At 38.0% G+C, this 57671-nt stretch carries 57 protein-coding genes and 1 pseudogene (2 of these 58 cut by a window edge); 22 read left to right on the top strand and 36 right to left on the bottom strand.

What is annotated here, in order from left to right; translation table 11 throughout:
- Positions 1-37: the start of a cysteine synthase A gene (locus tag JWG40_RS16685; protein WP_205286901.1), read on the bottom strand. 938 nt of this gene lie to the left of the window's left edge; only the first 37 of its 975 coding nucleotides appear in the window; it begins with the start codon at positions 35-37; the stop codon falls past the left edge of the window.
- 47 nt (positions 38-84) lie between these two features.
- On the opposite strand from JWG40_RS16685, the gene JWG40_RS16680 reads away from it, so the two are divergent.
- Genes JWG40_RS16680 through JWG40_RS16665 form a run of 4 tightly spaced genes read left to right on the top strand, consistent with a single transcriptional unit; the run spans position 85 to position 3941 of the window.
- Complete coding sequence (locus JWG40_RS16680) at positions 85-1404, top strand: MFS transporter (protein WP_205286900.1); 1320 nt, start codon at positions 85-87, stop codon at positions 1402-1404.
- Between the two features lie 42 nt (positions 1405-1446).
- Positions 1447-1989 carry an SRPBCC family protein gene (locus JWG40_RS16675; RefSeq protein WP_205286899.1) on the top strand — a complete coding sequence of 181 codons (543 nt, stop codon included), beginning with the start codon at positions 1447-1449 and terminating at the stop codon, positions 1987-1989.
- A gap of 15 nt (positions 1990-2004) precedes the next feature.
- Positions 2005-3084, top strand: a complete 1080-nt coding sequence (locus JWG40_RS16670; protein ID WP_205286898.1) for a family 43 glycosylhydrolase — start codon at positions 2005-2007, stop codon at positions 3082-3084.
- Positions 3081-3941, top strand: coding sequence for a pirin family protein (locus tag JWG40_RS16665; protein WP_205286897.1), 861 nt, complete (start codon positions 3081-3083; stop codon positions 3939-3941). Before JWG40_RS16670 ends, JWG40_RS16665 begins: the two co-directional genes overlap by 4 nt.
- Before the next feature lie 17 nt (positions 3942-3958).
- Here the strand turns inward: JWG40_RS16665 and JWG40_RS16660 are convergent, their stop codons facing one another.
- Genes JWG40_RS16660 through JWG40_RS16645 form a run of 4 tightly spaced genes read right to left on the bottom strand, consistent with a single transcriptional unit; the run spans position 3959 to position 6788 of the window.
- Entirely contained in the window at positions 3959-4261 is a 303-nt protein-coding gene (locus tag JWG40_RS16660) for an LIC_10421 family protein (protein WP_232369444.1), read from the bottom strand.
- Positions 4262-4316: 55 nt separating this feature from the next.
- A complete protein-coding gene (locus tag JWG40_RS16655) occupies positions 4317-5333 on the bottom strand; it encodes a type I phosphomannose isomerase catalytic subunit (RefSeq protein WP_205286896.1) in 1017 nt (338 codons plus the stop codon).
- An 11-nt stretch (positions 5334-5344) separates the two neighbouring features.
- On the bottom strand, positions 5345-6052 hold the full coding sequence (locus JWG40_RS16650; protein WP_205286895.1) for a DnaJ domain-containing protein: 708 nt from the start codon (positions 6050-6052) through the stop codon (positions 5345-5347).
- A gap of 16 nt (positions 6053-6068) precedes the next feature.
- Positions 6069-6788 (bottom strand): LIC_12936 family protein, encoded by a 720-nt coding sequence (locus JWG40_RS16645; RefSeq protein WP_205286894.1) that lies wholly within the window; start codon positions 6786-6788, stop codon positions 6069-6071.
- A gap of 118 nt (positions 6789-6906) precedes the next feature.
- Between JWG40_RS16645 and JWG40_RS16640 the strand changes: the two genes are divergently transcribed.
- A complete protein-coding gene (locus JWG40_RS16640; RefSeq protein ID WP_002973307.1) occupies positions 6907-7251 on the top strand; it encodes an STAS domain-containing protein in 345 nt (114 codons plus the stop codon).
- Here the strand turns inward: JWG40_RS16640 and JWG40_RS16635 are convergent, their stop codons facing one another.
- Positions 7252-7821 (bottom strand): LIC10729 family protein, encoded by a 570-nt coding sequence (locus JWG40_RS16635; protein WP_332470962.1) that lies wholly within the window; start codon positions 7819-7821, stop codon positions 7252-7254.
- 36 nt (positions 7822-7857) lie between these two features.
- On the opposite strand from JWG40_RS16635, the gene JWG40_RS16630 reads away from it, so the two are divergent.
- Positions 7858-8790 carry a bifunctional riboflavin kinase/FAD synthetase gene (locus JWG40_RS16630; protein WP_205286892.1) on the top strand — a complete coding sequence of 311 codons (933 nt, stop codon included), beginning with the start codon at positions 7858-7860 and terminating at the stop codon, positions 8788-8790.
- Here the strand turns inward: JWG40_RS16630 and JWG40_RS16625 are convergent.
- From JWG40_RS16625 to JWG40_RS16600, 6 genes are all read right to left on the bottom strand, one after another.
- Positions 8776-9543: a hypothetical protein gene (locus tag JWG40_RS16625; protein ID WP_205286891.1), complete on the bottom strand. Its 768-nt coding sequence runs from the start codon at positions 9541-9543 to the stop codon at positions 8776-8778. The two genes, JWG40_RS16630 and JWG40_RS16625, sit on opposite strands and share 15 nt — an antisense overlap.
- 8 nt (positions 9544-9551) lie before the next feature.
- Positions 9552-11066: a rod shape-determining protein RodA gene (gene rodA, locus JWG40_RS16620; protein WP_205286890.1), complete on the bottom strand. Its 1515-nt coding sequence runs from the start codon at positions 11064-11066 to the stop codon at positions 9552-9554.
- On the bottom strand, positions 11066-13003 hold the full coding sequence (gene mrdA / locus JWG40_RS16615; RefSeq protein WP_205286889.1) for a penicillin-binding protein 2: 1938 nt from the start codon (positions 13001-13003) through the stop codon (positions 11066-11068). Before mrdA ends, rodA begins: the two co-directional genes overlap by 1 nt.
- Positions 13000-13515 (bottom strand): rod shape-determining protein MreD, encoded by a 516-nt coding sequence (mreD, locus tag JWG40_RS16610; RefSeq protein ID WP_205286888.1) that lies wholly within the window; start codon positions 13513-13515, stop codon positions 13000-13002. The genes mrdA and mreD overlap by 4 nt, the downstream gene beginning before the upstream one ends.
- Complete coding sequence (gene mreC, locus JWG40_RS16605; RefSeq protein ID WP_205286887.1) at positions 13512-14693, bottom strand: rod shape-determining protein MreC; 1182 nt, start codon at positions 14691-14693, stop codon at positions 13512-13514. Before mreC ends, mreD begins: the two co-directional genes overlap by 4 nt.
- A 73-nt stretch (positions 14694-14766) precedes the next feature.
- On the bottom strand, positions 14767-15402 hold the full coding sequence (locus tag JWG40_RS16600; protein WP_205286886.1) for a hypothetical protein: 636 nt from the start codon (positions 15400-15402) through the stop codon (positions 14767-14769).
- Between the two features lie 108 nt (positions 15403-15510).
- Between JWG40_RS16600 and JWG40_RS16595 the strand changes: the two genes are divergently transcribed.
- Together JWG40_RS16595 and JWG40_RS16590 are read left to right on the top strand one after the other, a co-directional pair.
- Positions 15511-17334, top strand: coding sequence for a P-loop NTPase family protein (locus JWG40_RS16595; RefSeq protein WP_205286885.1), 1824 nt, complete (start codon positions 15511-15513; stop codon positions 17332-17334).
- A 100-nt stretch (positions 17335-17434) separates the two neighbouring features.
- Entirely contained in the window at positions 17435-18145 is a 711-nt protein-coding gene (locus JWG40_RS16590; RefSeq protein WP_205286884.1) for a YqjF family protein, read from the top strand.
- Positions 18146-18333: 188 nt separating this feature from the next.
- Here JWG40_RS16590 and JWG40_RS19965 read toward each other — a convergent pair whose 3' ends face one another.
- From JWG40_RS19965 to JWG40_RS16555, 7 genes are all read right to left on the bottom strand, one after another.
- Positions 18334-18516, bottom strand: a complete 183-nt coding sequence (locus tag JWG40_RS19965; protein ID WP_232369443.1) for a hypothetical protein — start codon at positions 18514-18516, stop codon at positions 18334-18336.
- A gap of 123 nt (positions 18517-18639) precedes the next feature.
- A complete protein-coding gene (locus tag JWG40_RS16580; protein WP_205286883.1) occupies positions 18640-20097 on the bottom strand; it encodes a M48 family metallopeptidase in 1458 nt (485 codons plus the stop codon).
- Between the two features lie 48 nt (positions 20098-20145).
- A complete protein-coding gene (locus JWG40_RS16575) occupies positions 20146-20940 on the bottom strand; it encodes a hypothetical protein (protein ID WP_205286882.1) in 795 nt (264 codons plus the stop codon).
- A gap of 27 nt (positions 20941-20967) precedes the next feature.
- The gene (locus JWG40_RS16570; RefSeq protein ID WP_205286881.1) at positions 20968-21558 is read right to left on the bottom strand and encodes an LOG family protein; all 591 of its coding nucleotides are present in this window, start codon (positions 21556-21558) and stop codon (positions 20968-20970) included.
- 126 nt (positions 21559-21684) lie between these two features.
- Entirely contained in the window at positions 21685-22530 is an 846-nt protein-coding gene (locus tag JWG40_RS16565) for a DUF4846 domain-containing protein (protein WP_205286880.1), read from the bottom strand.
- A complete protein-coding gene (locus JWG40_RS16560; RefSeq protein WP_205286879.1) occupies positions 22527-23549 on the bottom strand; it encodes a zinc-dependent alcohol dehydrogenase in 1023 nt (340 codons plus the stop codon). The genes JWG40_RS16565 and JWG40_RS16560 overlap by 4 nt, the downstream gene beginning before the upstream one ends.
- A 54-nt stretch (positions 23550-23603) precedes the next feature.
- A complete protein-coding gene (locus JWG40_RS16555) occupies positions 23604-24431 on the bottom strand; it encodes a hypothetical protein (protein ID WP_205286878.1) in 828 nt (275 codons plus the stop codon).
- An 86-nt stretch (positions 24432-24517) separates the two neighbouring features.
- On the opposite strand from JWG40_RS16555, the gene JWG40_RS16550 reads away from it, so the two are divergent.
- Positions 24518-26158 (top strand): ankyrin repeat domain-containing protein, encoded by a 1641-nt coding sequence (locus tag JWG40_RS16550; protein ID WP_205286877.1) that lies wholly within the window; start codon positions 24518-24520, stop codon positions 26156-26158.
- Here the strand turns inward: JWG40_RS16550 and JWG40_RS16545 are convergent.
- Both JWG40_RS16545 and JWG40_RS16540 read right to left on the bottom strand, forming a co-directional pair.
- Positions 26155-26595 (bottom strand): ABA4-like family protein, encoded by a 441-nt coding sequence (locus JWG40_RS16545; RefSeq protein ID WP_205286876.1) that lies wholly within the window; start codon positions 26593-26595, stop codon positions 26155-26157. The genes JWG40_RS16550 and JWG40_RS16545 overlap by 4 nt on opposite strands.
- Positions 26592-27515, bottom strand: a complete 924-nt coding sequence (locus JWG40_RS16540) for a hypothetical protein (RefSeq protein WP_205286962.1) — start codon at positions 27513-27515, stop codon at positions 26592-26594. The genes JWG40_RS16545 and JWG40_RS16540 overlap by 4 nt, the downstream gene beginning before the upstream one ends.
- Before the next feature lie 70 nt (positions 27516-27585).
- Here JWG40_RS16540 and JWG40_RS16535 point away from each other — a divergent pair, with 70 nt between their 5' ends.
- Positions 27586-28257, top strand: coding sequence for a TetR/AcrR family transcriptional regulator (locus JWG40_RS16535; protein ID WP_205286875.1), 672 nt, complete (start codon positions 27586-27588; stop codon positions 28255-28257).
- Here the strand turns inward: JWG40_RS16535 and JWG40_RS16530 are convergent.
- The 6 genes from JWG40_RS16530 to JWG40_RS16505 form a co-directional block, all read right to left on the bottom strand.
- The gene (locus tag JWG40_RS16530) at positions 28232-28816 is read right to left on the bottom strand and encodes a DUF6272 family protein (protein ID WP_205286874.1); all 585 of its coding nucleotides are present in this window, start codon (positions 28814-28816) and stop codon (positions 28232-28234) included. The two genes, JWG40_RS16535 and JWG40_RS16530, sit on opposite strands and share 26 nt — an antisense overlap.
- 107 nt (positions 28817-28923) lie before the next feature.
- The gene (locus JWG40_RS16525) at positions 28924-30432 is read right to left on the bottom strand and encodes a PP2C family protein-serine/threonine phosphatase (protein ID WP_205286873.1); all 1509 of its coding nucleotides are present in this window, start codon (positions 30430-30432) and stop codon (positions 28924-28926) included.
- Positions 30433-30616: 184 nt separating this feature from the next.
- On the bottom strand, positions 30617-30964 hold the full coding sequence (locus tag JWG40_RS16520) for a slr1659 superfamily regulator (RefSeq protein WP_205286872.1): 348 nt from the start codon (positions 30962-30964) through the stop codon (positions 30617-30619).
- Between the two features lie 13 nt (positions 30965-30977).
- Entirely contained in the window at positions 30978-31535 is a 558-nt protein-coding gene (locus JWG40_RS16515; protein WP_205286871.1) for a slr1658 superfamily regulator, read from the bottom strand.
- Positions 31536-31691: 156 nt separating this feature from the next.
- On the bottom strand, positions 31692-32552 hold the full coding sequence (locus tag JWG40_RS16510) for an LIC_13355 family lipoprotein (RefSeq protein ID WP_205286870.1): 861 nt from the start codon (positions 32550-32552) through the stop codon (positions 31692-31694).
- A gap of 28 nt (positions 32553-32580) precedes the next feature.
- Complete coding sequence (locus tag JWG40_RS16505) at positions 32581-33210, bottom strand: hypothetical protein (RefSeq protein ID WP_205286869.1); 630 nt, start codon at positions 33208-33210, stop codon at positions 32581-32583.
- A 456-nt stretch (positions 33211-33666) separates the two neighbouring features.
- On the opposite strand from JWG40_RS16505, the gene JWG40_RS16500 reads away from it, so the two are divergent.
- Positions 33667-34425 carry a lysophospholipid acyltransferase family protein gene (locus JWG40_RS16500; RefSeq protein ID WP_205286868.1) on the top strand — a complete coding sequence of 253 codons (759 nt, stop codon included), beginning with the start codon at positions 33667-33669 and terminating at the stop codon, positions 34423-34425.
- 1 nt (position 34426) lies between these two features.
- On the opposite strand, the gene JWG40_RS16495 is transcribed toward JWG40_RS16500, so the two are convergent.
- From JWG40_RS16495 to JWG40_RS16485, 3 genes are read right to left on the bottom strand one after another with little or no spacing between them, the layout of a single operon-like run.
- Complete coding sequence (locus JWG40_RS16495) at positions 34427-35044, bottom strand: TetR/AcrR family transcriptional regulator (RefSeq protein WP_205286867.1); 618 nt, start codon at positions 35042-35044, stop codon at positions 34427-34429.
- 60 nt (positions 35045-35104) lie between these two features.
- Complete coding sequence (locus JWG40_RS16490) at positions 35105-36943, bottom strand: alginate export family protein (RefSeq protein WP_205286866.1); 1839 nt, start codon at positions 36941-36943, stop codon at positions 35105-35107.
- Positions 36944-36983: 40 nt separating this feature from the next.
- On the bottom strand, positions 36984-37970 hold the full coding sequence (locus JWG40_RS16485; protein ID WP_205286865.1) for a sodium-dependent bicarbonate transport family permease: 987 nt from the start codon (positions 37968-37970) through the stop codon (positions 36984-36986).
- Here JWG40_RS16485 and JWG40_RS16480 point away from each other — a divergent pair.
- The 11 genes from JWG40_RS16480 to JWG40_RS16430 all read left to right on the top strand — a co-directional run bounded on the left by JWG40_RS16480 (position 37959) and on the right by JWG40_RS16430 (position 51231).
- Positions 37959-39671 carry an AraC family transcriptional regulator gene (locus tag JWG40_RS16480; protein ID WP_232369442.1) on the top strand — a complete coding sequence of 571 codons (1713 nt, stop codon included), beginning with the start codon at positions 37959-37961 and terminating at the stop codon, positions 39669-39671. The genes JWG40_RS16485 and JWG40_RS16480 overlap by 12 nt on opposite strands.
- 27 nt (positions 39672-39698) lie before the next feature.
- Positions 39699-41309, top strand: a complete 1611-nt coding sequence (locus JWG40_RS16475) for a SulP family inorganic anion transporter (protein ID WP_205286864.1) — start codon at positions 39699-39701, stop codon at positions 41307-41309.
- Between the two features lie 48 nt (positions 41310-41357).
- Positions 41358-42305: a TPM domain-containing protein gene (locus JWG40_RS16470; protein WP_205286863.1), complete on the top strand. Its 948-nt coding sequence runs from the start codon at positions 41358-41360 to the stop codon at positions 42303-42305.
- Between the two features lie 56 nt (positions 42306-42361).
- Positions 42362-43711 (top strand): TolC family protein, encoded by a 1350-nt coding sequence (locus JWG40_RS16465; RefSeq protein WP_205286862.1) that lies wholly within the window; start codon positions 42362-42364, stop codon positions 43709-43711.
- Entirely contained in the window at positions 43701-44645 is a 945-nt protein-coding gene (locus JWG40_RS16460; RefSeq protein ID WP_205286861.1) for an efflux RND transporter periplasmic adaptor subunit, read from the top strand. Before JWG40_RS16465 ends, JWG40_RS16460 begins: the two co-directional genes overlap by 11 nt.
- Positions 44646-44648: 3 nt before the next feature.
- Positions 44649-46601, top strand: a complete 1953-nt coding sequence (locus JWG40_RS16455; protein WP_205286860.1) for an ABC transporter permease — start codon at positions 44649-44651, stop codon at positions 46599-46601.
- Positions 46598-47224, top strand: a complete 627-nt coding sequence (locus JWG40_RS16450; RefSeq protein WP_205286859.1) for a TetR/AcrR family transcriptional regulator — start codon at positions 46598-46600, stop codon at positions 47222-47224. Before JWG40_RS16455 ends, JWG40_RS16450 begins: the two co-directional genes overlap by 4 nt.
- 77 nt (positions 47225-47301) lie before the next feature.
- On the top strand, positions 47302-49275 hold the full coding sequence (locus JWG40_RS16445; protein WP_205286858.1) for a right-handed parallel beta-helix repeat-containing protein: 1974 nt from the start codon (positions 47302-47304) through the stop codon (positions 49273-49275).
- Between the two features lie 15 nt (positions 49276-49290).
- A complete protein-coding gene (locus JWG40_RS16440; protein ID WP_205286857.1) occupies positions 49291-49602 on the top strand; it encodes a PLDc N-terminal domain-containing protein in 312 nt (103 codons plus the stop codon).
- Between the two features lie 19 nt (positions 49603-49621).
- Positions 49622-50683, top strand: coding sequence for a multicopper oxidase domain-containing protein (locus JWG40_RS16435; RefSeq protein ID WP_205286856.1), 1062 nt, complete (start codon positions 49622-49624; stop codon positions 50681-50683).
- Positions 50665-51231 carry an SCO family protein gene (locus tag JWG40_RS16430; protein ID WP_205286855.1) on the top strand — a complete coding sequence of 189 codons (567 nt, stop codon included), beginning with the start codon at positions 50665-50667 and terminating at the stop codon, positions 51229-51231. The genes JWG40_RS16435 and JWG40_RS16430 overlap by 19 nt, the downstream gene beginning before the upstream one ends.
- Here JWG40_RS16430 and JWG40_RS16425 read toward each other — a convergent pair.
- The 6 genes and pseudogenes from JWG40_RS16425 to JWG40_RS16400 form a co-directional block, all read right to left on the bottom strand.
- Positions 51209-53125 (bottom strand): sensor histidine kinase, encoded by a 1917-nt coding sequence (locus tag JWG40_RS16425; protein WP_205286854.1) that lies wholly within the window; start codon positions 53123-53125, stop codon positions 51209-51211. The two genes, JWG40_RS16430 and JWG40_RS16425, sit on opposite strands and share 23 nt — an antisense overlap.
- A 10-nt stretch (positions 53126-53135) precedes the next feature.
- Positions 53136-53606: pseudogene (locus JWG40_RS16420) on the bottom strand (energy transducer TonB); the annotation flags it as partial.
- Positions 53607-53785: 179 nt separating this feature from the next.
- Positions 53786-54187, bottom strand: a complete 402-nt coding sequence (locus tag JWG40_RS16415) for an ExbD/TolR family protein (protein ID WP_002973390.1) — start codon at positions 54185-54187, stop codon at positions 53786-53788.
- Between the two features lie 2 nt (positions 54188-54189).
- The gene (locus JWG40_RS16410) at positions 54190-54804 is read right to left on the bottom strand and encodes a MotA/TolQ/ExbB proton channel family protein (protein WP_205286853.1); all 615 of its coding nucleotides are present in this window, start codon (positions 54802-54804) and stop codon (positions 54190-54192) included.
- Between the two features lies 1 nt (position 54805).
- Positions 54806-55306, bottom strand: coding sequence for a hypothetical protein (locus tag JWG40_RS16405; protein ID WP_205286852.1), 501 nt, complete (start codon positions 55304-55306; stop codon positions 54806-54808).
- Positions 55306-57671 carry the 3' portion of a TonB-dependent receptor plug domain-containing protein gene (locus JWG40_RS16400; protein ID WP_205286851.1) on the bottom strand. 151 nt of this gene lie beyond the right edge of the window, so 2366 of the gene's 2517 nt are visible here — the last part of the coding sequence; the start codon falls outside the window, past its right edge — the gene reads right to left on this strand; the stop codon is at positions 55306-55308. The genes JWG40_RS16405 and JWG40_RS16400 overlap by 1 nt, the downstream gene beginning before the upstream one ends.

Below are 57671 nucleotides of genomic sequence, written 5' to 3'. Positions count from 1 at the left end.
CAGTATCAATAAATCCGTTTCGTATATCTGTTTTCATGAGAATGAACTTGACTCCTTTCCTTTAGACTTAGATCTTCCAAGTCTATGTTACAAACCATTCGCCGGTGGTTCGCTCCTGCTCCGCCCATTTCGCAAAAACCGGAATCAGAAATCCAATCCCTTTATCCGAAATTCCGATTTCGAGTATTGGAATCAACTTTTCTTGGTTATACGACCTATTACTTAACTAGAAATAACTTCTCACCTGTTTCCAAAGAAATTGGGGAAGCCTTATCTTATTCGAAAGCGGATATAGGTGACATCCTCGCAGTCACAGCCATCACTTATGGAATTGGAAAATTTTTAATGGGAGCACTCTCCGATCGTTCCAATCCAAGAAAGTTTATGGCAGTAGGTTTGTTTCTTACCGCCATTTTGAATTTTTCTTTTGGATTTGCGAATCATTATTGGATTCATCTATTTTTATGGGGAGCCAATGGTCTTGTGCAAGGAATGGGTTGGCCCCCATGTGGACGTTCTTTAGGACACTGGTATTCAGTAAGAGAACGTGGTACTACGTTTGCATTTTGGAATATTGCACATAATATTGGAGGCGGCATTGTCGGAGTGGTCGCTTCTCATTCCGCATCGCAATTTGGATGGCAATACGCCTTCTTTGTTCCAGGGATCATCGCACTTGTTGGATCCGTTTATTTATACATTCGACTTGTGGACACACCTCAATCAGAAGGCCTTCCACCTGTGGAAGTTTACAGAAATGATTATCCACCAGAAGAAAAAGAAGACCATGAAGCTGAACTAACCACCAAACAATTGATTGTTGAACAAGTCCTTATGAATAAATACATTTGGCTTTTTGCCATTATTAATTTTTTTGTTTATATCATTCGTTATAGTTTGATTGATTGGGGCCCCACTTACTTAAAAGAAACGAAAGGAGCTGACCTTTTGGGTGGAGGATATTCAACTTTTATTTTAGAATTTGGAGGGATTGGCTCCACCATTCTTATGGGATGGGTCTCGGATAAATTTGATGGGCGCAGAGGAATGGTAAGTTTACTTTGTATTTTGCCGATTTTCTTCGCGTTTCTAGGAATTTTGTTCAATCCCCCCGGATCCTTATGGATTGATTATATACTCTTTGGACTCATCGGACTCTTTATCTATCCACCCGTTATGTTGTTAGGTGTTGCTGGTATGGACTTTACCTCCAAAAAAGCAGTTGGCACTGCCGCGGGATTTATTGGTCTATTTGGATCTTTGGGAAGAACCGCTCAAGGGAAGGGTCTTGCCATCCTTGCGACAGAATACTCTTGGGATGTTGCCTTGTCTGCTGTCCTTGTTTCGACTTTGATTGCTATCGTCCTACTGGTTTTTAGTTGGAATTTACGACCACGTGGGTAAATAAATTGACTAAATCAAAAATAAGGATAAGGTAATTAACTTATGACACTCGGCAGAAAAATTTCCATTGGAATCATTGGCATCATAGCCATCCCATTAGTTGTGGCTCTCTTTCTACCTACCCAATACCAGGTAGAACGTTCCATTGACATAAACAAACAAGCCTCGGATGTATTTGCATTCATCCGCATGTTAAAGAACCAAGACCAGTACAGTGTTTGGGCAAAAAAAGATCCCAGTATGAAAAAGATTTACACTGGCCAAGATGGTGCTGTTGGCTTTATTTCTCGTTGGGAAAGTTTAGACAAAGAAGTTGGAATTGGCGAACAAGAAATCAAAATGATCAATGTCGATGCTTTGGAAATGGAAACCGAACTTAGATTTTTTGAACCCTTTGAAGGCACCGAACGTAGTTATATGAAAGTTTCTTCTTTGGATCAAAAAAAATCCAAAGTCATTTGGGGATTTGATGGCTCCATGCCTTATCCCTCTAATTTGATGTTAGTTTTTATGAATTTTGAAGAAATGATAGGAAAAGACTTTGAAGAGGGGCTATCCAACCTCAAAGTTGTCTTAGAAAAGTAAGGAAATTCATTTCGATTGAACAAACAAAATATCTATTGGCAATTATACCAAGACGATCCCATTTTAAAACCCGGATTTCCGTCGCCCGTTTTGGCGGATCCGAGTTTTTTATTTCCCGAAACAACTCCTGACAGTCTTTGGCATCTCTTTGCCCATAATATATTCGGTGTCCAAGAATTTCTCTCAGAAGACGGCATTCATTGGAAAAAAAGAAAAACCGTGGTTTGGAATGCCATGCGTCCGTTTATCTTTCATGAAAGCGAAACTTACTATCTGTACTATGAGAAATATAAATTCCTTCATGTTCTTATGTCTTGGTTTCCTTATAGAAAATGGAAATCGCGGATCGAAGTTCGAACTAGTAAAGATTTAAAAACTTGGTCAGCGCCAAAAACTGTCATTGAACCCAAATTTCCATTCCATAAAGATCCAAAGTTTGGCGAATCAGTCAGTAATCCATGTTTGGTGAAGTTTAGAGATAAATACAGAATGTATTTTTCTTCATCTCTCGTTTTTATCCCTGATTGTGGGTTTTGTGAACCCAGATACATCACTGTAGCGGAGTCTACTTCTCCTCTCGGACCGTTTTCGTATTTCTCAGATCCCATCCTTTCCCCAAATGAAATGGATCCATTTTGTAATTTGGGTGCCGGCTCCATCAAAGTGATCGAATGGAAGGGGCGTTACCTTGGATTTCAAAATGGTATCTTTTGGAATCCAGTAAGGAAGGAATCTTGTTCTGCCATTTTGTTTTTACAAAGTGAAGATGGGCTTAACTTTGAACGAATCAACCCAACTCCTATCCTTGGCCCGACGGGAAGGGGATGGAAGGCAAGCCATGTCTATGCCTGTGACGTGAAGTATTCCGAAGCAGAAAAAATCTTTATCCTTTACTTCAATGCCAGGGACAAAGCGCACTGGATGAAGGGAAAAGAAGCGATTGGACTCTTTGTGGGAAAAGTAGAAGAATCGCAAGGGGCTGTCGGCAAAACATCCACCAAACCGGCGAAGAAACAAAAGTCCCCTTCAAAAAAGAAATTAGCGAAACCAAAACTAAATCCAAAACCTAAAGCTAAGAAGTCTAAACGCAAATGACAAATTCTCTCAAAGGCCACTCCAAAGATTTAGGAGACAATTTTACCATCCGCCGAGTCCTCCCTGCTATGGAAAAACGTTCGGTAGGTCCCTTTGTTTTTTTCGATCATTTTGGCCCAGTGCCAGTGGTCACAGGTGAGGAACTTGTGGTTCGTGCCCATCCTCACATTGGTCTTGCTACCATCACATTTCTTTATGATGGTGTGATTACCCACAGAGATAGTTTAAAAGTGGAAATGGATATCAAACCTCATGAAACCAATTGGATGGTTGCAGGTTCCGGTATTGTACATAGTGAACGCTCTAAGTTTGATGCTAAATACGAAGTGTTAGAAGGCATTCAGACTTGGATTGCTTTACCAAAAGAAAAAGAGGAAATAGATCCAAGTTTCGAACATTTTTCTGAATCAGAAATTCCTGTTTTAAAAAAAGATGGTTTGATCTTTCGGTTGTTAGGTGGAAATTTTTTAGGATTACATTCTCCTGCCACAGTACATTCTCCGTTATTTTATGCAGACATTGAAATGAAACCAGAAGCAGAAGCGGTGAATTGGATTCTTTCTGACACAGAAGAGGCTGGCCTTTATGTTTCTCGTGGCTCGATTGAATCGAATGGAGAATCTTACGCCGTAGGATCGATGGTTTTATTCGAAAAAGGTACTGCCGTTTCCTTTAAGGCGAAACAAAACAGCCGTTTGATGTTACTCGGTGGAGAGCCATTGAATGAAAAAAGACATCTCTATTGGAATTTTGTTTCCACAAGTCAGGAGACCATTGAAAGAGCAAAGGAAAGATGGGCAAAAGATGAATTTCCAAAAGTTCCGAACGAAACAGACAGGATTCCCTTGCCCACTTAAAAGTTAAGGTTAGAAATTTATTTCAAATCATCAGCAGCTTTTTTGTATTCTTCTGCTTCTGTTCGAAATTCTTTTGCAAGGTTTAAACAATGTTCTTTAAACTTTGCTTCTGTGATTGCTTTTCCACCTTTGTTTCCCGCCATTTTTTCGTGTCTTTTCGCACTTGCTTCCTTTTCTTTTGCCATTGCATTTAGATAAGAACGTGCGGCCTGTTTACTTTCTGGAGAATTTGCTTCTTTAATCATTAAGTTTTCCAAGTCAGACAAAGCAAATACGGATGTAGATGCTAACACGAGTAACAGGGTAATCAATTTTTTCATAGAATCCTCTCTGGAATCAATTATACTGGTTCTATTGGAATGTCAATAGGGGTGGTTATTGATATTTTACAGAATCGGAGCCAGCGGACATAAAAGCTAGTTTGGTACCCGCTTCGGCAAAGGCAGGGATGGTTTCTGCAAATCCAGTTGCGGTGACCATAAATGTTTCGTTCGGACCGACAGACTTTTTCATTTCAGGAAAATAAACAGATCCAGAAACTGTATAAAAAATTCCAAAGGCCACAGGATCACATAACTGAGAGAAGCTGAAGTTCTGTGTTTGGTTAAATTCCCAAGACTCCAATCGAAATTTATCATTCGAAGTGAAAAGGTATCTTGGGAAAGGGTGATAAGTGATGAGCTGTTTGGTTTGTTTTTCTGACCCATCGGATTTTTGAAAATTTAGAACTGCCAATGCTTTTTCTAAATGGAGCTCTCTTGGATTTCCATCATCTCCCAATCGACCATAATCGTACACTCTGTATGTTGAATCAGATGACTGTTGTACTTCAAGTAACAATACTCCTCCACCTATGGCATGGATTGTACCTGGATTCAATAAAAACACATCCCCAGACTTTACTTTCCATTTCCGAAGAACAGTTTCTCCGAGGTTTTGTTTTACAAGAGTTTCGTATTCTTGGCGGCTTGTATGATTATCAAATCCAACTACTAGTTCTGACCCAGGGTCTGCGTACAATACGTACCAACATTCTTTTTTGCCATTGGACTTCGGATCGTACTTGAGTGCGTATTCATCATCGGGATGGACTTGAACAGAAAGTTTTTCTTTTGCATCAATGACCTTCACGAGTAAGGGTAATCCTGAGTCAGAAAAAGGTTTGCCTAAAATATGATTGGGAGATTTTCGAATAAGTTCTGTTAGTGGTAGATCCGGAAACTCTGGATTTTTGATTGGGGAAACATCGGTTCCGTATACAGAGACTTCCCAAGATTCTCCGATGGACCCTTCCGGAATTTGGCGACCAAGAGTTGTTTCGAGTTTTCTACCTCCCCAGATTTTTTCCTTATAAAGGGGGGTTAAAAATAAAACTTTGGGAATCTTTTCCATCGATTTCCTTTTTAGACAGCACTCTTCACTCGTAAAGGGATATTTTTATGAACCAATAGTTTCACTCGTAGGTATTTTTTCTTAAAATGGGTAAAGGAATCGGGTCGAAATTTGGAGAGGTCAAATTCAAAAACCTTTCCATGGATAAGGGCAGATCTAGGAAATTCCACTTTGAGATTCCGATAACCTTTGTAACTTCCTCGACCACTGCAAGCGGGACAGTGGGGGTCACTACCCATACAATCTATACAAACTAATCTTACAGTCAAAGGAATGACTGCGATTACCGGTCTTATAATTTCTGATTCTTTTAAATCTATAATCAAATCATAATCAATTCCCGTAACCTTTCGCCTATCTTTGTTCCGAAACCCTTTTCTCATTAACCCACGTTTGGCGAGCTCTAAAATTCCTGTCGTGAACCGTACGCGAGATACAGGTAAGACTACTGGATGTTCTTCTAATTTACGTTTTAAGAATTCACGAGCATAATTTTTTTTGAATTCTTCGTCATAAAACTTTCGTCCATCACCTGATAAAGTTTGATAGGCGAAGTAAAGGATTTGAAATTTAGAATAGGAGCCAGTGACTGGATTGTCTGGATGGAATTGTTTGACCAGATGACGGAAAGAGGATTTAATCTCTTCCGTCGTGGCGCCAAAGGGAATCTCTAGGACTTCGTAAAGGTTTGTATGTTGTGGTGGTATGGTATAACTCATTCCACCCTCTCGCGTATTATGGTTCTTGGAAATCCCCGCTGACAGAAACTTCCATCACGGATTCAGAAACCATACGAGTTTCTAAACTTCCTTTTGCTTGGATGTACCTGTCAATGGTTCTTGCCACTTCGCGGAGTCTATCTCGGTAAGCTGCTGCTAAACGTAATCTTTCCCATGGGCTTTGGATTTTTTCTAACTCAAAACTCAAGGTGTTATCGTCTGCGTTGGTAACTGTACGAACTGATAGATTCAGTCCTTTCACTCCGCCAGAAGTATTGTTTTTTAATTCACGGTAAGTTGTGACTGGGTCTTTGCCTTTTTCCGTAAGTGATTTTCTAGACCAAAAGGAGATTTCATCTAAAGAGAATCCACCACCTTCGGCTCCACCACCACCTTTCAATTTCATGACAAAACGGCTGTGCATGACATAACTTGGTTCAAACGGTAGGTGGATTTCCCTTGCATTGGTCACTTGGCCATAGCGGCTATCTTTGACTTTCTTTTCGTAACTTAGGAATTTTATCTTTTCGTTGATCACTGCATGATAATCATCCACTTCTTTACCAATTCGTTCGATCTTCTGTTGCTGTTTTGCGTTATAAGGGATGAGAGCAAGGCTTCCATCCGGATTTAACTTTTGAGAATCTGATTGGCTAACAGGTTCATTTTTTTCGTCGGCTGCAAAAAGGCCAACGGTGAGTAGAAAGGATAAAATTAGGACAAACGAGATGCGCATACGAACTCCCAAGTAGTAGACTCTATATATATTTTCGACTTTTGAAATGAAATCATTAATTTGTTAAAAATAAGGTTGATAAAAAACGTAAAAACCCGACTCTAGCGGAAGGTCTCCCATGGAAATAAATCTAAAAAAAAATGCCGACGCCTACGTGATCAGCATTTCCGGAAGTTTGGACATTTATACTTCCCTGGATTTTAAAAATTTCCTAGAAACCAATGTTCCAAGCCAACCCACGGAAAATCTGCATGTCATCATCAATTTAGAGAAACTCAATTATATTGACTCCTCAGGAATTGGAATGCTCATCAAACAGCTGAATTATGTCCAGGAACTGAAAGGAAAGTTCTCCATTGCCAATATGAAACCGGCTATTGAGAAGGTTTTCAAAGTGGCAGGGCTTACTAGTTACTTCCAAACCATTGGTGAAGACGAATACCGCGAAAAATACGCGGTATAGTCAATCTTTTGCATCCAACCGATTTTCTAAAACAAAGGCATCCCAAACCCCCCAAAATCGACCAAGAGAGTTATTGCTTGGCACAAGTTCTACATGGATCTTCCCGTCAGGGTATTCTGATGGTTCTAAGGGGATTTCCACCGGATTGGAGAAACTTTGGCTTTTGTCCGCATATACAAATCGTTTAGGCCTTCCATTCACGAGAATGTTTAATTTTCTCGGTTTGAATTTAGAACCCTTCAGGGGGCGGTAGCGTGTGAGATCCAGATAAAGGTATACGGTAGATTTGGAGACTATGGTTTTTTCTAAAAGGAACTGAAGCCCTGTTTCTGGCACCATCCGACAAATATAGTCCTGAAGCCCTAAATGAGGTGCGTCTGGTTCCAATTCATAGGATTGGTAGATAGCCCAGGTCTTTAGTTCTGGGAATGTGGAAATGTCTTCTGGGAGTAATCCTTCTTCCAAACCAAATTCCTGTTTGGGAAGGTTCGTGTCTTTTGCCAACACCGAACCAAAGCATGATAAAAAGATTGCCGTTAGGAGAAGGATTCGTAGTTTCAATGGAAGCACCTAGTTCAAGTATCGGATTACGAGACAAGTCCCCCTTTGAAAATTATTCGCTCTTTAGAATCGATCCAAAATGAGTTTCACAATGGCTCGTCCCTGACACTCGGTAACTTTGATGGGATCCATGTGGGCCACCAGACCTTACTTGTCCGAACTGTAGAAAAGGCAAAGGAGTTGGACCTGCCTTCTGTAGTAGTGACATACTACCCCAATCCTTCTGTGGTTCTTGGCAAAAAACCAAATTTCAAATACCTATCCTCTGAAAAAGAAAAAGAAGAACTCATCCGTGGGTTTGGAATCGATTATTTAGTTGTTTTGGATTTTACATTAGAACTTTCTAAAATGACTGCTGAAGATTTTTTAGAAAAAATCATGATCCAAACTTTGAATGCCAAACATATTGTGATAGGTTATAATCATTTTTTTGGAGCCGAACGGCGAGGTGATTTTAAACTTTTAGATTCGAATAAGTTTAATTATGGTTATGCGGTAGAGTTAAAAGAAGCTGTTTTAAAAAAAGAAAGTAAAATCTCTTCCTCTCTGATCCGTGGTTTTTTGGAAAAAGGAGAAATGGAAGAAGCAAAAATCCTTTTGGGTAGAAATTATCATATCACTGGCATTGTTTTTGAAGGAGCTAAACGAGGAAGGACTATTGGATTTCCTACTGCAAACATCAAAGTGCCAGAGGATAAACTTTTACCAGCCATTGGAGTTTATGCATGTTTTGCGAAGTTTGGTGGAAAAGATCACAAAGGAATGGTGAACATAGGACACAATCCAACCTTTGATGGATTAGGACTTCATGTGGAAGTGAATGTCTTTGCTTTTGATGGAGATTTATACGGAAAAGAAGTTGAATTAGAAATTGTTCATAAAATTCGTGATGAAAAAAAATTTAGTGGATTGGATGAGTTGAAAAACCAACTAACAAAAGATAAAGAAGAGAGCATTCGCATTTTAAATTTTGACTAAATAGTATAACTTTCCTTTTCTTTTGATTTTTCCCAAAATCTGTCCGTTCGTAGAATCTTTTTCTAATATTCCTTCCAAGGATATTTTTGATACCGCCCAATCTTCTTTCAGTTCATCAAAATAGAATCCATGGTCTTTTTTGGAAGAGTCTTTCATTAGTAATACATTTTTTTGTTTTTTTTCACCTTCTTCCATTAAAACAAATCCAGGTCCAGGAAACAATGGTACTAATTTATCTTTGATTCGTAATTGTTTTTTGAATGCTGGAATATTTCTAAGAATACGGTAACTTTTTTTAGGAATTAAAAAGTGTAAACCTTCTAACTCATAACAAATAAAAACCAACTTTCCGTTAAGTTTTTGTGATGAGGATGATGGGTTTGTTTTTTTTTCTGTGAGACGACTTGCAATCCGAGTGATTCTATTTTTTAAAGCAGAATCTAAAAACTCAATTTTATCTTCTGATTTAATTTTCTCTAAGATATGAAATAGGGTATCGAACTCTTTTTGTTTGTATTCATTTTTGATTTGGAACTTATGGATTTCTGTATTGAGACGTTTACTTCTTTGTAAAAAATAGGGTGATTCATTAGTTTCGGAAATTTGAATCAATTGTTCTGATAATTTTGTGATATTGGTGATCCGTTCTTTTGATTCCCTTTCTAGTTCTTCCAGACGGATCAATTCATTTTCTAATTTGATTTTGGTCTGAAAGAACTCTTCTGCCCCCAATTCTTTTTTGGTTGGTTTCATGGCGATTTTTAGTTTGCAAACTTACGTTTTTTAATCGAAAGGATAATTCCAACGGCAGTCATCGCCATTACCAAATGGGACCCACCATAACTCATAAATGTGAGTGGAACACCTGTTACAGGAAGTAGGCCAATCACAATTCCCACATTAATGGCAATATGGAAAAATATCATCGCCACAATTCCTGCGGCAAGAAGTGATCCAAACCTATCTTTACTTTCAAAACTAATTTGGAGTCCTCGGAGAGGAATGGACATCAGGAAAAATAAAAGTAGCACACTTCCAAAAAATCCAGTTTGTTCGGCCCAGGAAGCAAAGATAAAGTCAGTTCCCGATTCGGGAACATGAGGGATTCTCCCTTCCGTCATCTCTCCATGAAAGAGTCCCTTTCCAAATACCTTTCCCGAACCAACAGCTGGTTTGGAGGCTCGGAGTTGGTAACCGGCCCCTTGTTTGAATTGGTCAGGGTTTAGGAAGGCGGTGAGACGAATGACTTGGTTTTCTCGGAAGGGAATGGATTTGTGGACTGCAATCGCGGAGAGAATGGAAAGTCCCAAAATTCCTATCGTGATGTAATAGTTTCTAAGATGTTTGGAACCACGGGCAATGCGGATAAAAATCATCACCAAACTAATGAGAGCAAGTGTCCCACCGAGACCAAACATAAATGCTTCATTGGATAAAATTTTAAAACCCAAACTAGCATATTCATCTTTTACGATATCAGCGGCTTCTCTAATCATCTGCAAATTTTTTGGGTTTTCGATTCCAGGTAAAGTAAGGCCTGATACTTTTTTTCCATCGAGGATGAGCCAAATTTTACCTTGGAGTTGGTTTACAATTGATACTAGTTCTGTTTTGTTATCTTTTCGAAGTAAATCAATCAGTGGTTGAATTAGTGTTAGTTGAGAGTAGGCAAGATACATCGGAACCATGAGTGAAATCCCGCCAAAGGTCAATAGAGAGCCAACATGCAAAATGTCAGCACCACCTAAATACAACATTGTAAATAACATTGGTAAAAAAGATACTGCTGTTCCAAAATCCGGCTGTAAAATTATGAATAACATTGGTACTAAACAAATGATAAACGGTATGATTAGTACAGTTATTTTGTGCATTTCTTTTTCTTTTAAAACCAAATACTGTCCAAGTAAAATCACTGTTGCCAGTTTAGAAAACTCTGAAGCTTGGAGAGTGATTGGTCCTAGTTTTAACCAAGAACGTGCCCCGCGTCCAGAAGGAAGGTATCCAATTCCCGGAATGAGTGTGAGCACAAGTAAAACAATAGAAAAGATATAAATGAAAAGTGCATAAGAACCTATCAACTGATAGTTGATCCTAGACATAAACCACATGGAGATTAGGCCCACAAAAACAAATGTAAATTGTTTGTACCAGCGGCCTAGTCCATCTGCTGTATTTGCTTCTTGGGTGTATAACGTAAGAACTCCAGCCATTGCCACTAGGACTACGGAGAAAATGAGAAAAAAATCGAGTTTTTCTGTATTGCGATCAGCCATTAAAATGCCTCTTGTTCTACTGGTGCTTCTTCTTCCATGGTTTTGGCACGAGATCTATCAGTTCTTGGGAATGATCCTGGCGGGAAAGCAGCTTTAAACACTTCTCTTGCTGCGGGAGCTGCGGAAGCTGCTCCACCTACACCGTATTCAACGAAAGCAGCAACTAATATCTGTTTTTCGATAGGGGCGTTCACAGGTGCATATCCAATAAACCATGCATGGTTTGAGGAAGAAGCTCCTCTTCTTCTCGTTTGTGCCGTTCCCGTTTTACCTGCAATTTCTGGAAGTGTTGGTGAGTTGAGAACACCCGATGCAGTTCCCGAATATCCCACTAAATACAAGCCTTCTTTGAGTGCTTCTACTGTGGATCGTTTGAGGGGAATGTCTCTTAAAATCGTTGGTTCTGTTTTTTGAATGAGAGAGTTGTCGAGAGGACTTCTAATTTCCGAAACGATATATGGTTTGTAAATTTTTCCATTATTGACAACTGCCATATAAAATAGCGCCATCTCAATGGGTGTGGTTGAAATAAATCCCTGTCCGATGGAAAGGTTTACCGTATCCCCATCAAACCACTTGTTTCCATAAGTTCTTTTTTTCCAATCGGAACTTGGAATGAAACCGGTTGCTTCCCCAGGAAGATCAATTCCCGTTTTTTTATCTAAACCAAATAACCTAGAATAGGCGAGGATTGGTTCTGCTCCTAATTTATATCCTAATTGATAAAAATAGACTGAATTGGATTTTTCCAAGGCTTGAGCCAGGTTGAGATCCCCGTGATTTTTTTTGTCCCAGTTATAAAAAACTTGGTCCGGTACACCTTTGAATGTTGATTTCAAAGTGAAACTGGCAGGGCAAGAGAAAGTTTGTTTGGGATCAAAATTGATTTTATGTTCACTCTCCATGGCGGCAAGGCCCACTAGAGTTTTGAAAGTGGAAGCTGGCGGAAACCTGGATTGAATCGCTAAGTTTAAGAAACCACCGTTGTTAGTAACACGTGTAAAGTGATTGGAACGATCTAATTTGTTTTTTCCTGAAAGGATATTGGGATCATAAGAAGGATTTGATGCCATGGCCAAAACTTCACCGGTGGTTGCTTTAATAGCAAGAACCGTTCCCCGAACACCTTTTAGGGCACGGTAGGCGGCAATCTGCATGTCACGGTCAATGGTTAAAACTAAATTGTTTCCAGGAACGGAATGTTCGATCACACGTTCTTCTTCTATATTTCCTTCTGTGTTCCTTTTTTGGATGCGGAACCCATCTTGTCCACGAAGCGTTGTGTCGTAGAGAGATTCAATTCCGCCTTTACCGATGAGTTGGTAGGTTTTAATTTCTTTTTCTTGTAAGTCGCTAGTTGTTGGTTTTCCCACATAACCAGTTACATGTGAAAGGGCCGGTCCCATATGATAAACTCGAGCAGGGGAAGAAACCAAATAGACATATTTATTGATATTATCAAGTACAAGGATTCGTTCTTGTTGTTCGCGGGAGATCCCTTCTAATAATACAAAAGGTTCTCTGGAACGAATTTTTTTAATCATCCGAGAGTCTTGGAGTTCTTTTTCGTAGTAAACAATGGGGATAGAAAGTGCTTCACAGAATTTGTAAATAAAATCCTTCACCTTTCTTGGATCATTCTTTAATAAACTCGTATTAAGAATCACATCTAATGATGCTGAGTTTGATACTAGCGGCTGGCTTGTTTCGGGAGTGAGAAAATTACGGTCAAAAATATTGCCACGATCAGCGGGAATGGATTCACTTCTGCGTACAAAACGTTCTGCTTTTAGCGAATTCTCGCTTCCCTGTACAATCTGTAGATTAAACAACTGAAGAATATAGGCTGTTAATGTAAAAACAACCATACCCGTAAAAAAATACAGACGTTTTCGAAAACTCGTTTCTAAGCGAAACTCAGATGCCGACTGGCTCATTGCCTCACCTCATCCGAATCTAATCGAAAGGCCCATGAGAATAAAAAGAACAAGGCCGGGCCTATGAATGCATTGTACAAAGAAACATACAAAAAGGAATAACTATGGTTGGAATGAAAAAACATCAAAAATAAAAGATAAGTGATGATTCTCGAAACTAGTGTAAATCCAAGGATATAGATGGTAATAGAGATATAGTTTTCTGTATAAGAACTTCGCATCACTTTTCCTACGATGTATCCTATGATGGCATAGGAAAAGGAATGAAGTCCTATTTTATAATAAACAATATTGTCTCCACCAATTTCACCACCTAGCGCTGTATCGGTGAGAAGGCCTCCGAAAAATCCTAACCAAAGTCCATAAAGTGGTCCTTTTCGGAGTGCAAAAAAGACGACGAAGATGACCATAAAGTCTGGTCGAATTGCGTTCCCTAATTCAAATAAATTGGATCCATTAAGGAAGTGAGAGAGTAACAATCCGATGATGATAAAAAGTTTATCTAAAATCATGGTGTTACCTCCTTCGGAGCTTCCGGAGTGGAAGGACTAGACGGAACTGATGGTGATGAGTCTTGTGTGTTTGTATTCAAAGATGGTTTTGTGTATTGAGGAGTTCCGAAGGTAGAAGGAAAGTTACCTTGCCTTTTATCCTTTTCTTTCTCTTTTTTATTGTAATCTTTTTCTTTTGGAAAATCAATTTCTCCAAAGTACGGGCCGTCAATTTGAATTGTTTTTTCTGCCGGCCATTCTTCACGCCACTTTTCCGGTTGTTTCTTTAAAACAATTACATGTAGCAGTTTATCAAACTCAACAAACGGCCGTAAGATGGCAGTTTTAAAAGATCCATTTCTTGGACCTTCTTCGATAATGGTTCCCACTGGAATTCCCGAAGGGAAAACTCCCGATCCACCAGAACTAAACACAGCCTTACCAATTTTACTAAATCCTTCTGTAAACATTGTGTTTGCTGAAGTTGGCGGTGGGTTTGGACCCATAGGAAAATTTCCTATGGCTTTCGGATCAATTACAATTCCGGCATCAATATAATCTAACAAAACATCGGTTCCGCGGCCACTGTTTCCATTCAGAGAAGCCCAAAGGTTGGTTCCCGGAATGGACACTCCCATAGAAAAGTTAGAATTGATGATGGGTTGAATGACAGAAGATCCTTTGGAAACCGCGATGATTTTACCGACAAGAGCTTCTGTAAATTTGCCTTTTTCGTCCAGTGACCGAGCGACCACAGGCATGTAGGGTTTGATTCCCACTTCGGAACCTTTGTTGATGATGATGGTGCGGTAGATGGCATTCAATCGAACACTCAAAACTTCAGCCCGAACCGAAGGATAATCAATATGCAGAGGGAAGTTCAATTCTTGCCTAAGAATCGCATTCTCGGCTTTTAGTCTTTCCACGTCTTTGGAAAGTTGGCGGTATTCTTCCATCACGTTCAAACAAGAGTCGCGTTCCTCTCGGACACGTTCGAAAGACTCAAGTTTGTTATAGCTACTTTTGATTAGGGATCCAAAGGAATCAAAGGACCCAGAAAAAAAATCGCCTACACCCTGAAAGCTGGCAATCCCTCTCACCATGAAGTTGCCGTTCCAAATTAGGGAAGTAAAGGAAAACAGGAATACGAAAAGTAGGGAAAACAATTCGTCATTTTGATTGATGCGATTCCACTTCATGGACTTATGTCACATTAATTTTATTGGAAATAATATTTCAAGCGCGAATCGAATTTGGTTAATTTTTGAGATTTCAGAGGTTCGTAAGTTCGGGAAGGAAATAAAAGGAGGAGGAGGATGCGATTCTTGCCCCACCCCGGGTGGTTTGTAATCCTTTGGGACTGCGAAAGACGGTGACCCGAACACTGTCCGCAGAAGGGATGCTTTCCCTCTCCCGAGAAAGTCCCAACTTTAAGCGAACTTCACCAACACCTGGATCTACCACTTGTGCGAAATAGGTTTTTGGACCCATTTGGACGATGGCAAATTCGCGAACATGGAAAAGGGGCCTTCTATCTCCTGCAGTCCCTAAAAATTTGGAAATAAGGGAAAGGAAGGCAGGAAAGTCGGCCTTGTTTAGGGAAGACACGTAAGTGAGTAAATGTTGGCGGAGGTATTCTTTGGCATGGTTGTGGGCAAGGACCACTCGATGGCGCCTGTCCAATTGGTAGTAAAACAACTGTAAAAGTTTTCGTTCTTCCTGGTTACAGCCGGCTCGGAAAGCCAAACGATCCAACCTTTTGCTATGCATTCGGACAAGTTCTATCCTCCGGGTGATGTAGGCCGAGATACGAAACGAAAGGTAAAAGAAAAGGAGAAGTAAGATCAGTTTTAAAAGTACAAACTCTTGGTTGCCTTGCCAAATCCAAACTGGTCTTTCTGGAAACATCGGTTGTTAGACGGATTGGAGTTGGATTTTGTGCTTTATGTGCGGAGTAGGGGTGGAGTAATTTGGCGTTAGGTGAGACTGGTTTAAAATTTACAACGAAGATAAAAAATGGAAAAAATTACAGAAATCCTTCTTACTTATATTAACACTGAAAAAAAAGACTACGCAATTCTTATAAATGGAAAATGGGGATCAGGAAAAACGTATTATTTAAAAAACGATTTTAAGAAATCAATTGGTGATAAAAAAATAACTTACGTTTCTCTAAATGGCATAAAAACTACTGAGCAAATTTCAACAAATCTACTGCTATCCTATTACAAAATTGGAAATAAAGTCGAAATGGGAGTTGATTTACTTTCCACTTTAATACAAATGGGCGGATCATATTTCAAAATAGGCTTCATTAAAAATGTATTTAGTTCAGTTCAAAATATCATACAGAATACAACTATTAACTTTTCTAATCAAATATTAATCTTTGACGACATAGAAAGAGCAAGCGAATCATTAAGAATAAACGAAATACTTGGGTTTATTCACAGCAACTTTGTAGAGGATAAAGGTTTTAATGTTATTTTAGTCTGCGATGAAGAGAAGATTAATGATCAAGAAACTTACAAAACAACAAAAGAAAAGTTAGTGAGACGAACCCTTGAGTTTGCAAAAGATGTGGAAATTTTTTTTCCTAATTATATTTCTACCTTAATTTATGATGAATCATATAAAAAATTTCTGATAAGTGAGAAAAATCAGATCATTCGTTTGATCAAAAAAGCAAAAATAGAAAATATTCGAACATATAATTTTATATTTGAAATTTTTGCTCAAATACACAGTTGCCTTTTAAGCACTTCGTATTCAAAGCACTTATCTAATTTACTAACATACACAATTTGCATTACCTCGCAATATACGCAAAAAAATACTAAATTCCCGGATGAAAAGCAAATAGAACTGTATGAGAAGTTAATACCAATAGCTCGAAATGTTGAAATAAGGAGAGCGTCTAAAGATGTAAAGGATCTGAATGAAGAACAAAAATTTTGTTTGGATTTTTATGAAACTTATCTAAAAGATACTTCCTTATATTGGTTTCCATCAAAAGAAATATTTAAGTTTGTAAAATCAGGACATTTCAATCCTGATTTATTTATTGAAGAATTGGAGCTGAAATCGGATAGTCTAAGCAAAGAATGGAATATAGAGTTAGAAAAATTAGTTTTTTTCACAAATCTTGAATTAAATGAACTTCGTGAATGTTTAAATAAAATTATAATCTATTTAAATGATAAAAAATATTTACCACATCAATTTCCGTATATTCTATCTACAGTTAAAAATTTGATGGAAAAGGAAATTGTAGATGTAGATATAGATAATATCAAACAAACAATCGAGGCACAAATTGAAGAATTAAATGATCAAGTCGATAAAGTAAACCTAGATATACCTTTGTATTCTCCGACTCAATTTAAATCTTTCAATGACTCTGATTCCAACATAATTATAGAGAAGTTGAATTTAATTGAAGAAAATAGAAAATCAAAACTTCTATCAAGACGATTTCAATTATTATTTGATTACGCTGAAAAAAATCAACTAACCGAATTTTACAATCAATATGATAAACTTCGTGCATACAGAATTTTCAAAACAATCTATAATCTAGAATTTCATGAGAAATTTATTTATCTTAAAAATTCAAGTCTAAATCTATTCTCAAATATACTGGATGATAATTTTTTATCTGTCTCAAACGCATGGGAAATTTATCAGGATGAGATTGAACCATTAGAGAGAATTTATTCATTTATAAATAAAAAGATCTTAGAAGGTGAGTTCGATAAATTAAAGAGATTTAATTTGCTGTTATTTTCTGAAAAAATCAACCAAAGTAGTAATCACATAAAAAATACTCAGAAAAGTTGATCAGTCATATAACCAGTGATATGTTTTTTTCTTCGCTTGAGTAGGTGCCGAACTTACCTATTTCAATTGGTTTGATTGTAACTGTCGAAATGTTACTCCTATGAAAAAAGAAATCGAAAACATTCTATCCTCTACCGCACATAGGCCTTGGCCAATACCAAACCAAAAATGGTTTTGGTACCAAGAATGGAATGATGTAATTTTTTTACATTACCCAATAGAAGAAAAGATAGTAAGAGATTTGGTTCCACGTTCTTTGGAATTGGATTCTTTCGATGGTTCGTTTTGGATTTCTGTCGTTGCATTTTCAATGAATGAAATTCATACCAGGCATACTTTCCCATTACAATACTTTTCTAACTTTCATGAAGTGAACTTACGAACTTATGTAAAAAACAACAATAAGCCAGGGGTATTTTTTTTAAGTATTGAAGCAGAAAAATGGATTCCCACTTTAATCGCAAATCTTCTCTCTGGTTTGCCTTACCAACATTCAAAGATTACAAGGGCTTCAAATACATATTCTTTAAATGGAAAACGAGGGAAAGTAGAGATAAAATACAATGTAACAAATCCACAAAACAAGCCCGAAAGAATTGATTTATGGTTAACGGAAAGATATTGTTTGTATAAAGGTACGAAGGAAGATTCAATTCCTTTGGAAATCCATCATAAACCTTGGGAATTATATGGCATAGACATCAGAAGTTTAGATATCGAATACAAACAATTTGATTGTATTGTAGATTTTCAACATCCAATCTTGTGCCATTATTCTCCGGGAGTCAAAGTGGTGGCTTGGAATCTTTGATGAAAATAGTCTCTCCTGTTTTAAATATTTTTATTTTGCAAATTCGTTAGGTTCAACGATTAAGAAAATCATTTGTGGTTTATATTAGAAACGAATGCAAAGTGCGACATGTCCTTCCATTCCGAGGCCTCGATTCGAAACTATCTTGGTTCCAATAAAAATTCAAACAATTTGTTCAATTTGTATTTTCACTTAGCTGAAAAATCCATTCTTTCACCTTTGAAAAATATAAATTGATGATTGTATTCATAACTAAAAAATATATGCGTATTCCTTGGTGTTAGGATCTCGAATTCATTTTTACCATTGATTTGATTTTCTTTTTCAAACACCAAAATGGTTCTAATGCACATCAGAAAGTTTGGTTCCATAGAAAGCAGCTTCTAAAAATTGAATCCCTGTTATGTTATCTAGTCTATAATTAGAATTTAATCCTGGAGAGATAAGTGTTAAGGCGCAAGCATTGAATGAGAAGAGAAATATAATTAATTTTTTCATTTCAATTTTTCTTTTTCATACAACTCATAATATTCTTGGAAATTTTCATTCATGGATTCAGTGAGTTCCATTTCTATGGATTCATAACCCGGAATTAACTTTACACTTAAATTTGAATTAAGATCCAAATTGATTTGAGGCAGAATTGTTTCGAGATCTAAAGATACATTCAATAATCTTTCTTTGAGTGGCGGATGGGTATCGGTCGGATGAAAGTCTGAATTTTTTTCTATCTCTTGAATCGATAAATTTGGTGTATTCTTTTGTAGAATAAAATTTTGAAATGATTCACTCGCATTGGTGACTCTTTCGTTATTTTTGATTTTTGAATACATTTCATCATTGATTTGTTCCCATAATTCGGAATATGCATAAATTTTAACTAAAGCCATACCGAAGTTTTGATTTCCCATTGTTTCGGAAGCGATTGTATCCGCACGCAGTTCTCGACTCCTTCTTATATTGTTTTCCGCCAATGCGAATGATTGAAAAAAGTAATCGAGGATATAGGCTACCGGATAATACGAAAAACTGTAACTATGGGAATTGATTTGATCTTGTATGATTTGTAAGGAATCAAAAGTACCCTTGTAAATTGGATAAAACTCTTTACTGAAGGAGGTGTCTTCGCCAGTAAAGTGAGAGAATTCATGCGCTAATATTGCTTTTAATTCATTGATTGATAATATTCGACAAAGTGGGAGCGAAATATAAAGTGAAGTTCCTCTTGTTGTTTTATTTCTGCATAAGACATTACCTTCTGTTACGAAAAAAGTTGGATCGAATCCTAAGATTACGTTATCGGGAGAAAACGATTGGCACATCTCCGATACTTCTTCAATTAACTTTGATAAATTTCCCAATTCGTAAGTATCATATGCGGTTCCTGCAACATGGATTTGGTTTGTATTGACTATCGAAAAAATTGATTTTAAGATTTGATAGGCCCCGACCAAAGCACCGATCCCAATCACAGCTAAAATTTGGAAGTGAATCATTCCCAAAATGTAAGATTCAAGAAAGTAAAGGATTGTTATCGATAAAAAAGATAAACCAAGAATTAATATAGACAGCGTGAAGAGAGTGATGTATAAACCTGGTTTAAAAATTTTCAGAAGAAAAATTCTGTGATTCATGGCAATTTTTCCAGCAATTGCAATGAATAAGATTAACAAAAGTCCTAATGCTAAGAAAAAAATGGATAGGTCTCGGATATAATAAGAATAACGAGGATATTCACAAAAATCGATTAATGTTTGATCCTGCACATCACTCGATTTACAGAATTTTTCTAAATCGAAATAGAGTAAATTTTTTGATTCCTCTGCCCCAATTTCTTCTGTTAAATACGTTTCCCAATTTTTTTGGAATCCATGTTCATAAAATATGGAAAGAAATATAGATACTAAAGGGATGAGAAAAAGGAGAAGGATTGGTTTTTGAATATTTTTCATTATGTTAAACTATGATTATTTTGATATATCAGTGAATCAAAATCCATATCAATCCATCAAATCTACCTCTTCGAAGTTTTGTGTTTGGTGGCGAAACATCCAAAGTTTGTCTCCGGAATAAAAATTGATAAAACCATCTCTCATCTCCAATTGGTAAATATCTCGGAGGAGTAAGTTTTGTTCAAATTGAGTTTCTGATGGGAGATCAATCACAAGCATTCTGCGAGTTGTTGTGATGGCCACTTTATCATATAAATTGGCAAAGGAACGGATGGTTTCTTGCTCTAAACTGATGGTTTCCCAATGGTTGGTATAACTATTAAAAAGGTATAGTTTTCTTTCGCTTATGATTAAGGCAGCTTTATGCCCCATGGCCACTCGGTAACGTTCCTCTCCAAAATGATGCCCCTTTTCCCACTCAGTAATAGAATTACTAACACCTAATAAATTTTTGTTTGTTACCAATATGCAAAGGTCACCATAACACTGCGAATACCAGATATGTTCCCCGCGAGTGGAATAGGAAATTTCTTGACCAGATGATAAAAAAGCCTTATAGGAAAGATGACCTTCTACAAAATTTAAAGTAGTTTGAATATAGGGATAGGCGGTTTTGTCTGTAACGTAACTTTCAAAAGTGGTGACCTGGTGTTTCGGTGGCGGAGCATTGAGGATTCGGTTGGCTTCGGGAGAGAGGTGGCGGAGCGGCGTGAGACGATTGTCATGATTCCCTTGTCTCTGGTCATGCCCCCCATGTCTTGGGTCGGCTCTTACAACTTCCAAGTTTGCAAAAATAAATCCAACCAAAAGTGAGAGAGAAAGGAAATATAAAAGATTTCGCATGGAAGATTTCATATCGGTAATCAAATTTTATACATTATCTTCAGACAACCATTTCTCCGTATTAGACGGTGAATAGTTTTGGATGGTTTGTAGTAGATCTTTTGAGGTTTCTAGAACTTGTACGAGGGTAGCATTTTCTTTTTTGAGAAATCCAGATTCGACCATGGTTTGAATTAGTTTTAAGAGGGGATTATAAAACCCTTGCCAATTGAGGATGATGATTGGTTTGTGATGTAAACCTAACTGAGACCATGTGATGACTTCAAAAAATTCTTCCATGGTTCCGAGTCCGCCGGGCAAAATAATAAAGGCATCGGACAAATCGAACATTTTTAATTTTCTTTCGTGCATACTTTCCACGAGGATCAGTTCGCCGAGTCCACTATGTTCGATTTCTTTCTTTTTTAAAAATTTTGGTAAAACACCAGTGACCGATCCATTTTTTGACAAACAGCCATTCGCGACAGCTCCCATTAGGCCCACACTGGCTCCGCCATAAACCAAACCAATTTGGTGGGTTCCTAAATATTCACCTAACTCAAAAGCTGCGGACAAATAGAAAGGATCAAATCCAGATGAAGATCCACAATATATCGCAATATTTTTAATTATATTCATTTTTAAATTTGTTCTTTGTAATAGATAGTGTTTACGATTAAATTGTCTAGATCTATATACAGCATTTCATGATGATTGATTCGTAAAAAATTTCTGCGTGCTTCAATAAGTATTTCGATGTGATTTTCATTTTACAAACCCATAAATTTCTTTAGCTGGAAATTCCCATTCTGGAGTGGGAAAGGACTGGCTTTTGGGAACTTCAAACCAAGGTGAGTATTGACTTTCAGACTTTAGGATATGCATTTCTTGGGAAGGCATATAACTTTGTGCCAAAAGAAATAAAGTTTGTCCACCTTTTCCTGTTACTTGGTCCACCACCAAAACCACATGGCCTGGCGAACCTGCTTCGATCCATACATCCCCAGGAGCTAAGTTTTGGATGGATTTTTTCTTTAATTCTGATTTTAAAGAAATGGTTCCGGCATAGATATAAATGAATCGTAAATATTCTTCAAATACATCCCGTCCAGTTCCTTGTTTGTATTTACCTTTTTTCCATTGGGATTGGTTTCCCTTAACTTGAACTCTTTCCCCTTTGGCAAACCGCGAAAATCCGACTTCCATTCCATTACTGATTTTAAAATGAATTTGGTCATATTGTTTTCTCGAATAAAAATATTCTGCCTTTAGTTTCATCACGGCATCCGCACATTGGATCAAATCTTCTTTCAGGAGAGGAAAATCCAAAACAGCCACATGGACTTGGTTGGTTTTGATCCTTCCATCATAGAGTAAAACAGAACTTCCTTTCGGTTTTAATGGAAAATTCCGTAAATAAGTCGCAAAACTTTCGTTAGCAAATTTTATTCGTTGGAATCCATCAGGTGGTGGGAATCGGTCTTGAATGGAATCGGCATAAAGGTTTTGGAAACATAATGAAAGGATGGAAAGAATCATCCCAATCAGAAAAAAGTAGAATTGATCAGGCGAGCCAGCCAAAATTTTAGATTGGGCTTTGCCAGATTTCATTTTGTAATCACCAACTTAATGGATTCTTCTAGCCAGGCTTCTTTCGCATCATTAAAGTTAGCTGTTTTTGTCACAATTTTTTCCGGTGTAAAGGTTCCCGATAGAATGTAGGGATAAAGTGCTTCCATGGAATCTTTAGATTCCACTCGACCCAAATGGATTTCGACTCCTTGGTTGTACATTTCCAGATAAGGAATTTCCCATTGGTTGGTCCAAAAGATAGAAGCAGAACTAAAAATCGCATTTTTGCCAAGGGAACGAACGGCAAAGTCCCAACCTTGTTTGTTCGCAGATGCATCACAAACCAAATCAAATTTTTTAGTCGGTTTGGGAAAGGTTACGTACATTTCTACAGGGATTCCTAGCGATTCGGCTAATTGGATTCTTGTTGGATCGGTATCGACATACAGCACTTCGGCTTTTTTTGTTTGGTGGAGAAACAATGCTGTATAAAGTCCGATACTACCTGCATGGCCACCCACAACGAGAACCTTCGGATCTTTTTTTTGCTCTAAAAATCTTCCTGCGAGTTTCCATACTTCGGCAATATTATCACTGAAGCTAGCAACACCGACTGGATCAATTTTTTTATCTATTTCAAATAGCATTTGTTTGGCGAATGGAATTTTGATTTCGTCCGCTATCGCTCCGCCAAATGAATGAGCTCCTGGCGGCATTCCATACCCCGATGTATAAGGAACTGACTCGCAGGAATTTGTATGATGAGCTAAACAAGAAGGACATGATCCACAGGAAATCTGAAAGGGAACGGCCACTGTTGTTCCTACCGAATACAAATGAATCAGGTCTTCTGAGACAGATTTGATTTTACCAACAAACTCGTGTCCTACGGGAAAAGGAGCTCGAAATAGTGTTTCTCCCCGAAGGATAGGTAGATCCAAGTCACAACGTGCAATTGAAATAGGTTCTACGATCACTTGGTTTTCTCCAGTGATTGTGAGTGGATTTAACTCTTCCCATTCTAAAATGCCTTTTTTACGAAACATTAACCTACGCATATAGCCTCCGTATACCGATTGGTCTATTCTTGCTGATTACAAAAAAGAATTCAACTAAAATTGACCAAACCAATCCGGAACTTTAGGAAGTTCTGTTTCTTCCCATGACCAATCTCCAAGCACCGTAACGATCGGTGCTTTTGACTCCAAAGCCAAAGTCAAACCACGACTTAGGTCTTCTCGTTTTGTCGGGCGGTATGGCGTATCAAATTGAGATGGGAAGGCTTCCTTTTCATGTTCCCAAGCATAGGATAGAAAAAAATCCATAAACTTTTGTTTGGATTTTTCAAATCGACTTTTTAATGTTAGAAGGTCTGGATTGGTTGTTTTTTTCATAGTTCGTTGGAGGATGATGGATATCCCTCTAACACTTTTGGAGAAAAAAGTACCGGCTCTGACGATTCTTCTTGTTTTTGGATTTTCCAAGGCCCAAAGGTCCGCTTTGTACTTAGCAACACCCATAGATCCATAAAAGGACAAAGTATGACTGAGCCAATAAAACGCAGAATAGGCGACCATAAGCTCTGGTTTCAATGTTTGTTCCAATTCCAGGATAGGATCCAAACAAATTTTTAAAGTTTCTTTGATTTGTTCGGAAGTGGTTTCTGCAATTGGAAATCCAACTTCCCCGAGTGCGGGAGTATAGATGATGGCTTTAAAACTGGGAGAAATAGTATGGTTTTTCAGATCCGTTAGAATCTGATCGGCAAGCCCAGGTTCTGCTGTTTTATTGAATAGTGTAAGGTCCGCATTCGACACAGGTTCGTTTGTTGTAGTTGATGTTACGATATAGGCAGTTGGATCTTTCTCTCTAAGACAAAGAATGGCGCTTTGGCCAGCCTCTCCCGATCCTCCGATGACCAAATATTGATTTTGTCTCATGAATTCCTACCTGAATGGTGATAAGATAACAATTTTCGATTGATCCGTCAAAACTCTCCTGTTTTATATATCGGAACAAGCGAAATATGAAAACGATCTTATCCTGCTCTAATTGTTTTAGTGGTCACTCCGTTTCAACTTCCAAATTGGAAGGAAAAAAAGGGAAGTATCGCTGTAAAAAATGTTCCGCCTGGAACCATTTTGATTACCGCAAAGAGTTTAGATCGGCGACATCCGACTCACTCGTGTTATTTGATCTTCAATTTAAAGACCAAATTCCAGAACACAAACTCCAAGGCCAAATATTTGGAAGGTACTCAACGGATTTTATATCGGATTGGTCTAACGAAGAACTTGTTTTTTTGAAAGATGAGGATGGAAACGAAAACGATCTCCGTATTTCTATTTCGGGACTACCTGAAATTGTAAGATTAAAAAATTTCTTATTTGATATCACCACTGAAGCTCCTTCAAAAACTTTAAAAATCATTATCAACCAAAACGTAAATGTTTCCCCAGTAAGATTATCGATCACAGTGGATACATCAGATGATCACTCCGTATCAGGAAAATTATATTTAGCAATAGCAGACCAGTGGAATACTTTTTTACACGGAAGTTTTAGTGCCACACATATCTACAAAATTCAATTCGATGAACATGGAGACTCAGATAAAAAACTTCCAGATTTTATCTCGAGTGAACTTGCGGCAAAAATCTTCGCACTATCTGGAAATATTTTAGCTTTGCAGGAAAATTTTTCTCTTTTAGACCAAGAAACAAAAGATGAACTCCTAACGCTTGTCATGTACCATTGGCCGGAAAATCAATCCACAATTTCGGAAGTTCATTTCAAAGAAGGAAACTTGCAGGTTGCCTTCCAACTCACTCAAAAGAAGTTGAATGAAACATTGATATTTCTTTTATCTAATCAAGTGGTGCCAAACCAAAAACATTGGCAACTCATCCATGATGTAGTCTGCCATTCAGAAACGGAACCTTTGTTTATTCCACTTCTGAAAAATAAATTCCCAGAAGGATATGAAAGTCATTTGGGTTCTAGTTTAGAATCTACTAATGAGGACAAAACTTTGGACTGGTTGGATTCGGATGATATATATCTATTGGATTCCTTTGTTCGGACTGTGGGTTCTTTGGATTATGTGATCACTGATTCAATCCGAAATCCTTTGGGGTTTTCACTTCTACAAGAATGTTTTGTTCGAGCGAGATACAAATCCTGTATGCGACTTTTGGAACGAGGGGCTGATCCCAACCAAGTAGATGCGAATGGAGAAACTGCGATTTTTAAATTGTGCCAAGACAGTACACTTCGATTACAAGAAAAAACGACCTTAATGGATGAACTCATTCGAAGAGGAGCCAAAGTCAATCTTCAGTCAGTAAATGGAATGACTCCTTTACATTGGTGTTCTGTTTTTGGAGAACCCAGTATGGCAAAGAGGTTGATTCAAGCTGGGATTGACATACACGTGTCGGATAACAGTGGTAGTACGGCTTTGCACGAAGCATGTAAATTCGGGAACTCTGCGGTGCTTGCTCTATTATTAGAATCGGGTGCCAAATCCAATGCGAAAACCTTAGATGAAAAAACAGGCAGGGATCTAGCTTTCGAAAATTTAGAAATTGCTGAATTGGAAGGTGATGAAGAGAAAAAGAACCGTTGCCAAAGGGTCCTTTCTCTCCTAGATGTTTACGGGGGTTAAGTTGTTGCCTTAACCTTTTTATTTAGCATTCTTGTCGCAAATCGTAGAACCAAATACAATAGCCAACCTGCGGGTCCGAAGTAAAAAGTAAGTGCTTGGACTGGAACAAGAATCCATCTATTGATTCCTTCTTTGGCCCCGTCTTCTGCTTCCCAAGTCCCTAAAAACAAATCAAAGGCAAGGTAATGGATCCATCCTGCCAGTAAAAAGTAATCATTGGCAAAAAGTGACCTTACTGATTCCAAACTGGAAAAGTCACCTTCCGCTTGTCCATTCCCGATGATGATAGAAAACACATAAACTCCACCAAGCACAAGTCCTGAAATAAAAACTCTAAGTGGACGAATCACCTTTGTTTGATTTGGCGAAAGAATTAATACTAACCAAGATAATACGGTGATGCCATTGGCAATTTTAAAGATTAAGGAAGGATTCATATAGTCACCTGTGATTGAAATACTTTTGGTTTTGAAATTAATTGAAAGAAACAAAAGGAAATGAGTAGTAGGGAGATTCCATAAACACTTAAATACATGGGATTTAAATGAAAAACGGATTCTCCATTTAAGGTTTGGATGACCATCACTATGTTCATCAGTAAAAATAAGATTCCAGTAAATCGAACTAGTTTCTGTTTTGAAACGGAATCTTTTTGATTCATTAGAAAAGCGCCCAGGAAAACAAAGACCTGCATCACATGCATTCCAAAAAAATGAGGAACTCGCATATCACCGAGTTTTGTACTCCAACCAAAGAACAATAACGTACTTCCAGGATCTCCGCTCCCAAATTGGTGGGAACCGCTGGTTTGAAAGATTCCTTGTTTCATTGCTTCTATTTGATCAGGTCTCGGTGAGGTCATAAAAAATCCAATGATCATAGCAAAGCCAGCGATGGTAAGCCCCCAAACGAGACTTTCTTTTACAGATCCTGAAATTGAGTTTTTTCGAAAGATTTGGTAACCAACCCAAAGGTGGAAAAGCCAAAAGATAGAAATACTCGCTCCCATAACTGAAAATACAATTTGGTTCCAGGTGGTGGATATATTGAAGTGGCTCGCCTCGCCTCGCGCCGCTTGTAAGGTGATTAATACAATTTCAATCAACGAGGTGATGGTTAAGGCGATTTGGATCCGGTGTTGGTATTTCCAATCTTTTAAAAATCGAATGATCACCCAATTTGTAGTCAAAGAATACAATCCCAACGAAAGGGAGAATTTTAAGGGTTTGATCCAAACATTGGTTCCCAAAAGGGTTCTTGAATCTAGAAATGAGAGGGGAAGGATGGCAACTGTGAGTGCTGCCATAGCAATCCCATTCCAAAAAAGTGGTTGTTTTCTATAGTCGGCAAATTCCATAATGTAGACAGTGTAAATATCAATGTATACTCTGTCAACATATAAAGTATACATTGTAAACATTTTTTAAATGAAAGCAGCCAAAAAAAAACAAAACCTCGCAAAACCAAATTCTGCGACCGCATCAAAACTTAGCACCTACCATCATGGAAATCTCAGGGAAGAAGTTTTAGAACACTCGAGAAAGGTATTAGAAACAAAAGGTGTCTCTTCTTTAAGTCTTCGGGATATTGCTACTGATTTGGGCGTGAGCCATACCGCACCCTACCGCCATTTTCCAAAAAAAAATGATCTCCTCCAGGCTCTAGTGACGGAAGGATTTAGAGAACTATCCGAAGGTATGGAAAGAGCTTGGGCATATTCCGAAGATCCTCTGGAAAAAATTCGAATGGCAGGTGTCGAATATATTTTTCTATTACTGAAAAATCCAAGGAGGACAGAACTCATGTTTGGTGGTGAGATATACGTTTCAGGGGATACTTTATCTGATGATTTGCGGGAATGCGGAAAGTTGGCCTATTTAGGAATGTATAAAATTGTAGAGTATGGGCAAAAAACATTGAAACTAAAAAATTCAGTTCTAACAGATACGCTGATGATGAGTTTTTGGAGCGGGGTTCACGGTTTTGCGGTGTTAAACGAACGTAAGTGGAAACAAATCAAATCTAAGGAGGAAGAAGAATCTTTTCGTAAAGAGGTAGATCAGATTTTAGAGATTATGATTGAGGGAACCCGTTTGTAAAATAAATAACTCTGCTTGTGATGATTGTATCCTCTCCTTCGGACTCAAAAACAACTTCCATTTCTACAGGATAATCTTTCAAAACCATAATCAGTCCAATACCGGAACGAAGCGGATCGTTTTCATTATTTTCTAGTTTTTCTAGATACAATTTTTCTTGATCTTTTGTAGAAAAAATTTCTTCTAAACTGGCTTCGTAAGCAGTTACATTCGATTCGTTTGTTTTATTACGAACTAACATTTCAAATGTTTTAGCTCTACGGATCAGTGAGATTTCGATATCTGCTTTTTTATCATAAGAATACTTGGCCGCATTTTCTAGTAACTCGTTAAAGACGGTGGATATGGAATGAACGATATCTGAATTTTTTATATCCATTGATTCGGTAGGGACATTGGGTAAAAAAGAGAATCCGTAAAAATATCCAATAAAGTCGGATAGGATTCCGATACGCCGCCAATAACGCATTAAATCCAAAGGTTTTAAATGGATTTGAATTATGGAATCAGGATCTTGGTTAATACTATTGGTAGACTTAAAATTGCCGTATTTTCGCATAGTTTTAGTTCAACTAACGAATGTATATGAGCTATTTCTTTGCCGCAAGCGCTTTTTGTAATGCTTGTTACATTAATCGGCGTTCTTCGGGATTTGTGCTCAGTTTATCACTTTTTACGCATGATCATGACGGTAATGTCATCATAAACATCCATTCCATCAATGAAGAGGTAGATGTCTTTAAAGATGGCCTCTAAAATAGCATCTGTAGTATCAAGTTCGATATGTTTTTCGAATGATTTGATTAACCTATGAGATCCGAATTGTTCCCTCTTGGGATTTTCGGCTTCCGTTGCTCCATCAGTATACAATAGGATGATGTCTTTTGGTTGCAGAGGGATTGACTTTTCATGAATGAATTCGTCAATAGATTCTGTTAAACCAACTAACATACCATTGTCGACAGTATCAATAATTTCTGTCTTTTTCAGAGCATGACGATAAACCATAATGGTTTCGTGTTGTCCCACTGTGGTAAACACACCATTTTTATAAGAAAATAAAGACAAGGTAAGGTTACGAATGTCCTTCATTCGCACATGAATATTAGAAAATAAAATAGAGTTAATGGAACGAAGAGACTCGCGTAAAGAGATCACTTTGGAACGTAAAGTGGTGATAAAAGCCGACTGGGTCATGAGCATAACAACTCCAGAAGCCAAACCATGGTCTGTTACATCCCCAATTCCAATGTAGACAGTCCCATCTTCATGGTAGACAACATCGTAATAGTCCCCACCCACTTCATTAGCTGCGTCCATCCGAGCAGAAATTTCTAATTCTTGGATCTTTTTTAATTCTTCATTACGTGGAAGTACCATAGCCTGAATTTGTCTTGCTACTTCCAATTCCATACCGAGATGCATGTTCTCTTCTAAGATGGCTTGTTTTTCTGCGTTAAAAATTAAATCTGCTTGTTCATGGGTTGTACGAGATGTATTTAGGATTGCATAAAGTATCAATCCACCTGTGACAATCATGTACATCAGGATGAGAAAAATTCCCATGGGAACCGCACTGACTAAAAAGAAACTACTGTTCTCTTCTAGGAAGTTTGGTTTGAGATTAGAAGATAATTCGATGAGTTTTGTATTCAAATCGGACATCTCTGGATAGAAGTAAATGGTTAGAGATGCATACTCTACAATAAGGACAATGACTGCAAAGATGATGGTTTTAGTATTATTACGTATTGAAGCAAGGGCAATCAGAATAAAGAAAACATAAATCATGGGAGCCGCATACACAAGGCTCGGATTTTTTTGGGCGTTTGCAGTGTATCCTATAACAAATGTTAGTAGAGTGATCTCTAAAAAGGATGAAAGGAATTTAAAGATATTGAGATATTTGCCAGATTTCTTTAAAGAATAAAGAACAATGAAGTTATAACTGAGAAGTATTAAGATAGAGGAAATTTGGTAATAAAACTCAACAACAGGACGGCCAGATAGCAGTCCCAAAGTGGAGAAAATAAAAATCATTCCGAGGAAGAAGAATCGGAACTTGGTCGCAAAAGTTTCTGCACGGAATTCCCCTTGGTAGGCAATTTCTTTCAGTTGTTTCTTGTAATAATCAGGCAGGACGAATCGATTTTCGTTGGAAGGAGGTTGCGGCATAGAGTAAAGTTTTCTTTTTTAAATTTCGTTCAAGAGAATGGGGCGAATTACATGATAACTTCATACATTTTACTTAAATTGCAAATGATTTTTTATAATATAATGTTCCGCCTCATATTCGAACTTATAAGTATGTACAAGATGAAGATGGGCGGATGGTTGAGGAGGTGCGAGAATTTGTGATTTAGGAGATTTCCAAAATCACTTGGTCCCAAAGTTTTTTGAAATTTGATAGCGATTTTGACTGCCAAGAAACGTTGAGGGATCCTTGGATTTTGATTTGGCAAGCCGCACTTTTTCTTGAATCAATAATGAACATGGAAAGCGTAGTGATCCCTGAGCTGTTTACAAATTGTAAATCTCTGAAGTCCATGGTAAGCAAGCTTCCTTGACAAAGTTTGGCTGCGTCCTTTAAAAATAATTTTATGGGTTCATAAGCGGGTAAGTTCTGCAATCGGATGGAACCTGCGAATTTAACAGTTTTAGTTGCTTCGTCATATTTTATATTATAATCTAAGTCTTTGATTTCCATGAAGCTTCGCCTATTATATCTCTTCTACGTTGATAATTGCTCTTATCGTGATTTCATGAGTATCGGCATCGATCTCGTTGAAACTATAACCAAAACGGACGGGGTAGTCTTTTAATATCATCAGTAGTCCTAAACCGGACTTAGTATCACCGTCTTCTTTGGTTTCGAGTGTAGAAAAATACATCTCCTCCACGTTCTCCGACAAGAGTTTGTTTACAAAAAGCTCAAAACTATCTCGTAAGGTTTTTGACGCCACATTTAAAACATCAATTCTTAAAAGATTTCCGTATTGTTTCAATTCTACGTTGATTTTTCCTTCCATGGCCTTCGAAAATTTAGAAGCATTCTCCAAAAGTTCGTTAATGATTGTAGAAAGGGCATTGGCTTTGGTTTCACTAGCTTCGTAACAATAGGAATAAAATCCGGCAACAAAGTTTGCAGTGAGTCCACATCGGCTCCAATACGTAGTCATATCGATTGGTTGGAAGATCAATCGAAGTTGGCCATCAGCAGGCAAATTTTCTGGAATGATGTGGTATTCACCGATAATCGTGGGTGCCTTTTGATTCAATTTTGCCTCCGCTTCTTTTTGGCTCCTCACCGAGAAGTGGTTTTAAAAAAAAACTCTTTTTTAAGGATCGGTCAACTGAAATACAGGTGTTTTTTTTCTGTTTTTTTTAGTAGAACTTCGAAGGAAGGATGGAAGGGATAGAGTGGGGACACGGAATCATTGGATTTCGCGTGCGACCACGCCATCAATATCGCTTCCATTATAACTACCAGGGGGCCAAGGAAAGTTGGTTCCCGTGTTAGGGTTGTTCACATTACTTGCAGAAGTAATTTTTAGGAATTTGAATCCATTTGTTTGGATTTGACCAACTAAAGTGGCATTACAATTGATATCGTTCGGATCAGCCGCATCTAAATTGTCTAAATCAAATCCGTCACCCCCACCTAACAAAAAAAGTCCACCCGTGTTGATAAATAAATCTTCGTTGGTATATGGTTTAGTAGTCATGTTATAGTATACTGGTCGGAGTCCGCCAAAACGTACCCAACTATCCATGAGGTTGACATTGGCACCCGTATAACTTGGATTAAAACCACAGTAGTTTGTATTATCAATCGAGACTTGGATGACAGATGGATCCATAGCATAAGTATTGGTGTCGTCAGAGATACGAAAGCTATTGTCATAAACAATGAAGTCATCACCAAATGTGTTCTTGACTGTCCTTCCCCCCCAACTGAGAATCATGGTGGCACCTGCTCCAGTGATGTCCAAAGCATAGACATCCAAAGATCCTACGAGTTCGCCCGCACCACAAATTCCATTCACAGCCTTATTTGAATCAGAAAATCCTGAAACGTTGGCACTTGCACTTACAACCGTTGTTGCAAGCAAAATATCTGAGGGAAGGGGAGACTTGGGACAGGAACTTGCACTGGATGCTGCATTCAGTAAGGGCAACAATGCAGCAAGATTCTCTTCTCCAGATGCAGAAGCAGATTTTTTACAAGAAGAGAAGGATACAAAAAACATCAGAAACAAAGGACAAAATGTTTTTATTTTTGAAAGTTTTTGCATCACATCTCCCAAGTTAAGAAACTATTTTTTAAAGTCCAGTCCAAGTTGAGTTTTCAGTTCTTGAAAGTGCTCTACTGAATGTAAACCCACCGCAACCATTGGTTGCATAATTCGCAGAATTACTTGTCACAGAACTTGCAATTACTTCGGCAAGTGTTGCTTTTCCAGAAACCGCTTCACAAAAATAGAAACATTTTGAGGCACCGAGTTCACAACCAGAAGTAGTGACGGCAGTATAATCAATTCGTCCGAATGTAGAGTTAGCGAAGTTGTTTCCGCCTGGTGTGTTTTGGTAATAGAGCCTACGAGTTGCTTTGTCAAAATACAGGATTCGATAGGTTGTGTCACCACCACCGAAGTAGTTTGCATTGGAATTAAATCCAGAAATGATACTTCCCGATCCATCTGGATTGGTTGCAATGATGAGTCGTCCATTAGGAGTTCCCGTCATTTGTCCACTGGCATTATAAGCAAAACCTGCGTTCCACTGTCCGTTATAATCCAATAAAAAGGAAGTAGAGACTGCGCTACCGGCAAGTAAACCAACAAGTAAGTTGTTATTTGCATCCGATTCAGAAACTTGTTTTTCCGTTTGGCATGCGATGATTTGTGCAAGTAAAATCAGGGAAAGGGCTGTTGTTTTGATAGTTCTAGTCATAGAAGTCTCCTAAATGTTTTGAATTTAGGGGAACGCCGATCCAACAAGAAACAAGCTGTTGTTAGGTTTTAAGAATGTATCCTAAAATACAATTACTGTTTGCTATTGTTCGGGTGCCCCGATGCCTTCGGGGCCCCTGTATCCAAATGGAGGACATTTGGAATCAGTTTGTAAAGTTCCTTAACCACGAGGTAAACTCTACGGGGAAGATCTGGCTCACCAAACTTTGATTTGGATTACAGTTGCGGGTCAGCACAGGAATTGCACCTGTTTCCTCCCTAAAGGTATTTTCCAGGATTTCGCAAACGAAGGAAATGTCAAATTTTTAAAGCAAGGATTGGCACTGAAGAAAGTTTGATTTGAAACAGAAACGACTTGGAATTGTAGCGAAAATCTACGGTAAACTTTTGCAACCAAATTGGGTTTTTGGGCACTTACAGAATAAGAGGAAAAGTTATGTTCTATTATGTGGGAAGATCCATCGGATTTGTGCTTATGTGGGTAGTGGTAAAACCAATGCGTTTGAAGTATGGAAACAAAAAAGTTGAAATTCAAAACGACCATATCTTGCGTAAGTTGAATGGCCGATCCATCATCTTAATTTCAAACCATATCAAACCTAGAAATAAATTTTTAAAAGCGATTACAATGCCTTATGATGCTTTTGTAATTCGTGGTGTTCTCAAACGATACGGAATTTATACAACAGCACTCACTAGTTATGATTCTGGAGTTCCCAATAAAGGGAAAAAAAGAAAATGGTTGTACAGAAAAGAACAAATGGTCAAAGGAATTGTGAAGTCCATTGATTTAATTCCTCTGAATCGTAGTGAATCAGATCCCGTTACGATCAAAGATTTTAAACGCAGAATTAGTCGTGGAAACTTAGGAATCGGAATTTTTCCTGAAGGAACTTGGTACCGGGGATTTCGTAAGAGTAGAAAACTTTATCCTGGTATGGTAGTTTTAAGCAAACGATATAACTTGCCAATCATTCCTTTGTATTTGGATGCCTACAATTTGAATAAACCCATTCGAATGTCAGTTGGAAATCCCATTTGGGAAGTGACCGATGCTCCAGAAACGATCAATTATGTTCGGAGCGAACTCATTCGATTGAAAGACAAAGGAACTTCTATAACGGTTTCAGGAGAAGTGGAAGGAAGTTTGGATTTGGATGATGATGGACTCGAAGTCTCACCAAGCGTAAGTTAGTCTATTTTTTGCTGAGAAGTTTTTGAAAGTAGGAAATCCCTTCTTCAATGGGATTTCCTGATCCTTTTCGTTTGCGTAGCATTCCTGTCATATCCAAAACAATCACGCCATACATCCAACTCCACATCATACGAGCGATCGCCGGGTATTCATTTTTGGGATAGGGAATTTCACCGGATTCAAATCCAATGCGGACTGTTTCTAAAAAGAAACGGTAACTTTTTGGTAGTTGTGGAAAGGCTTTTCTGTGGACTCCACCGTAATCGGTGACAAACATCACTTTGTGCAACTCTCGGTTGTTACTTGCAAAGTTAAAGTAGGATCGCGCAATGGCAGCTAACTGCTGAAATGCAGATCCTGTTTCCACTTCTGCACTGGCTTTTTTAAGCATGGAAAGGAGTTCGTCCTCTCCTGATTTGATCAAATCTTGGACTAAGTCAATTTGGCTTTCGTAATAGGAATAGGGACTTGCGACACTGCAACCGAGTCTATTGGCAATCTTTCGCATGGAGAGACCTTCCAATCCTTCTTCTTTTAAAATCAGGAGGGAAACGTTTCTAATTTCCTCTCGAGAGAGGCTATTGCGAATCCGTCTTTGTTTGTTTGGAGCGTCCAACATGGATTTGAATCAGTCTGACCTCCATTGTATTCAAATCCATACAAAAATCGAACGTTTTTCTTAAAAAGCAGCGTTGATTTGGACGTAAGCCATATAAGCATCTTTTGCCAGTTGGTTTTTGCCTTGTAAGTAGTTTTGGTTCCACTCAAAGGATTGGGTGGTGGAATTGTATTGGATTTTGCTATTTCGATAATTACGGATGGAATCACCCGCGCTCAAATACCCAAATCCCATCCATAGAGAAACAAAATCATTGATTTGTCCGTGCCAAGTTAAGTCTACTTCTGTATAAATCCGTTTTCCTAATGCATATGGTGACGAATAGGAATTGTTCGAGTAGTTTTCCGTACTTCCTTTGTCAGCCGCTACTGGATAGGGATTTTTTTCACCCAGGGAACTTGTGGAATTGGCCGCACCACTAATGGCATACCAAGCATCTTGTTTTTCTGCTTTATCGTTTTGGAAGTAGGTAACTTGGAATTCGCCAAAGGATTCTGTTTGGTAAGTGATACTCACCGATTTTGAATATAGATTCTGGGCATTGATATTTTCTGAAATTCCGGCCACACTATTAAAATAGGGAATCACTCCGAACCTTGGATTGGCTAGAGTTTGGAATGTGGATACAGAAGCGTCTGCCCTATTTTTATCTCCAGATGCATACAAAACTTGCCCTCCTAATCTTAGTTTTTTGAAAAACGTATATCCCGTTTGAAAAACATGCATTTGACCTGTGTATTTTTCTCTTTCGGTTCTTGCATTATCATACTCGTTAGAAAGATATTCTTTTAAGTAAGGGTCTTGGATCCGTCGCCCGCTGGTTCCTGTTTGGAAAGCAGATTCCCATGTGAAATCCCAGGATTTTCCTTCGGGAAGAAAGTTTCCTTTGGTTCTATTGGTCAGACGAAATCCGGTGGTGATTAAGTTTTGGTTTTGTCTACTTCTATTCGCCGCAAGTGGATCATCGATAGAAGATTCAGGAAGGCCAGTAATGGGATTCACTGGATTTTTTTTCCATTTTCGAACCACTCCCAAACTATAAAGATCCAAAGTCACCCAATCAGGAATGGTAAAACTATTGTAGGTTCCCAGTAAGGTTGTGTCTGTTCCTGTAGCAGCAGAATTTAATTTTGGATCGTTAGCCGATACAACTCCATTAGTCCCACTTTGTGTCCAGTAGGGCCTTGCCATTAAAAAGTGGATTTTCAAATTGTCGTAGTTAAACATGTGCCTAACTCCATCAAAGGAAAGCCCATTAACAGTCCAGTTTCCACCACCTATCATCCGTTGGTCGCCGTAAGCCCAAATTTGTCGTCCCACTTGTAATTTAGAACGAAGTGGAAGTTGGTTTAATGTCAAGAAAGCTTCCCTGACACCTGTTTGGTTTAAAGATACTGCATTCGTTTGGTTTTTGGAATAAATGTCTGCTGTGTTGTTAAAAAAATTGGCTCGGATATCGCCAGAGGAAGCAGGGGATTCCCCTCCCCAAACACGAGCATCTTGGAGAGTTACTTTTGCTTGTATATAGGGACTGGGATCAAAGATAAAATAAATCGAGGATGTCTGAACAGTCCTGTCAATATAACCTTTGTCAGAGGCATTAAAATCTAAATTGTATCTAGATTCTTGTCTGGGTCGTAGATACAAACCAAATCTTAAAACATCGTTTAACCAAAATTGTTGTGAGTTTGCTGAATGTTTGGATAACTCGGGCTCTACAAACATATGGCGGTTGTATTCTGGATCAATTCCCTTCTCTTTCATAGAAGAAACGTAAGATTTGGGAACTGCGGTTGTTTCGTCAGAATTTTGTGATTCTGTAGGAGTAGCCATGGAAACTGTTAGCGGTAAAAAAAACGCTAACAATAGAAAATAGAAATAACCTTTTGAAATATACATGATATCTTTCCTTTTCCTTAAGTGATGAAGTTTGTTTTATTTAAACGATTCCTGTGATCACTTTCAGAACATAAAAGTACAAAGGGATCCCTATGATAATATTGATTGGAAATACAATCGATAAAGCAACTGTTAGGTAAATACTTGGGTTTGCTTCTGGAATGGATTCTTTCATAGCAGCTGGCACGGCAATATAAGAAGCTGACGCACACAATACCACAAACATAAGAGCGTCACCAATTGGCATTTGGATGATTTTAGTCAGTAGAATAGCAATGATTACGTTAATCAACATAATGATGAGCGCAGATCCTACGAGAAAAAAACCTACTTTCTTTAACTCTCGCATTTGTTTTGCGGCATCGATTCCTTTATCTAATAAGAAGAATGTAAGTAGTCCTTTAAAAATATCTTCAGTGAATGGTTTGGTTGTATTCCATCCGGACTCACCTGATAAATAACCTACAATCAATGCTCCAATCAAAATATAAACCGAAGAACTGAAGAAAGCTTCATGGAGTAATTGTTTCCACTGGATTTTTTCATTTACATTCTCGTTATTTTTCTTTTTGCCCAATCGATCAATGATGACTGCAAGAACGATTGCCGGTGATTCCATAAGAGCCATTCCCGCCACAATGAAACCTTGGTATTCATATCCGTAACTGTGTAAAAAAGCTCCGGCAGTTACAAAGGTCACTGCACTGATGGATCCAAAACTTCCCGCAAGGGCAGCAGAATTTGCATGGTCCAACTTTGCTCTGAAGATGAAGTAAGAGTAAATGGGAACAAAACATGCCATGAACATACAGGCAATCAGTGTCATTAGATGTTCTTCGGCAAAGGGAGACTTAAATAGTTCATGGCCACCTTTGAAGCCAATGGAGAATAAAAGATACAAAGATAGGAACTTGGAGACTCCTTCCGTTATCCGTAGGTCTGATTTAAAAAATACGACACCCATTCCTAAAAAGAAAAAGAGTACCGGTGGGTTTAAGATGTTGTTGAGTGCTGCATGGAAATCCATAATTTCTACCCTCTTGTTGTCATCATTTTAGACACCAATTTTGTCCAATATCATAAAATTGGACAAAAAATAATTCGTTTCAAAATTTCTCAAACATTGAAATCGCTTCCTTACGCACAGAATGCGCCAAAACTGGTGATTCAGATGAAACGAACTGCCGCTGTTCCCCTCCTATTGGCAATCCTAGCAGGACTCGGTGGGTGTTTGTGGAAACCGGAAAGTTTCTATGGGCGGAACATCAGCAGAGATGTCCAATTTTTGGTACCCCTCCGGACAGAAATTCCCAAAAATTGCAGTCATGAATCCATCCAATCTTTGCGAACTTTGGTCTGGATGGACAACCGCAGTGCGGACTCGCTTAGGGGAAAAAGGGAAGATGGTGGGCAGTGGGTTCGAGTCGAGCTGAAGAATGACTCCTCCGTGGACAATTATTTCAGTATTCTGATCCAATGGATCAACATTCCCTTTGTGGAACTTTGTTCGGAAGGTGCTGATGGAGAAATTGTCGATTCTTATAGTGGGTATGTTTGGGAAGATTGGATGGGGTTACTTTCTCCTTTTCCGCATTTTAACGTTACCCTTAAGGCGAAGGAAAGTCGATACTTCTATATTTACTTAGTATCTAACGAAGATCTCAACTTTCCGATTCGAACTGTCTCCTCCGCAAGTTACCGCTCCATTGTATTATTTCGGTTTTTAACATTTTTATTTTTTTCTATGGTGGGAATTGTTTCCTTTGGGTGGGCGATCGCAGAATACTTAAAATCAAAGGAAAAGGTTTACCTATCCATCTTAGTTCACTTTTTAATGTTTTTCCTTCTTGTGTATTCTGTACATGGAAAGGAGTTCGCTTCTATATTTGGAAATTCAAATAACTTAGTCAGACATTCTTATTATATATTTTTATCGATAAATCATTTCATATTTTTTGTTTATCTTGCTTCCTTTGATCAGTTTATAGGCAATCGTTTTTCAAAACAGGTATTGTTTTGGATCGGTGGGTTTGCGGGATTTTTGTATTTGTTTGTCCCTCTCCATCCACGTGTGTATGAATTTAGAATTTTTCTGGTTTTGTCTATTTTTGGAACAGCAGCATACTATCTGTTTAAAACTCATAATTTTTTGCTAACAAAACAAGAAAGTGATGAAAGGGCTTATGTATTTGGATGGTTCTTTTTTCTTTTTTCAGTCTTCTTGAAAACATTATTCCATTTTGATTTTTATCCATACCAACCATTCTTTATTTATGCCGCAGTTTTCTATCTTCCTTTTTTGACAGCCGGCTCTTTTTTGTTTTTGCGAAATTACGAAAAAAAAGATAAATCGAAAACTAGGTATCGGTCGGTAACAACGAAATTAGATAAAAGTGAATTTCGAAGTAAGCTCGAAACTCTGTTAGGTGCCGAAAAAGTATATCTTGATCCAAATTGTAATGAAGAACTCATTGCTTCCAAAATGGGTCTGTCTTACCACCAGTTAAGTGAACTGATCAACTCAGAATACAACTTCAATTTTCCTTCATTGTTAAACCAATACCGAATCAAAGAAGCCATGGCTTTATTGAATGAACAGCCAGAGCTCAATATTGCAGAAGTGGGTAGACTTTCTGGATTTGGATCTAGGTCTGCATTTTATCTGGAATTTAAAAAACAATCCGGTGTGAATCCGAACCAGTTTCGGAAAAATAAAAAGCCATTTTAAGATAGTTAGATAAAGAGGACAATCCCTATGAACAACAAAGAGAAACCAAAAGATTGGTTACCCGGGTTAAAAGAAAATTGGCGATCGGATATCATTTCCGGTTTTATCGTGTTTTTAATTGCGTTGCCCCTTTGTTTGGGCATCTCGCTTGCATCTGGGGCACCACCTATGGCAGGAATTTTTGCCGGAATTGTTGGTGGTGTTATCGCGTCCTTGTTAAGTGGCTCTCACCTAACAATCAATGGTCCTGCTGCTGGTTTGATCGCTGTTGTTTTGAACTCAATTATGGTATTAGGTGGCGGAGATCCAAAACTTGGATTTGAACTGACCCTTGCTGCCATTGTGATTGCTGGAGCTATTCAGGTTGTTTTAGGTTTAGTCAAAGCAGGAAATTTAACCGTTTATTTCCCCATCTCAGTTGTGCATGGGATGATGGCGGCTATTGGAATTATTATTATTTCAAAACAATTTTATGTAGCACTAGGAATCACTCCTAAAGCAAAAACGATCGGGGGATTACTATTAGAAATTCCTTTTAGTTTTTCCTTTGTGAATCCCGAAGTGGCCATCATTGGGATCTCCGCCATTGTGATCATTGCCGTATTAGCTAAAATCAAAAACCCTATAGTGAAAAAACTACCGGCGCCACTTGTAGCAGTGTTAGTTGGTATTCTCCTTGGGATCATTTTTGATTTAGCGGACGAACATTCTTATACTTTGCTCGACCAAATTTATAAAATTGGTCCAGAAAAATTAGTAAACCTCCCAGATCATATTTATGATGGGATTACTTTCCCAAATTTTTCACGATGGAAGGACGGAATTTTTTGGGTGATGGTAGTTACGATAGCGCTCATCGCAAGTATTGAATCATTGTTAACTGCAACTGCCGTTGATAATACAGATCCTTATCGACGTAAATCAAATATGGATCGCGAACTAGTCGCAAAAGGGGCTGGTAACTTCTTTCTTGGATGGATCGGAGGGCTACCAATCATTGCAGAGGTGGTTCGATCCTCTGCCAATATGGAAAATGGTGCAAAAACTCGATGGTCCAATTTTTTCCATGGACTTTTTTTACTTTTTTTCATTTTACTTTTACCAGGTCTGATCCATAAGATTCCTCTGGCATCGCTGGCAGGGATTTTAATTATGGTGGGATTTCGATTGGCTTCTCCACATGTTTTTAAAGAGACATACGAAAAAGGATGGGATCAAATTGTTATTTTTACTGTAACCGTAGTGCTTACTATCGTGGAGGATTTGTTAGTTGGTGTTTTTTGTGGAATCGTGACTGCTATTTTGATTCAAATTTATTTTGGAGTCCCTCTTCGTTATATCTTTGTTGCTGACATCACTGTTAAATCTGAGAACAAGACACATACTTTGGATGTAAAACATGCTTTGTTATTTTCTAATATGATTTCGTTGAAACTTTTGTTTAGAAAAATTACACCTGGTGAACGAGTGGATCTTAAGTTTGATAAGAATGTGAAAATGATCGGCTTTTCGGCCATTGAGTTTTTACAAAGTTTCAAAAGGGATTATGAGGAACGTGGTGGGCAGGTGAATTTGATTGGATTTGAGGATTTAAAACCGATTTCTGCTTATTATGGAGCCACTCGAATCCATAAGTAGTCCATAAAAAATTCTTGTAACTTAACTTTTAAAAACCAATATCCTTGTATGCAGCGGATATTGGTTTGTTCCCTCCTTTTTTTATTTCCCATTCTTATCCAAGCGAAAGATGTTCCTACTTTAAGTGGCAGGGTGATGGATGAAACTTGGACTTTGGATCCTGGGTTTGTTTCTGCATTAGAGAAACAACTTAAAGACCATGAAAGTAACACTAGTAACCAAATAGTTGTTCTTGTGATTCCTTCGCTCGAAGGAGAAGATATATCCGAATACTCAATCAAAGTTGTTGAAAAGTGGAAACTGGGACAAAAGAAAAAAGACAATGGAGTTTTGTTGTTAATCTCTCTTGGTGATCGAAAAATAAGAATAGAAGTCGGATATGGATTAGAAGGAAGTTTAACGGACATTTTGTGTCGCCATATCATTGAAAATGAAATTAAACCTGATTTTAAAAAAGGAGATCTTACCTCTGGAATTCAAAATGGTGTGAATGCAATTATTGAAGCCATTGCTGGTTCCTATACAACTCCCAAAACAGAAGACTATTCTCACTTAGGGCCTCTTTCTTTTTTAGGGGAAATTGGTGCAGGCCAAGATGAAATTCCGTATCAGGTGAGAATCTTTATCTCCGTTTTTGTATTGATCATTTTAGGAATTTTTACCTATGTAGCAGCTAACGCACCATATATTGGTTGGTTTATCTATTTCTTTTTGTTTCCCTTTTGGAGTATATTCCCCACGGCCATTCATGGTGCCAATATTGGTGCCGCAGTATTTTTAGCGTATGCAATTGGAGTTGGTTTGTATAAACTTTATCATCTATTGACCCCACATGGCCGTAAGCGAATGAAGAAGGGAATTTTTGGAGGATCTTATCGCAGCTCTGGTAGTAGCGGAGGATGGTCGAGTAGCAGTAGTGGGGGAAGCTCCCGATCCAGTGGTTTTAGCGGCGGTGGTGGGAGTTTTGGAGGGGGAGGTAGTTCTGGAAGTTGGTAATTTTTTTAAAAAAACTCAATCCACGGAACTTATCCCATCAAACTTGGGTTTAGTATATGGTGAAGTTGAGTAGAATTACATTTGTTATTTTGGAAGTATCTGGATTGTTCGGTCTGTCTGCAAAACCAATTCAAATAAAGGAACTCTGGCAAACAGCCTTACAATCCAATCCAGAATTTTTATCCGCCAAGGCTGATTATGACAAAGCCTTCTTTGAAAACGAAAAAAGTTATGCGGCTTACTTACCAACAGTTAATGTATTGGCATCTGCAAGACAATCTTCTGCAAACTTTAGTGGATCGGGTACTGTCAATGATCCTTTGATCAATGGGGCAAACACGGGTTCAACTACAACGCAAACTTCAAATTCAGGGGAGTCCAGACCAACAGCAGTCAATCGATATTCGGTGGGACTTAGTACAAACCAAAACCTTTTTGCTGGATTTCGAGATAAAAGTGGGATCGATAAAACTGAAGCCTTACTTCAGGCAGCAAAACAAACATTAAATGACTCAAGGTTGAAGATTTGTTTTGAATTGAAGTCGGGTTATGCACAAATGTTGTACGCAAAAGAACTCCACCAACTTTCCGAAAAAATTAAAGATAGGCGGACTAAAAATCGTGATTTGGTAAAACTTCGTTATGAAGTAGGTAGGGAACATAAGGGAAGTTTTTTACTCAGCGAATCCTTTGTGAAACAATCCGAATTTGAAGTTTCCTCGGCTTTTCGCCTCTTCGAAAGTAATTTGAATGAAGTGGAGAGAGTGATTGCCAATCGATTGGATATTAATATCAATTCTGAATTTGTTTATGAACCAATCCTCGAAAAAAAGTACTCAGAAAAAGAAAAAGAATCACTCTTAGAGGCTCATCCATCTGTTATGGCTGAACAATCAAAAGTGAGAGCAGCTCAAGCTAATATCGGTGTAGCGGAAGCTGGCTTTTATCCTGACCTCAATTTAAGTGCCACTGTGACAAGACAAGATGATGTTTGGTTACCCAAACCAAGGAATTATAGTTTTGGATTGAACTTAACCTATCCCTTGTTTAATGGCGGTCGAGATTATTATAATGTAAAAATTGCCAAAACGGAATATGAAAAATCCATTTATACTAGAGATTCGAAAAGGAACGCACTTTCGTTTTCTTTGGAGCAGTCCCACTTAAATTTTAAAAATGCTTCTGACCAACTGATAGTATTAACAGAATTCTATAAAGCATCGGAGATTCGGGCGATGATTGCTAGATCCCAATATTCCAATGGACTGATTAGTTTTGAAAATTGGGATATTATCGAAAACGATCTAATCAATCGTGAAAAAAATCTTTTGTTAGGTAAGAGGGATCTGAATTTGACTGAAGCTAGTTACTTGCGAAATTTAGGAAAGTGTTTTGATGAAGATTAAGTTTATATTCATTTCCATTGTTGTAATCATAATTTCTGTAACAGTCTATCTATTTGGTTTTGGAAAATCAAAATCAAATACCAAACTTGAATCTTCAAAAGCCTTCCGAGGTGATTTGATTGTTACGGTTCGTGCCACAGGAACTGCCATTCCCAAAAACCGATTGGAAATCAAACCTCCCATCGCAGGACGGGTGGAATCCATTTTAGTCAATGAAGGAAACCATGTAGGTCGTGGCAAAATTATTGCTTGGATGAGCTCTACAGAAAGGGCAGCCCTTCTCGATGCAGCTAGAGCTAAAGGAGAAGAGGAGTTAAAAAAATGGGAAGATTTTTATAAACCAACTCCTGTCATTTCGCCTTTACGAGGTTTGGTGATTGCATCTAACATTAGCCCTGGACAAACTGTCACACAACAAGACATTCTCTATGTGTTGTCAGATAACCTAATGGTACAGGCAAAGGTGGACGAAACGGATCTATCAAAAATAAAAATTGCTCAGATTGCCAATATCACAGTAGATTCTTATTCCAATACTCCTATTCAAGCGAAGGTGACCCATATTGCCTATGAAGCTGTGACGGAAAATAATGTAACTATGTACAATGTGGATTTGGAATTAAAAACCATTCCCGAATATTTGAGAAGTGGGATGTCGATTACTATCGACTTTATCATTTCGGAAGAGAGAGATGTGTTACTGCTTCCTAATGAATTTGTAAAAGCTGGGTCCGGTAAAGCGAAAGTCACCAAAAAGGTTGAGGGGGAACTTGTGGAAACAATGGTAACCATTGGGAATTCCGACGAACAGAATACTGCGATTCTTTCAGGCCTTACGGAAAATGAAATGGTATATAGAAAGAAAAAAATTCAAGAGGAAAAAAAGGCAAGTAGCGGTGGACCATTCTCCTCACCTAAAATGCCGAAGAGATAATGTTTGTTAGCAATTGAAATTCATAACTTAAATAAATCCTATTCCATAGGGAATTCGAAATTCCCCGTTCTTTCCGGGATCAATTTAAAAATCGAACAAGGTGAGTTTGTGGCCATTATGGGTCCTTCTGGTTCTGGCAAATCCACATTATTGCAAGTGATGGGACTTTTGGATCATGTAGATTCAGGTACCTATACTTTGTTTGGTCGTAAAGTAGATGGCGAATCTTCAAATACATTGTCCGATTTGCGAGGAAGCCTGATTGGATTTGTATTCCAACAATTCCATTTATTATCCAAATCCAATGCAATACAAAATGTAAGTTTACCATCCTTATATACAGATGTGGATCATACCAATGAAAGTGCTGTGGAGCAGTTAGAAAAGGTGGGTTTGGAAAATCGAATCCATCATACTCCGAATGAATTATCAGGAGGACAACAACAACGAGTGGCCATCGCTCGTGCGCTGCTTGTCGATCCACCGATCATCTTTGCGGATGAACCCACAGGGAACCTAGATTCCAAAAGTAAAATTGAAATCATGTTGGAATTACAACGCCTCCATCGGGAAGGAAAGACCATAGTTATGGTGACCCATGAACCGGAAATGGCGGAGTATTGTGATCGAGTCATCCATGTGAGTGATGGGAAAATTGTATCGGATGAAGGAAAAAAGAAAAAGCTAGCAAAGGTTCAAAATCTTTTTCCAAACATAAATCTAAAACGAAAAACAGGATGGCCTCTATTCCAAGGTATCTTTTTACAATCGCTATTTTCCTTATCATCTAATCGATTGCGCACTTTTTTATCGGCTCTTGGAATTCTTTTTGGCGTAGTTTGTGTCATCTCTGTGATGGCACTTGGAGAAGGTGCTAAAAAATCAGTAGAAGAACAATTCTCTTCGTTAGGTGCCAATTTGGTCATTGTTCGTACAGGAGGAATGAGAAGTGGGGGAGTGTCCTTAGAGGCAGGTACAGTCAATCGTTTGGATATCTTTGATGTCGGAGCCGTAGCCAAAAAATTTCCGGAAGTAAGACAAATCTCTGCTGTTGTGAATGGCCGAGGACAATTGGTCTATGGAAATCGAAATTGGAATAGTTATATCACGGGTGCGAGTCCCAACTATGAAACTCTTAGGAACTTAGAACCAATAGAAGGTAGGTTTTTTACAGAAGAAGAAAACCAAAAGAGAGCACTCGTATGTCTAGTGGGAAACACCGTCGTGAAAGAACTTTATGAAGGAAAAAATCCTGTAGGAACCTATTTAAAAGTAAATCGTATATTGTTTCGAGTCATTGGTCTTCTGCCCGAAAAAGGGAGTGGTGGATTTCGTGATCAGGACGATGTAGTTTTAATTCCACTAAACACTGCTATGCGAAGATTATTAAATAAAGATGCAGTGGATAATTTAGAAATGGAATTGGAGAAAATAGAATCTTCAGACGAATTCACAACTTCCTTAAAACGATATTTGCATGAAAGACATGGAACAAATGAATCGATGGGAAATCTTTACCAAGTGATGAACATGGCTGACATCCAATCCGCTGTCTCTGAAACCAACCAAACTATGACTACCCTTCTCATTGCCCTCGCAACGGTTTCTCTTATGGTGGGTGGGATTGGAATTATGAATATTATGTTAGTCTCAGTTAAAGAAAGAACCAAAGAAATTGGACTTAGAAAAGCTCTAGGTGCACGTGAGTCAGACATTCGGATGCAATTTTTAATTGAATCGACATTGACGAGTTTGACTGGTGGGATTGTGGGACTTGTATTTGGAATCCTGTCCGTTTTATTTTTACAAGAATACTTTGGTTGGAGTATTGTTTTGTCCTTTCCTTCTATTGGATTTGCATTTCTATTTTCCATATCGATCGGAATTCTCTTTGGCTGGTGGCCTTCTGAGTATGCTGCCAAACTGAGTCCCATCGTGGCATTACGATCGGAATGAATATAAAACTGAATCCAAGGAAAGTCCCTCAACAAAAACGCTCTAAAGAGAGGTATCAAAAAATTGTAAATACCGCAATTGAGTTATTAGGTGAGGTTGGATATGATGATCTGACTACGGATTTGATTGCCGAAAGGAGTGGAATTTCTGTCGGATCTATCTATCAATTTTTTCCGAACAAAGAATCTATTATTTATTCCCATGCGGAATCGTGTTATTTTATCCTTCATGATCATTTTTTTAAACTTCTAGATGAAGAATTAAAAAAGAAAAAAAAGTTCTCTCCGGATTTCATTGAATTTACACTTCAATCGTTTGAACGAGCCTTAAATGAAGTCAAAGGATATCGTTTGATCAATTCCATACTCTATACGAACCAAGCCTTGTTGCAATTGGATATTGAGAGTAATGAAAGATTTGCAAAGTCATTAGCAAAAAAAGTGATCCTCCATTTGTTTCCTAAAGTAGATAAAAAACGCGCCTACTATAGTTCCTTAATGATTGTGGAAACGGTGGATGCTGTGTTCAAAATTGCCCAAAGAAAGGGAAAACCGACTGAAAAGAAGGCAGTGATCGCGGAGCTTAAGAATCTTTTGTTTGTATATTTTTCCTCCTTCCTTTGATTTAACATTGACAAAGTTTTAACACAGATGTAAAATTCTCAAAATGTGAGGGAATCCTCATATTCTGGGAAAGACCGATGAAACAGACCAAAAAGATTTTATTAGGAATCTCAATTGCCGTATTCATAACACTTGGTATGAATCATTGCAGTTCAGAAGATCCTGCCAATTCGGCGTTTGTCCACGTTACCATGATGGACAATGCCTTTCACCCGCCAGTCATTCGAACTTTTAAAGGCGGAAAAATTCGATTTGTGAACGAAGGAAATAACCCTCACAATGCTATCTCTATCACCAAAGATTGGTCTACAGAGAAAACATTTGGTAATTTGGCTATGTTTCGCGGTGCACATACGGATGTGTTCTTTCCAGAAGAGGGTGTTTTTCCTTATTTCTGTTCCTTTCATGCCTCACCCGATGGCAAAATCGGAATGACCGGTGTTGCCGTGATTGGAGATGCAACTTACAATCCGCAGACGAACATAACAAAATCAAAGATATCAAAAAAATGGACAGGGGTCACTCGTAAGGTTCCTTCCCAATACAAAACCATTCAGAATGCAGTGGATGCTGCCTTACCTGGTGACTTAGTCCTTGTCGCAAAAGGTGTCTATAAAGAAGAAGTGACTGTCACTACACCTTCGATTGTGATTCGTGGAGAAGATCGTAATGAAACCATTATCGATGGTGAATTCCTTCGCGGAAACGGAATCATGGTTGTAGGAGCTGACGGAGTTGCGGTAGAAAACCTAACAACAAGAAATGCCACACTCAATGGTGTATATTGGACGGGAGTAAAAGGATACCGCGGATCGTACTTAACGGCTTATAATAACGGAGACTACGGAGTTTATGCATTTGATTCAGTTGATGGACTTATGGAACATTCTTATGCTTCTGGATCTCCTGACTCTGGTTTTTATATTGGCCAGTGTAATCCATGTAATGCGATTATCAATGATGTGATTTCTGAGAATAATGCCCTTGGATATTCGGGGACTAACTCCAGTGGAAATTTATACCTTTTATCTTCTATTTGGAGAAAAAACCAATTGGGTATAGGACCAAATACATTGGATAGAGAGTTACTTCCTCCTCAGAAACAAATTGTCGTGAAGAAAAATATTGTTTATGATAATAATAATACCAATGCTCCTTCTAAAAAGTTAGAATATCCATCAATTGGAAACGGTATCGCTTTACTTGGGGCCTTAGAAAATGTTGTGGAAGACAATTTAGTTTTTAATCATAACAACTACGGAATTTTAGTTACCATGAATATCGACGAGAACATTTGGATTTCCAATAACAACGTCGTAAAAAATAATAAGGTATATCATTCTGGTAGGGGGGATATTGCTCTTAGCGGACCTGTGAATGTGGGAAACTGTTTTGAAGGAAACTCTTATGGAGTGTCAAGCCCACCACTACTCGAAACCCTACAATCTTGTACAGGCATTCGTTATCCTCACACGGGAGATATGTCCTCTAGCATTGGATTGTTAGCTTTATTTGTTCAGGCAAATCTTAAGGAGTTTGTACTTGGCTCTTACCAAAACCAACCAATCCCACCTTCTCAAATGAATATGCCTAAAGAAAGTTTGGCGAATGTGTTACCTGCACATGATGTTTTTGAAACAAACAAAGGTTTGATAACAACTGCGGAACTTCCGAAACTTAGCCAAGCTGAATTTGATTCTGCCACGAACAAAATGTACACATCGGGATGGAGAGTTCATTTTCCAGGCACTTTAAAAACATGGTATTTCCATCTTATGGGATATTTGTTGCCATTTGCTATTTTTGCAGCTTGGACTGGTCTTGCCATTTTGGATCGATTTTCTGCGAAAGGTTCCAAGTTGGATTATTACTTTTGGCTGATTTTACTGGTTCCGTTTATTGGATCTTTGATCTATTTGTATTCCAAAGAATCAAAAATTTCAAAAGCCGTTCGAAACACAGTAGTTTTCGGTGGCATTTTTCTTTTCTTTACCATTCTGGCTTATGCCGGTTATGCGATGACGGCGGTAACAGAACCGTCTGTAACTTAATATAGGAGTTTATTTATGGAAACAACTTTTGCAAACCCAGGTTTTTGGACATACTTTATCGGATCTTATGCGTATTACCTTCCTTTTGTTTTAACGATGGTTTGGGCACCGCTGGCACTCTTTGGTTTATCCAAACAAAAAGGAATGGATACAACAAAACAAATCATTTGGTCACTTGTGATTTTGGTAGTTCCGGTAGTTGGGCCCGCGGTTTATTTGTTAGTAGCCGATACCGAATACGAAAAAAAATTCAAACAGATCGCTGTTGGCGGCGGTCTTGGAGTTTTAGTTCTTGTTTGGGTTCTCAGTTTAATTTCTCACATCTAAGATATAAGAGAGTTTTATTATGGATCGGAAGAGTTTTTTAACAACAATCGGATTCGGTGTTATGGGATTTGTGGGATCACTTTTTGGATCTATCAAATTCAATTCACGGAACTCTGAAGAAATTTGTGGACCTTCTGATCCATCCGTTGCAACTAACTTTGGAGTGGTGACCACTCCTACTGTAAGTGATAATTACCAAAATTCGATTGGAGCTGGCGGGAGTTTACGGGGGACAAACACTTACGGGAGTATGGCCCACCCACCTTTTTTTATTAAAGAGGAGTATACTCAAAGGTTTTACTACCCGCCTAACTATAAGAATACGAATCAAAAAGTAAAAGAATTTAATTTAAATCTTTTTCCTTTGAGTATGAATATTGCTCATAATATCAACTACCCGGCATGGACCTTTGATGGACTCGTTCCTGGCCCTGTTCTTCGTGCCAATTTGGGTGATACTCTTCGTATACATGTTAAAAATTCTAGCCCGGATCCTCATTCTTTGCACTTTCACGGAACTCATGATCCTCTAGAGGATGGATGGGAGCCAATTCCGGCCTTTGGAGAAAGAACTTATCAAATAGAAGCAGGTCCTATTGGACTTCATCCCTACCATTGCCATGTACCGCCACTTATGGTGCATACCGCCAAAGGGTTGTATGGTGCTTTGCTCGTAGATCCACTTACCAAACGAAAACCTGCCCATGAATTTGTTATGACATTTTCTGGATGGGATACCAAAGGAAAGGGTAAAAACGATTATTATACTTGGAATGGGATAGCAGGGATTTATGATCGTTATCCTATGAAAGTTCCCGTAGGGGAAAGGGTTCGGTTCTACATTCAAAATATGATGGAAAGAGAACCCATCATTACCTTTCATTTACACGCGCAGACTTTTGATATCATTCGAAGTTTGGGAAGTATTGTTCCCGATGGACATTCTGATGTTGTGACTATCGGCCAAACGGAACGAGTTGTGATTGAATTTGTACTGAAGAAAAAAGGTCGGTATATGTTTCATCCCCATCAAACACATATGGCTGAAAATGGAGGAATGGGTTGGATCGTCGCCGTATAACTCTGATCAGCCTTTTTTTGATCCTAAGTTTTTTTTCTTTTTGTAAATCCAAAGAAGATACAATCAAAGAAGAGTGGAAACATTTATCCTTTGTAAAACCAGATGGGAGTTTACTCGACCCGAAGTTTTGGTCTGAAAAAAAATCTGTTTTGTACTTTGGGTTCTCTCATTGCCCCGATATGTGTCCTCTTGCATTGACTAATTTTGGTCGGGCTTCACTGATACTCGGTGAAAAATCGAATCGATTTCGATTTATTTTTGTAACGCTGGACCCAGAGAGGGATTCTCCTGCGACATTGAAAAACTATATACAGAATTTTCCTGGAAAGAATTTAACAGCACTTTCTCCCAATGCAGAGTCTCTAATCAAACTCACCGACCTATTTGGAATTGTCAGAGAAAAAGTCGGTGAGGGAAAAAGTTATAGAATAAATCATTCCAATTTTATTTATGTATTGGATGAAAATCTGAATACGCTCACAAGTTTTCCTGGTGGAGTTTCTGGTAATGCCCTAGCAACAAAACTTAGAGAACTTGCTGAACTCTAGATGTAAGGATGATTTCGATTTCAGTCCTTGCGCCTTCAGGATAATTTCTAGACACTTCGAAACTAAACTCCGAATAAAGATTTTTTAATCGTTCTTTTATATTTCCTAAAGATCGTTCTAATAATTTTGTTTTATCCGCAAGTAATTCCTCTGGAATTCCAATCCCATTGTCATAGACAACGAAACTAAAAACAGAATCACGTATCATTTTTGCATGAATGAACAATTGGAACTGTTCCTCTGCTGATCCCCGAAATCCATGTTTAAAAGAGTTTTCGATAATCGGTTGCAAAAGAAGTGGCGGAAGTATTACCGAAGAAAAGTCTCCAGATTTTTTGAAATCAATTTGGATTGTATCGTAAAATCTTAGTTTTTGTAGATGTAGATAATCTTCTAAAAAATTCCATTCTTCTTCAAAGGGAATCCAATCTCTATCGGTTCTGTCCGAAATGAATCTATAATTATTTGCTAGACTCAAAATAGCATCACCAATTAACTCTGGTTTGATTTTATGAAGAGCATGAATCGTATTTAGAGAATTGAATAGATAATGTGGACTCATCTTTGTTTGTAAAGTCTTGAGTTGGCTTTCTTTTAATGATTTCTCTGCTTTCAATAAATCTTCTTTGTACAATTGTGCTTTTTGTCTATTTGCAAATATTGTGCGTTCTAAAGCAAAACCTTGGGAAATAACACCGAATAACACTCCCCAAAGAACTACTTTGTTTGTGGAGTTATCATTCGATTTGATTGCTAGGAAAATTTCTAAAATTACAAGGAAAAATGTAACACTAAAACCTATAAAATGTCCAAAAGCCTCGGGATTTCCTTTTTTCCAAGCTTCAAAGGTAATATAAATTGGTCCAAGTATGTTGATGAGATTGAATAGAATAAAAAAACTTCTGCTACTAATGAGCAATGTATGGGAAACATCAAAGAATGGAAGGGAAAAAACTAAAATGGTGGTCAATGTACAAATCAATACATCTAAATAAATTAGTATATCGAGAACTCTATAACTTCCACTTCCGAAAAGGCGCCGCACTCCTGATAACATAGGAATAAAAACAAAATTGGAAGATATCGTAGTGAGTATAAATAATGTTTCTGAATTTGTAAAAAGGTATCGAATGAGTATATTGGAGGTTAGGCCGAGCAGTCCGAAACACAAAGAAAAAGCAGAAAAATCCAGAAGGATATTGTATTGTTTTTTAAATTCAATGAAATAGACTAGTGCGCATATAATTCCAATCATTAGGAAGAAGGAATGAAAGAAAATAGGTGTTAAATTTTTTAAAGCGACTTCGCGGTATAAGGCGGTTTGTTTACCTACTAAATTTTCAACAATAGAAATAAGAAAGAGGATACCTTTTTTATGATACAATCTTAGATAGTAGTACTTTGAATCATCATTTGGAATTTTAACCCAATCAAATTTTGACTGAAATATATTCGGTAATCTTTCCTGTTCTAAAAAGTCCCCATATTTGAAAATGGATTCTCCATATTCATTAAAAATCTCTATATTTAAACCTCCATGTTCTAATAAAAAGTATAGTTCTTCTTTTACTTTTTGATTTCGAAATGCTTTGGAACGTAACCAAATAAATTCAGAATCTGTGATTCGTTGAAGTTCCGTATCATTAATCCAACCGAAAATGGATTCCCAGTAAACTTTATGCATTTTTTGAAAGTCAATCTTTCCATTGTCATCCGTCGGTATATCTCCAACAAAATATTCGGTATTTTCAGCTAGGTAATATTCTGCTAAAGAACTATCTGTGGGTTTTAATACGGAGTAACTATAAGAGGTTAAAGAGACTGTTAAAACGAGAGAAAGGAGGCAGATGGATAGAGTTGGTCTTTCTAAAAATCTGCTCCAATAGTTTCCCATAGAACTTACGTTAGTCTTCTAAGGAAAATAAAATAGGAAGTCTGTGGGCCATTTTTTTTGGCTGCCCTTGCACATAACCTGGACTAAATCGAACTCGTTTGATGAGCTTCATGGCTGCCTCTTCAAATCCATAACCAGCCCGACCAGAAACAATTTTTGCTGATTGTAGACTTCCATCTTCGTTCACTTGAACTAGAAGTACAACTTGTTTTTCAACAATATTGGCTGCTTTTGCTTGTGGAGGAAAGTATTCCTTCAAGTCAAAGTCAATGATAGCCGTCGGCATTTTGTCTCCATTGAAAGAGAATAGATATCCGTCTTTGTCCGTTCCATTACCTGAAAGTTGGTTTGGATTGATGTCTGAGTTGTCGGGTTCATCGGCTTTGTCTTTGTTACTTCCTTCCACCCATTCCTGTTTTTCAATAGGCGCTGGAGAGGAGGTTCCCCCAATCAGTTCTGGAGGAATTTCTTCAAAACTAACATCCACATCTTCGAAGTTTGATTCTTCGATCACTTCATCACCACGTAATTGGCTTATCTTATAACCAGCGTAAGTTGCCGTATGAACAAACAAACTACCAATCAAACAAACGTGGAACAAACGTTCTCTATTTTGTTTGATAGAATGTTTGAAAGATTCCAATAGTTCCGCAAAACGATTCATTTTTTTACACTGAGGGCAATTTTAGTCACACCCGCTTTTCGGATGATTCCCATCAGCTCCGTAATTTTTCCATAAGGGAGACTTTCATCTGCGGAGAGAGTTAAACGCATATTAGGTCTAATTTTTGCTTCTCTTTCTAGATTTCTGACTAGGCCAGAAATGTCCGTGTCTTTTCCCTCTAATAGAATTGCACCCGTTTTAGTTAACGCTACTTGTACCGATTCGGCAACGTTCGGATCAGCAGCTTGTACTTTTGGTAAATTGATATTTAAACTTTCTTTTTTTAGGAAGTTTGCCGTTACCATAAAAATGACTAGAAGAACTAAAATCACATCCACCATGGGGGTGATGTTAATACTTCCAATTTCTTCGTCTTGAGAACCTGATGCTCCAGCCATAATTATACCTTTGTCTTATTCATTTGATAAGAGAGTAGTTCTTTTTTCAGAATTTCCATATTCTGCAAAATGACTTTGGACTTCCTAGAAAAATAATTGTTCGCCATTACCACAGGAATGGCAACCGCAAGACCCGCAGCCGTTGCGAGAAGAGCTGTAGAGATGGAACGCATCACCACTTCTGCACCAGAACTTCCCAAGGTTCCCAAACCATAAAATGCTTTGATAACACCAAGAACCGTTCCCAACAATCCAATAAAAGGAGCATTATTACCCAATGTGTTTAGGATTGGTAATCGTTTTTCCAGCTCCAATTTTTCAGATAGAATTTGGCCATCTAAACTTTCATCCAATCCCTTTCTTCCTAATTTCAATTGATTGAGAGCAAACTGAAGGAATCTTGTATAAGCTGATTCTTCACCGGCATCGGTTTTCCAATGAATTTCTGGTTCTTCTTGTAAGGAAGTTCTAACTTCGTTTAAATAATCTTCGTTTTTTTTACCTAAAGATTTTTTGTAATAAATTAACCTTTCGGCAAACACTGCCAATGCGATAACACTTGCTACTGCCATTGCAATAAAGACTAATTCTTCACCTATTTCTACATACTCTTGCATACTATTCTCCGTTTTGAATGATATTAAATAATAAATATAATGGAATCTGGTCTGTGCTAATTTGATTGTTCGTCGATGCAAAACAAGATCTCAAACAAGAAATTGCTGAACTAGATGTTAGACTAGATTCTATTAGTGCAGGGATTGTTGATTGAATACAAAGTCCTGAACTTGTTTTTGATTTCCAATCAGTCACTTGGCAATTGAAGGCACAGGTTTGTGCAATTGCTGACATATTTTTATATGTAGAATTTATCATTCCTTGGCAAGTGAGAGTTTTTGCACTTGATGTAGTTTCTGTAAAAGGTGCCCCGACTGATTCAGCATAGGCTTTGAAACATAAATCTTTGTTTGTGATGATTGATTCACAGGTTTCTTGCGGTGCATTCGGTGTTGCCAGATACTGTAACAAAACTGTTTCTTTATAAGAATCTTCGAATTTTTTAGACTCAGCGCAAGAAAACAGAATTAGAATTCCAAGAAAAAGGATGTTATACTTCATTAGAAGTGTACCTCCATACCAATGTTGAAAAATGGAATTACAGTACCACCTGGAAGTTCTAAGGTTCCAAAGGTATCATTTTCTTTAGGGTTTGTTGCTGAAAATGGTCTTGAATTATCAAAATCATAACCGTTTTTATTTTTTCTCATATAAACGTTTACGATTTCTAGATACCAGTTCATATAACCCCAAGAATAGTTTTCAAATATATCAAATCGAATATCGAACCTATGAAAATCAGTTCCACGTTTAACATATCCATACTGAGGTGAATTGGGGTTATTGGAATATTGTGGGTTCCAATAGGTAAGACCATTGAGTGGATTTGAAAATCTTCCTCCATCATCGCCAACCACAGGTCTTGAAGGAACCGATGTTAAATAACTCCACCGACCACCGATTTGAAATCCTTCACTCATTCTCCAACCATAGATAAAGTTTGCTACGTGGGTTCTATCCCAAGGTGCTAATTGTTCTTTTGAGTTTGGAAAATAAGCAGCAAGAATTTTTCTTTCGATCCCACCAACTTGTGATGTATCACCTTCATAAACTTGGTATAGGTTTGTGTTTTGAAAAGATTGTGACCAAGTATAGGAGATCCAACCAAACCAATCTCTTGTACCTGGGCGTGCATTTTTACGAATCAAAAGTTCGTATCCATGAGACCAACCTGAAGCTCTGTTTGAATAGTTTAACGGACGATTGGCGACGATTGGTTGAGTTAACCATTGACCCTTATCAGGATTTAATCCAACTGGACTGGATACATAAGGATCATCAATAATGGTATCTGTGAATTGGTTTTTGAAAACTTCCATTTTCACCTGCCAAACCTGGTCGATCTTTTGATCGATACCCGCACTGACTTTTCTTGCTCTCTCGAATCGTAAATCAGGGTTTCCTGTTTCTGAGTTAAAGTTCGTAGTTAAAGGAAATCTGGACACATCACCACCACTTCCATAGACAGTCATACCTTTTCCAACTTCAGGAAATGTATAAGAGGCTGTCGCTCTCGGTGTTAAGGCACCATTACCTGTAACTTGAACATAGTCATAACGTGCACCTGGTTCGAAAACAAAATTACCAAATTTAAAATGAAGTGTTGTATAGGCATTGTAGTAAGGCGAATTCCCTTGAATGCTAATAGGTCGACCAACAAAATCAGGGTTTGCCGAATTGTATGGGTTAGGTGAGGGATTTGTTGGATCTCGCAGAGCTACTTCCGTTCCATAATCTCTAAAAGAAAATCTTCTTACCTCTGTTCCAAAATCAACTTTTAAAAATCTGGTTGCTGTCCAGTATGCATCCTGGCGGACACCAACGTAACTTCCTCTTTGGTATTGTTTTCCCTGGATAGTTCCAAAACCAACATTGTATTCACCAATCGGATCAAAGTTAATCAATGTAATACGGTTCTGAAACTTGTCACCAGGAATCCAAGTATAACGAAGTGCTGTTGTTCTAAAACTTTGCCCAAAACTTGCTTTGGCTCCACTTAAAAGTGCAAATGCGGAAGCGGTGGGATCATTGGCAGGTTTATTCGGAACATCGATAGCAAAATTGTCCTGGGCCGTTAGGTTATAAAAAGAGATTTGGTGCTCTGGGGTAAAGTTATGAACATATTTAATTTGAGAGTCGTTATACCTCGGAAGTCGAATTCCTTCGGGTAAAAGTCCTGTTGCACCTAACGTTTTATCCAGATATCCAAGTTTACCAGCAATTGCCAAATAACCTTTACCACCTGAAGTGGGAGTCGCCGCATAGGCCGTTGTATTCCATAAGGAGACCTGAAAAGCACCTTTTGTTTTTTGAACAGAGTCAACAGTTTCAATTTCAATGATACCACCTGTCGCATTATTAAAGTTTGCCGGATAAGCACCTGAATATAAGTCAATTGATTTGATTAAGTCGTTATGAATCACCGATGTTAATCCATCTAAGTGGAATGGATATAAAATAGGGAGATCATCATAAAGATAGGTGTTGGCATTAGGGTTGGCACCACGTACAATAATCCCATTGGCACCGCCTCCGAAACCTATGTTGGGAATGACTCCCGGAAGAGTTTCCAAGGCACGGAGAGCTTCTCCAAAAGTACCTGGCATCCTTTTGATTTCTTCATAACGCACCTTAGTTCGAGAAGAAACCGTCTTTTCCCTTTCCCCTTCCACAACGATTCCCGTTTTGGGTGCACTCGTTTTTTTCTCTGTGTAGATGGTTCTTGATTCATCTTCGGATCCAACTGAAATCTTTATTTCTTGGATTCCTGTGTCGCGTAATAAACGTAAGGTGTAATCACCTGCAGTTGGAAACTCTAGTGTAACATTTCCCTCTGCATCCGTTTGCGCAAATTTTTTCGTTTCAA

Source organism: Leptospira abararensis (assembly GCF_016918735.1).
GTDB lineage: Bacteria > Spirochaetota > Leptospiria > Leptospirales > Leptospiraceae > Leptospira_A > Leptospira_A abararensis.
Note: the sequence above shows the minus strand (reverse complement) of the source record. Positions and strands in the feature narration are given on the sequence as shown.

Excerpts from the sequence above, each read along its gene's own strand:
- JWG40_RS16680 (WP_205286900.1), top strand. The coding sequence starts at position 85 with ATGTTACAAACCATTCGCCGGTGGTTCGCTCCTGCTCCGCCCATTTCG.
- JWG40_RS16675 (WP_205286899.1), top strand. The coding sequence starts at position 1,447 with ATGACACTCGGCAGAAAAATTTCCATTGGAATCATTGGCATCATAGCC.
- JWG40_RS16665 (WP_205286897.1), top strand. The coding sequence starts at position 3,081 with ATGACAAATTCTCTCAAAGGCCACTCCAAAGATTTAGGAGACAATTTT.
- JWG40_RS16660 (WP_232369444.1), bottom strand. The coding sequence starts at position 4,261 with ATGAAAAAATTGATTACCCTGTTACTCGTGTTAGCATCTACATCCGTA.
- JWG40_RS16655 (WP_205286896.1), bottom strand. The coding sequence starts at position 5,333 with ATGGAAAAGATTCCCAAAGTTTTATTTTTAACCCCCCTTTATAAGGAA.
- JWG40_RS16650 (WP_205286895.1), bottom strand. The coding sequence starts at position 6,052 with ATGAGTTATACCATACCACCACAACATACAAACCTTTACGAAGTCCTA.
- JWG40_RS16645 (WP_205286894.1), bottom strand. The coding sequence starts at position 6,788 with ATGCGCATCTCGTTTGTCCTAATTTTATCCTTTCTACTCACCGTTGGC.
- JWG40_RS16640 (WP_002973307.1), top strand. The coding sequence starts at position 6,907 with ATGGAAATAAATCTAAAAAAAAATGCCGACGCCTACGTGATCAGCATT.
- JWG40_RS16625 (WP_205286891.1), bottom strand. The coding sequence starts at position 9,543 with ATGAAACCAACCAAAAAAGAATTGGGGGCAGAAGAGTTCTTTCAGACC.
- rodA (WP_205286890.1), bottom strand. The coding sequence starts at position 11,066 with ATGGCTGATCGCAATACAGAAAAACTCGATTTTTTTCTCATTTTCTCC.
- mrdA (WP_205286889.1), bottom strand. The coding sequence starts at position 13,003 with ATGAGCCAGTCGGCATCTGAGTTTCGCTTAGAAACGAGTTTTCGAAAA.
- mreD (WP_205286888.1), bottom strand. The coding sequence starts at position 13,515 with ATGATTTTAGATAAACTTTTTATCATCATCGGATTGTTACTCTCTCAC.
- mreC (WP_205286887.1), bottom strand. The coding sequence starts at position 14,693 with ATGAAGTGGAATCGCATCAATCAAAATGACGAATTGTTTTCCCTACTT.
- JWG40_RS16600 (WP_205286886.1), bottom strand. The coding sequence starts at position 15,402 with ATGTTTCCAGAAAGACCAGTTTGGATTTGGCAAGGCAACCAAGAGTTT.
- JWG40_RS16595 (WP_205286885.1), top strand. The coding sequence starts at position 15,511 with ATGGAAAAAATTACAGAAATCCTTCTTACTTATATTAACACTGAAAAA.
- JWG40_RS16590 (WP_205286884.1), top strand. The coding sequence starts at position 17,435 with ATGAAAAAAGAAATCGAAAACATTCTATCCTCTACCGCACATAGGCCT.
- JWG40_RS19965 (WP_232369443.1), bottom strand. The coding sequence starts at position 18,516 with ATGGAACCAAACTTTCTGATGTGCATTAGAACCATTTTGGTGTTTGAA.
- JWG40_RS16580 (WP_205286883.1), bottom strand. The coding sequence starts at position 20,097 with ATGAAAAATATTCAAAAACCAATCCTTCTCCTTTTTCTCATCCCTTTA.
- JWG40_RS16575 (WP_205286882.1), bottom strand. The coding sequence starts at position 20,940 with ATGCGAAATCTTTTATATTTCCTTTCTCTCTCACTTTTGGTTGGATTT.
- JWG40_RS16570 (WP_205286881.1), bottom strand. The coding sequence starts at position 21,558 with ATGAATATAATTAAAAATATTGCGATATATTGTGGATCTTCATCTGGA.
- JWG40_RS16565 (WP_205286880.1), bottom strand. The coding sequence starts at position 22,530 with ATGAAATCTGGCAAAGCCCAATCTAAAATTTTGGCTGGCTCGCCTGAT.
- JWG40_RS16560 (WP_205286879.1), bottom strand. The coding sequence starts at position 23,549 with ATGCGTAGGTTAATGTTTCGTAAAAAAGGCATTTTAGAATGGGAAGAG.
- JWG40_RS16555 (WP_205286878.1), bottom strand. The coding sequence starts at position 24,431 with ATGAGACAAAATCAATATTTGGTCATCGGAGGATCGGGAGAGGCTGGC.
- JWG40_RS16550 (WP_205286877.1), top strand. The coding sequence starts at position 24,518 with ATGAAAACGATCTTATCCTGCTCTAATTGTTTTAGTGGTCACTCCGTT.
- JWG40_RS16545 (WP_205286876.1), bottom strand. The coding sequence starts at position 26,595 with ATGAATCCTTCCTTAATCTTTAAAATTGCCAATGGCATCACCGTATTA.
- JWG40_RS16540 (WP_205286962.1), bottom strand. The coding sequence starts at position 27,515 with ATGGAATTTGCCGACTATAGAAAACAACCACTTTTTTGGAATGGGATT.
- JWG40_RS16535 (WP_205286875.1), top strand. The coding sequence starts at position 27,586 with ATGAAAGCAGCCAAAAAAAAACAAAACCTCGCAAAACCAAATTCTGCG.
- JWG40_RS16530 (WP_205286874.1), bottom strand. The coding sequence starts at position 28,816 with ATGCGAAAATACGGCAATTTTAAGTCTACCAATAGTATTAACCAAGAT.
- JWG40_RS16525 (WP_205286873.1), bottom strand. The coding sequence starts at position 30,432 with ATGCCGCAACCTCCTTCCAACGAAAATCGATTCGTCCTGCCTGATTAT.
- JWG40_RS16520 (WP_205286872.1), bottom strand. The coding sequence starts at position 30,964 with ATGGAAATCAAAGACTTAGATTATAATATAAAATATGACGAAGCAACT.
- JWG40_RS16510 (WP_205286870.1), bottom strand. The coding sequence starts at position 32,552 with ATGCAAAAACTTTCAAAAATAAAAACATTTTGTCCTTTGTTTCTGATG.
- JWG40_RS16505 (WP_205286869.1), bottom strand. The coding sequence starts at position 33,210 with ATGACTAGAACTATCAAAACAACAGCCCTTTCCCTGATTTTACTTGCA.
- JWG40_RS16500 (WP_205286868.1), top strand. The coding sequence starts at position 33,667 with ATGTTCTATTATGTGGGAAGATCCATCGGATTTGTGCTTATGTGGGTA.
- JWG40_RS16495 (WP_205286867.1), bottom strand. The coding sequence starts at position 35,044 with ATGTTGGACGCTCCAAACAAACAAAGACGGATTCGCAATAGCCTCTCT.
- JWG40_RS16490 (WP_205286866.1), bottom strand. The coding sequence starts at position 36,943 with ATGTATATTTCAAAAGGTTATTTCTATTTTCTATTGTTAGCGTTTTTT.
- JWG40_RS16480 (WP_232369442.1), top strand. The coding sequence starts at position 37,959 with ATGGAAATCCATAATTTCTACCCTCTTGTTGTCATCATTTTAGACACC.
- JWG40_RS16485 (WP_205286865.1), bottom strand. The coding sequence starts at position 37,970 with ATGGATTTCCATGCAGCACTCAACAACATCTTAAACCCACCGGTACTC.
- JWG40_RS16475 (WP_205286864.1), top strand. The coding sequence starts at position 39,699 with ATGAACAACAAAGAGAAACCAAAAGATTGGTTACCCGGGTTAAAAGAA.
- JWG40_RS16470 (WP_205286863.1), top strand. The coding sequence starts at position 41,358 with ATGCAGCGGATATTGGTTTGTTCCCTCCTTTTTTTATTTCCCATTCTT.
- JWG40_RS16465 (WP_205286862.1), top strand. The coding sequence starts at position 42,362 with ATGGTGAAGTTGAGTAGAATTACATTTGTTATTTTGGAAGTATCTGGA.
- JWG40_RS16460 (WP_205286861.1), top strand. The coding sequence starts at position 43,701 with ATGAAGATTAAGTTTATATTCATTTCCATTGTTGTAATCATAATTTCT.
- JWG40_RS16450 (WP_205286859.1), top strand. The coding sequence starts at position 46,598 with ATGAATATAAAACTGAATCCAAGGAAAGTCCCTCAACAAAAACGCTCT.
- JWG40_RS16445 (WP_205286858.1), top strand. The coding sequence starts at position 47,302 with ATGAAACAGACCAAAAAGATTTTATTAGGAATCTCAATTGCCGTATTC.
- JWG40_RS16440 (WP_205286857.1), top strand. The coding sequence starts at position 49,291 with ATGGAAACAACTTTTGCAAACCCAGGTTTTTGGACATACTTTATCGGA.
- JWG40_RS16435 (WP_205286856.1), top strand. The coding sequence starts at position 49,622 with ATGGATCGGAAGAGTTTTTTAACAACAATCGGATTCGGTGTTATGGGA.
- JWG40_RS16425 (WP_205286854.1), bottom strand. The coding sequence starts at position 53,125 with ATGGGAAACTATTGGAGCAGATTTTTAGAAAGACCAACTCTATCCATC.
- JWG40_RS16415 (WP_002973390.1), bottom strand. The coding sequence starts at position 54,187 with ATGGCTGGAGCATCAGGTTCTCAAGACGAAGAAATTGGAAGTATTAAC.
- JWG40_RS16410 (WP_205286853.1), bottom strand. The coding sequence starts at position 54,804 with ATGCAAGAGTATGTAGAAATAGGTGAAGAATTAGTCTTTATTGCAATG.
- JWG40_RS16405 (WP_205286852.1), bottom strand. The coding sequence starts at position 55,306 with ATGAAGTATAACATCCTTTTTCTTGGAATTCTAATTCTGTTTTCTTGC.